General features: G+C 60.4%; 53 protein-coding genes and 2 tRNA genes (2 of these 55 only partly in view). 26 read left to right on the top strand and 29 right to left on the bottom strand.

What is annotated here, in order from left to right:
- From iscU to trmJ, 5 genes are all read right to left on the bottom strand, one after another.
- Positions 1-225, bottom strand: the 5' portion of a protein-coding gene (iscU, locus tag H9642_RS04570; protein ID WP_251835205.1) for a Fe-S cluster assembly scaffold IscU. Its footprint begins 162 nt before the window's first position; the window shows 225 of its 387 coding nt (coding positions 1-225); it begins with the start codon at positions 223-225; its stop codon lies off the left edge, out of view.
- A 45-nt stretch (positions 226-270) separates the two neighbouring features.
- The gene (locus H9642_RS04565; RefSeq protein WP_251835204.1) at positions 271-1,485 is read right to left on the bottom strand and encodes an IscS subfamily cysteine desulfurase; all 1,215 of its coding nucleotides are present in this window, start codon (positions 1,483-1,485) and stop codon (positions 271-273) included.
- A 30-nt stretch (positions 1,486-1,515) separates the two neighbouring features.
- Entirely contained in the window at positions 1,516-2,007 is a 492-nt protein-coding gene (gene iscR / locus H9642_RS04560; protein ID WP_251835203.1) for a Fe-S cluster assembly transcriptional regulator IscR, read from the bottom strand.
- Positions 2,008-2,152: 145 nt separating this feature from the next.
- Complete coding sequence (cysE, locus tag H9642_RS04555) at positions 2,153-2,932, bottom strand: serine O-acetyltransferase (protein ID WP_251835202.1); 780 nt, start codon at positions 2,930-2,932, stop codon at positions 2,153-2,155.
- On the bottom strand, positions 2,932-3,705 hold the full coding sequence (trmJ, locus tag H9642_RS04550) for a tRNA (cytosine(32)/uridine(32)-2'-O)-methyltransferase TrmJ (RefSeq protein WP_251835368.1): 774 nt from the start codon (positions 3,703-3,705) through the stop codon (positions 2,932-2,934). The genes cysE and trmJ overlap by 1 nt, the downstream gene beginning before the upstream one ends.
- 146 nt (positions 3,706-3,851) lie before the next feature.
- Between trmJ and suhB the strand changes: the two genes are divergently transcribed.
- Positions 3,852-4,667, top strand: coding sequence for a type III secretion system regulator SuhB (suhB, locus tag H9642_RS04545; protein ID WP_251835201.1), 816 nt, complete (start codon positions 3,852-3,854; stop codon positions 4,665-4,667).
- Between the two features lie 90 nt (positions 4,668-4,757).
- Here the strand turns inward: suhB and H9642_RS04540 are convergent, their stop codons facing one another.
- The 6 genes from H9642_RS04540 to queA all read right to left on the bottom strand — a co-directional run bounded on the left by H9642_RS04540 (position 4,758) and on the right by queA (position 11,080).
- On the bottom strand, positions 4,758-5,297 hold the full coding sequence (locus tag H9642_RS04540; protein WP_251835200.1) for a glycine zipper 2TM domain-containing protein: 540 nt from the start codon (positions 5,295-5,297) through the stop codon (positions 4,758-4,760).
- A 228-nt stretch (positions 5,298-5,525) separates the two neighbouring features.
- On the bottom strand, positions 5,526-6,440 hold the full coding sequence (gene secF / locus H9642_RS04535) for a protein translocase subunit SecF (RefSeq protein WP_251835199.1): 915 nt from the start codon (positions 6,438-6,440) through the stop codon (positions 5,526-5,528).
- Between the two features lie 9 nt (positions 6,441-6,449).
- Positions 6,450-8,312: a protein translocase subunit SecD gene (gene secD / locus H9642_RS04530; RefSeq protein WP_251835198.1), complete on the bottom strand. Its 1,863-nt coding sequence runs from the start codon at positions 8,310-8,312 to the stop codon at positions 6,450-6,452.
- Between the two features lie 205 nt (positions 8,313-8,517).
- A complete protein-coding gene (gene yajC / locus H9642_RS04525; RefSeq protein ID WP_251835197.1) occupies positions 8,518-8,847 on the bottom strand; it encodes a preprotein translocase subunit YajC in 330 nt (109 codons plus the stop codon).
- A 53-nt stretch (positions 8,848-8,900) separates the two neighbouring features.
- Positions 8,901-10,016, bottom strand: a complete 1,116-nt coding sequence (tgt, locus tag H9642_RS04520; protein ID WP_251835367.1) for a tRNA guanosine(34) transglycosylase Tgt — start codon at positions 10,014-10,016, stop codon at positions 8,901-8,903.
- Positions 10,017-10,030: 14 nt separating this feature from the next.
- The gene (queA, locus tag H9642_RS04515) at positions 10,031-11,080 is read right to left on the bottom strand and encodes a tRNA preQ1(34) S-adenosylmethionine ribosyltransferase-isomerase QueA (protein ID WP_251835196.1); all 1,050 of its coding nucleotides are present in this window, start codon (positions 11,078-11,080) and stop codon (positions 10,031-10,033) included.
- Between the two features lie 106 nt (positions 11,081-11,186).
- Between queA and H9642_RS04510 the strand changes: the two genes are divergently transcribed.
- The 3 genes from H9642_RS04510 (at position 11,187) to H9642_RS04500 (ending at position 12,418) form a co-directional block, all read left to right on the top strand.
- A tRNA-Leu gene (locus tag H9642_RS04510) sits at positions 11,187-11,273 on the top strand.
- Positions 11,274-11,611: 338 nt separating this feature from the next.
- The gene (locus H9642_RS04505) at positions 11,612-11,824 is read left to right on the top strand and encodes a cold-shock protein (protein ID WP_187807541.1); all 213 of its coding nucleotides are present in this window, start codon (positions 11,612-11,614) and stop codon (positions 11,822-11,824) included.
- Positions 11,825-11,920: 96 nt separating this feature from the next.
- On the top strand, positions 11,921-12,418 hold the full coding sequence (locus H9642_RS04500; RefSeq protein ID WP_251835195.1) for an RDD family protein: 498 nt from the start codon (positions 11,921-11,923) through the stop codon (positions 12,416-12,418).
- Positions 12,419-12,493: 75 nt separating this feature from the next.
- Here H9642_RS04500 and H9642_RS04495 read toward each other — a convergent pair whose 3' ends face one another.
- From H9642_RS04495 to H9642_RS04485, 3 genes are all read right to left on the bottom strand, one after another.
- Positions 12,494-13,435, bottom strand: coding sequence for an AEC family transporter (locus H9642_RS04495; RefSeq protein ID WP_251835194.1), 942 nt, complete (start codon positions 13,433-13,435; stop codon positions 12,494-12,496).
- A 112-nt stretch (positions 13,436-13,547) separates the two neighbouring features.
- Complete coding sequence (locus H9642_RS04490) at positions 13,548-14,108, bottom strand: response regulator transcription factor (protein WP_251835193.1); 561 nt, start codon at positions 14,106-14,108, stop codon at positions 13,548-13,550.
- 29 nt (positions 14,109-14,137) lie between these two features.
- Positions 14,138-15,394, bottom strand: a complete 1,257-nt coding sequence (locus H9642_RS04485; protein WP_251835192.1) for an ATP-binding protein — start codon at positions 15,392-15,394, stop codon at positions 14,138-14,140.
- Between the two features lie 228 nt (positions 15,395-15,622).
- On the opposite strand from H9642_RS04485, the gene H9642_RS04480 reads away from it, so the two are divergent.
- The 6 genes from H9642_RS04480 (at position 15,623) to H9642_RS04455 (ending at position 22,286) form a co-directional block, all read left to right on the top strand.
- Positions 15,623-16,330, top strand: a complete 708-nt coding sequence (locus tag H9642_RS04480; protein WP_251835191.1) for an SIMPL domain-containing protein — start codon at positions 15,623-15,625, stop codon at positions 16,328-16,330.
- Positions 16,331-16,492: 162 nt separating this feature from the next.
- Positions 16,493-18,094 (top strand): ABC transporter substrate-binding protein, encoded by a 1,602-nt coding sequence (locus H9642_RS04475; protein WP_251835190.1) that lies wholly within the window; start codon positions 16,493-16,495, stop codon positions 18,092-18,094.
- Between the two features lie 190 nt (positions 18,095-18,284).
- The gene (locus H9642_RS04470) at positions 18,285-19,295 is read left to right on the top strand and encodes an ABC transporter permease subunit (RefSeq protein WP_251835189.1); all 1,011 of its coding nucleotides are present in this window, start codon (positions 18,285-18,287) and stop codon (positions 19,293-19,295) included.
- Positions 19,296-19,442: 147 nt separating this feature from the next.
- Positions 19,443-20,345 (top strand): ABC transporter permease subunit, encoded by a 903-nt coding sequence (locus H9642_RS04465; RefSeq protein ID WP_251835188.1) that lies wholly within the window; start codon positions 19,443-19,445, stop codon positions 20,343-20,345.
- A 1-nt stretch (position 20,346) separates the two neighbouring features.
- Entirely contained in the window at positions 20,347-21,321 is a 975-nt protein-coding gene (locus H9642_RS04460; RefSeq protein WP_251835187.1) for an ABC transporter ATP-binding protein, read from the top strand.
- Positions 21,318-22,286, top strand: a complete 969-nt coding sequence (locus H9642_RS04455; RefSeq protein WP_251835186.1) for a peptide ABC transporter ATP-binding protein — start codon at positions 21,318-21,320, stop codon at positions 22,284-22,286. The genes H9642_RS04460 and H9642_RS04455 overlap by 4 nt, the downstream gene beginning before the upstream one ends.
- A gap of 132 nt (positions 22,287-22,418) precedes the next feature.
- Here H9642_RS04455 and H9642_RS04450 read toward each other — a convergent pair whose 3' ends face one another.
- From H9642_RS04450 to H9642_RS04440, 3 genes are read right to left on the bottom strand one after another with little or no spacing between them, the layout of a single operon-like run.
- Positions 22,419-23,327: a 5-oxoprolinase subunit C family protein gene (locus H9642_RS04450; protein ID WP_251835185.1), complete on the bottom strand. Its 909-nt coding sequence runs from the start codon at positions 23,325-23,327 to the stop codon at positions 22,419-22,421.
- A complete protein-coding gene (pxpB, locus tag H9642_RS04445; protein WP_251835184.1) occupies positions 23,324-23,998 on the bottom strand; it encodes a 5-oxoprolinase subunit PxpB in 675 nt (224 codons plus the stop codon). The genes H9642_RS04450 and pxpB overlap by 4 nt, the downstream gene beginning before the upstream one ends.
- Entirely contained in the window at positions 23,995-24,741 is a 747-nt protein-coding gene (locus H9642_RS04440) for a 5-oxoprolinase subunit PxpA (protein WP_251835183.1), read from the bottom strand. Before H9642_RS04440 ends, pxpB begins: the two co-directional genes overlap by 4 nt.
- A gap of 167 nt (positions 24,742-24,908) precedes the next feature.
- On the opposite strand from H9642_RS04440, the gene H9642_RS04435 reads away from it, so the two are divergent.
- The 5 genes from H9642_RS04435 to H9642_RS04415 all read left to right on the top strand — a co-directional run bounded on the left by H9642_RS04435 (position 24,909) and on the right by H9642_RS04415 (position 31,122).
- Positions 24,909-27,134, top strand: coding sequence for a TonB-dependent receptor domain-containing protein (locus H9642_RS04435; protein ID WP_251835182.1), 2,226 nt, complete (start codon positions 24,909-24,911; stop codon positions 27,132-27,134).
- Positions 27,135-27,297: 163 nt separating this feature from the next.
- Entirely contained in the window at positions 27,298-27,891 is a 594-nt protein-coding gene (locus tag H9642_RS04430; protein ID WP_251835181.1) for a PepSY-associated TM helix domain-containing protein, read from the top strand.
- 19 nt (positions 27,892-27,910) lie between these two features.
- Positions 27,911-28,423, top strand: a complete 513-nt coding sequence (locus H9642_RS04425) for a DUF2271 domain-containing protein (RefSeq protein ID WP_251835180.1) — start codon at positions 27,911-27,913, stop codon at positions 28,421-28,423.
- Between the two features lie 16 nt (positions 28,424-28,439).
- A complete protein-coding gene (locus H9642_RS04420) occupies positions 28,440-29,354 on the top strand; it encodes a DUF4198 domain-containing protein (RefSeq protein ID WP_251835179.1) in 915 nt (304 codons plus the stop codon).
- Positions 29,355-29,538: 184 nt separating this feature from the next.
- On the top strand, positions 29,539-31,122 hold the full coding sequence (locus H9642_RS04415; protein ID WP_251835178.1) for a sulfite reductase subunit alpha: 1,584 nt from the start codon (positions 29,539-29,541) through the stop codon (positions 31,120-31,122).
- A 125-nt stretch (positions 31,123-31,247) separates the two neighbouring features.
- Here the strand turns inward: H9642_RS04415 and H9642_RS04410 are convergent, their stop codons facing one another.
- Positions 31,248-32,411 carry a type III PLP-dependent enzyme gene (locus tag H9642_RS04410; RefSeq protein WP_251835177.1) on the bottom strand — a complete coding sequence of 388 codons (1,164 nt, stop codon included), beginning with the start codon at positions 32,409-32,411 and terminating at the stop codon, positions 31,248-31,250.
- Between the two features lie 426 nt (positions 32,412-32,837).
- Between H9642_RS04410 and H9642_RS04405 the strand changes: the two genes are divergently transcribed.
- Positions 32,838-34,421: a peptide chain release factor 3 gene (locus H9642_RS04405; protein WP_251835176.1), complete on the top strand. Its 1,584-nt coding sequence runs from the start codon at positions 32,838-32,840 to the stop codon at positions 34,419-34,421.
- A 285-nt stretch (positions 34,422-34,706) separates the two neighbouring features.
- On the opposite strand, the gene H9642_RS04400 is transcribed toward H9642_RS04405, so the two are convergent.
- The gene (locus H9642_RS04400) at positions 34,707-35,030 is read right to left on the bottom strand and encodes a TraR/DksA C4-type zinc finger protein (protein WP_251835175.1); all 324 of its coding nucleotides are present in this window, start codon (positions 35,028-35,030) and stop codon (positions 34,707-34,709) included.
- Positions 35,031-35,202: 172 nt separating this feature from the next.
- Between H9642_RS04400 and H9642_RS04395 the strand changes: the two genes are divergently transcribed.
- The 6 genes from H9642_RS04395 to H9642_RS04370 all read left to right on the top strand — a co-directional run bounded on the left by H9642_RS04395 (position 35,203) and on the right by H9642_RS04370 (position 42,233).
- Entirely contained in the window at positions 35,203-35,709 is a 507-nt protein-coding gene (locus H9642_RS04395) for a TRAP transporter small permease subunit (protein ID WP_251835174.1), read from the top strand.
- A complete protein-coding gene (locus H9642_RS04390; RefSeq protein ID WP_251835173.1) occupies positions 35,710-37,044 on the top strand; it encodes a TRAP transporter large permease in 1,335 nt (444 codons plus the stop codon).
- A 94-nt stretch (positions 37,045-37,138) separates the two neighbouring features.
- Positions 37,139-38,179, top strand: coding sequence for a TRAP transporter substrate-binding protein (locus H9642_RS04385; protein WP_251835172.1), 1,041 nt, complete (start codon positions 37,139-37,141; stop codon positions 38,177-38,179).
- Positions 38,180-38,249: 70 nt separating this feature from the next.
- A complete protein-coding gene (locus H9642_RS04380; RefSeq protein WP_251835171.1) occupies positions 38,250-39,623 on the top strand; it encodes a glutamine synthetase family protein in 1,374 nt (457 codons plus the stop codon).
- A gap of 43 nt (positions 39,624-39,666) precedes the next feature.
- Positions 39,667-41,055, top strand: coding sequence for an aldehyde dehydrogenase family protein (locus tag H9642_RS04375; protein ID WP_251835170.1), 1,389 nt, complete (start codon positions 39,667-39,669; stop codon positions 41,053-41,055).
- A gap of 8 nt (positions 41,056-41,063) precedes the next feature.
- Positions 41,064-42,233: an iron-containing alcohol dehydrogenase gene (locus tag H9642_RS04370; RefSeq protein WP_251835169.1), complete on the top strand. Its 1,170-nt coding sequence runs from the start codon at positions 41,064-41,066 to the stop codon at positions 42,231-42,233.
- 234 nt (positions 42,234-42,467) lie between these two features.
- Here the strand turns inward: H9642_RS04370 and H9642_RS04365 are convergent, their stop codons facing one another.
- The 6 genes from H9642_RS04365 to H9642_RS04340 form a co-directional block, all read right to left on the bottom strand.
- A complete protein-coding gene (locus H9642_RS04365; RefSeq protein ID WP_251835168.1) occupies positions 42,468-42,788 on the bottom strand; it encodes a ComEA family DNA-binding protein in 321 nt (106 codons plus the stop codon).
- Between the two features lie 125 nt (positions 42,789-42,913).
- Positions 42,914-44,140 carry a hypothetical protein gene (locus H9642_RS04360; RefSeq protein WP_251835167.1) on the bottom strand — a complete coding sequence of 409 codons (1,227 nt, stop codon included), beginning with the start codon at positions 44,138-44,140 and terminating at the stop codon, positions 42,914-42,916.
- Positions 44,141-44,204: 64 nt separating this feature from the next.
- The gene (locus H9642_RS04355; RefSeq protein WP_251835166.1) at positions 44,205-44,654 is read right to left on the bottom strand and encodes a YcgN family cysteine cluster protein; all 450 of its coding nucleotides are present in this window, start codon (positions 44,652-44,654) and stop codon (positions 44,205-44,207) included.
- A gap of 217 nt (positions 44,655-44,871) precedes the next feature.
- Complete coding sequence (locus H9642_RS04350) at positions 44,872-45,171, bottom strand: YcgL domain-containing protein (protein ID WP_251835165.1); 300 nt, start codon at positions 45,169-45,171, stop codon at positions 44,872-44,874.
- Positions 45,168-46,301, bottom strand: coding sequence for a ribonuclease D (gene rnd, locus H9642_RS04345; protein ID WP_251835164.1), 1,134 nt, complete (start codon positions 46,299-46,301; stop codon positions 45,168-45,170). Before rnd ends, H9642_RS04350 begins: the two co-directional genes overlap by 4 nt.
- A gap of 139 nt (positions 46,302-46,440) precedes the next feature.
- The gene (locus tag H9642_RS04340; protein ID WP_251835163.1) at positions 46,441-47,238 is read right to left on the bottom strand and encodes a lysophospholipid acyltransferase family protein; all 798 of its coding nucleotides are present in this window, start codon (positions 47,236-47,238) and stop codon (positions 46,441-46,443) included.
- Between the two features lie 108 nt (positions 47,239-47,346).
- On the opposite strand from H9642_RS04340, the gene H9642_RS04335 reads away from it, so the two are divergent.
- The gene (locus H9642_RS04335) at positions 47,347-48,201 is read left to right on the top strand and encodes a sulfurtransferase (RefSeq protein WP_251835162.1); all 855 of its coding nucleotides are present in this window, start codon (positions 47,347-47,349) and stop codon (positions 48,199-48,201) included.
- 206 nt (positions 48,202-48,407) lie between these two features.
- Positions 48,408-49,661: an OmpP1/FadL family transporter gene (locus H9642_RS04330; RefSeq protein WP_251835161.1), complete on the top strand. Its 1,254-nt coding sequence runs from the start codon at positions 48,408-48,410 to the stop codon at positions 49,659-49,661.
- A gap of 102 nt (positions 49,662-49,763) precedes the next feature.
- On the opposite strand, the gene H9642_RS18320 is transcribed toward H9642_RS04330, so the two are convergent.
- The 3 genes from H9642_RS18320 to H9642_RS04320 all read right to left on the bottom strand — a co-directional run bounded on the left by H9642_RS18320 (position 49,764) and on the right by H9642_RS04320 (position 53,537).
- Positions 49,764-49,886, bottom strand: a complete 123-nt coding sequence (locus H9642_RS18320; RefSeq protein ID WP_273537120.1) for a hypothetical protein — start codon at positions 49,884-49,886, stop codon at positions 49,764-49,766.
- Positions 49,883-51,094 carry an MFS transporter gene (locus tag H9642_RS04325; RefSeq protein WP_251835160.1) on the bottom strand — a complete coding sequence of 404 codons (1,212 nt, stop codon included), beginning with the start codon at positions 51,092-51,094 and terminating at the stop codon, positions 49,883-49,885. Before H9642_RS04325 ends, H9642_RS18320 begins: the two co-directional genes overlap by 4 nt.
- A 205-nt stretch (positions 51,095-51,299) precedes the next feature.
- On the bottom strand, positions 51,300-53,537 hold the full coding sequence (locus H9642_RS04320) for a DUF1631 domain-containing protein (RefSeq protein WP_251835159.1): 2,238 nt from the start codon (positions 53,535-53,537) through the stop codon (positions 51,300-51,302).
- Positions 53,538-53,826: 289 nt separating this feature from the next.
- Here H9642_RS04320 and nadC point away from each other — a divergent pair, with 289 nt between their 5' ends.
- Positions 53,827-54,675, top strand: coding sequence for a carboxylating nicotinate-nucleotide diphosphorylase (gene nadC / locus H9642_RS04315; RefSeq protein WP_251835158.1), 849 nt, complete (start codon positions 53,827-53,829; stop codon positions 54,673-54,675).
- 86 nt (positions 54,676-54,761) lie between these two features.
- Here the strand turns inward: nadC and dinB are convergent, their stop codons facing one another.
- The gene (gene dinB / locus H9642_RS04310) at positions 54,762-55,811 is read right to left on the bottom strand and encodes a DNA polymerase IV (protein WP_251835366.1); all 1,050 of its coding nucleotides are present in this window, start codon (positions 55,809-55,811) and stop codon (positions 54,762-54,764) included.
- Positions 55,812-55,947: 136 nt separating this feature from the next.
- Between dinB and H9642_RS04305 the strand changes: the two genes are divergently transcribed.
- A tRNA-Met gene (locus H9642_RS04305) sits at positions 55,948-55,990 on the top strand (it continues 134 nt past the right edge of the window).

The following is a 55,990-nucleotide window of genomic DNA, read 5'->3' as shown; positions in this document are numbered from 1 at the left end:
CTCGGTGGCCAGCGAGCTCGAGGCAATCGCCGAGCCGCAACCGTAGGTCTTGAACTTGGCGTCTTCGATGACGCCTGCGTCGTTGACCTTGATCTGCAGGCGCATCACGTCACCACAGGCCGGAGCGCCGACCATGCCGGTGCCGATATTCGGATCTTCGGCATCAAACTTGCCAACGTTGCGCGGGTTTTCGTAGTGGTCGATGACCTTTTCACTGTAAGCCATGGTGCAATTCCTCTCTGTTCACGGGCGGGCGTCTGGGATAGCGTCTTAGTGCGCTTGCCATTCAACCTTACTGAGGTCGACGCCCTCTTTGTACATATCCCACAGCGGCGACAATTCACGCAGCTTGACCACCGCTTCGCGAACCTTCTGTGCGGCGTAATCGATATCTTCTTCGGTGGTGAAGCGGCCAAAGGTAAAGCGAATAGAGCTATGCGCCAGCTCATCGTTACGGCCCAGGGCACGCAGCACGTAGGACGGCTCCAGGGAAGCCGAGGTACAGGCCGAACCGGACGACACCGCCAGGTCCTTGAGGGCCATGATCAGCGACTCGCCTTCGACGTAGTTGAAGCTCAGGTTCAGGTTGTGCGGCACACGCTGGGTCATACTGCCGTTGACATAAAGCTCTTCCATGTCTTCGACCTGCCGCATGAAACGCTCGCGCAGCGCCAGTACGTGAGCGCGGTCTTGCTGCATGTCTTCCTTGGCGATACGGAAGGCCTCCCCCATGCCGACGATCTGGTGAGTCGCCAGCGTACCGGAACGCATGCCACGTTCGTGACCGCCGCCATGCATCTGCGCTTCCAGGCGTACGCGCGGTTTACGGCGTACGTACAGCGCACCAATGCCTTTGGGGCCGTAGGTCTTGTGGGCGGAGAAGCTCATCAGATCGACCTTCATCTTTTCCAGGTCGATCTCCACCTTGCCGGTGGATTGCGCGGCATCGACGTGGAACAGCACGCCACGCGAACGGGTCAGCTCGCCAATGGCGGCGATGTCGTTGACGGTACCGATTTCGTTATTGACGTGCATGATCGAGACCAGAATGGTGTCTTCACGCAGGGCGGCCTCAACCATGGCCGGGGTTACGATGCCATCTTCACCTGGCTCAAGGTACGTGACCTCAAAACCTTCGCGCTCCAATTGGCGCGTGCTGTCCAGCACTGCCTTGTGCTCGATCTTCGAGGTAATGATGTGCTTACCCTTGCTGGCGTAGAAGTGCGCCACACCCTTGATGGCCAGGTTGTCCGACTCGGTGGCCCCGGAGGTCCAGACGATTTCGCGCGGATCGGCATTGACCAGGTCGGCGACCTGACGGCGAGCGTTTTCCACGGCTTCTTCGGATTTCCAGCCAAAGACGTGGGAGCGCGAAGCCGGGTTACCGAAGTTGCCTTCCATGGTCAGGCAGTCGCACATCAATTTCGCCACACGGGGATCCACCGGGGTCGTGGCAGAATAATCGAGGTAAATCGGCAATCTCATCGAGTATCTCCTATCAGGCAGCGCGCATCGTCATTGAATGGCGGACGCTTTAATCTTTTCGAATTCCGGCGTTCCGCCGTGACTGCGGAGCCTATCCTGGCGCCGGGCGACTTCCTGCACCTCGCGCCGGCTCACCAAGTCAGCCAGGCTTATGCCACTGAGGAAGGTATGGATCTGATCGCTCAGGTCGCACCACAAGTGGTGCGTCAGGCAGGTACCGCCATCATGGCAATCCCCCACCCCCTGGCAACGGGTGGCATCTACAGATTCGTTGACCGCATCGATCACCTGCGCAACCTGAATGGCGCGCATTTCACGAGCCAGGTGGTAGCCGCCGCCGGGGCCACGCACGCTGGTTACCAGTTCGTTGCGGCGCAGCTTGGCGAACAGCTGTTCCAGGTAAGACAGGGAGATGCCTTGTCGCTCGGAAATATCCGCAAGCGAAACCGGCCCTTGCTGGGCATGCAAAGCCAAGTCAAGCATGGCTGTGACGGCATAACGGCCTTTGGTTGTGAGTCGCATGACGAAGCACCGCAGGATCACTGGTTTGGCGCAAGTATCCAATATCCGAGTAATTGAGTCAACTATAAGACCAATCAAAACACTCGGGTTTACCTACGGCAACGGTCGCCATGTTAACAGGCTGCCACCCCCTCAGGCATCCAACCTAAGACCTAACCTCACCGTCGTCCGCCTCCTTGACCGCGGCAAAATCCTCGTCGCGCAGTGTTGGCATGTCTTTCGCGCAGTAATCGCTACCCAGGTCCTGCAATGCCTTGCACATCCCTTCCAGCCGCGCATCAACCACTTGTAAATGATCAAGCAGCTGGCCAATCGAGCGCGCCACAGGATCGGGCATGTCCTGACCGAGACCGTACGCATCGAAGCCGAACTTCTCGGCCATTGCCTTGCGCTTGGCCTCTTGCTCACCATTCGGCTTGACGATCACCCGACCCGGAATACCCACCGCCGTAGCACCAGCCGGAACCGGCTTGGTCACCACCGCATTGGAGCCGATCTTGGCCCCGGCACCAACCGTAAACGGCCCCAGGACCTTTGCACCCGCACCGACCACCACACCATCTTCCAATGTTGGGTGGCGCTTACCCTTGTTCCAACTTGTGCCTCCCAGGGTCACGCCCTGGTAAAGCGTTACGTCATCACCAATCTCGGCCGTCTCGCCGATAACAATACCCATGCCATGGTCAATAAAAAAACGCCGGCCGACCTTGGCCCCGGGATGTATCTCGATCCCGGTCAACCAGCGATTGAAGTTGGAGACCATGCGCGCGCACCACTTCCAGTCATACCCCCACAACCAATGGGCCACCCGATGCAGCCAGATGGCATGCAGCCCCGGATAGCAGGTGACGATCTCGAAGGCATTACGGGCTGCCGGGTCGCGACTAAATACGCTTTGAATATCTTCTCGCATGCGTGCGAACATCACTGATCTCTCCGCTTGTGTGGCTCGCCTCGCGCGGTCTTTTGAGTTTCGGTCAAAATGCCGCGCAAAATATTCATTTCCAGCTTGCTGACCGCGATGCGGCCGTACAGACGCCGCAAGCGAGCCATCAGGTGGCGCGGCTTGGCGGGGTCAAGAAAACCGATCTGCACCAAAGTCTCTTCCAAGTGCCGGTAGTACAGCTCCATCTCATCCGCGGTCACCGGTTGAGTGTCATGCATGGCAGTAACTTCCAGCTTTTCCACCTTGCTCGGACGCCCCTGAGCCGCCAGCCAGGCCATACGGACCTCATAGGTCAGCACCTGCACCGCAGCTGCCAGGTTCAATGAGCTGAACTCCGGATCGGAAGGAATATGTACATGAAACTGACAGCGCTGCAGCTCATCATTGGTCAGCCCGGCGTACTCACGTCCAAATACCAGCGCGACCTCGCCACCCAGCTGTATTTGCTCCACACAAACCGTACCGCTTTCGCGCGGATCAAGCAGCGGCCAGGGAATCCGCCGGTCTCGCGCACTAGTGCCGAGCACCAGGCTACAACCGACCAGTGCTTCTTCCAGCGTGGCTACGACCTGAGCGCCGTCGAGAATATCCGTCGCCCCCGAGGCCCGCGCCACGGCCTTACCGCTGGGAAATTCTTCAGGATCGACGAGCACCAGACGGGACAGCCCCATATTCTTCATGGCGCGAGCAGCCCCACCGATATTGCCTGGATGACTGGTATTGACCAGCACCACGCGAATGTTTTCTAGCACTGCCTGCTCCCGCTGAATACAAAGGGGACGAATCTTAAACGATGCAGCTTGCTGAACGCACGCAAGATGAACGCAGGTTTTCAACACCCAAACTGCTTTTCTGCTAGAATAATCGGCTTTCTTTACCAGCCCAGGTGACCCTCTCCATGCAGCCCATGCTGAATATCGCGCTGCGCGCTGCGCGCAGCGCCGGTGAACTGATTTTCCGCTCTATCGAACGCCTGGATGCCATCTCGGTAAACGAGAAAGATGCCAAGGATTATGTTAGCGAAGTCGATCTTGCCGCAGAACAATGCATCATCAATGCCCTGCGCAAGGCTTATCCAAATCACGGCTTCATGGGCGAGGAAAGCGGCCTGACTCCCGGCAGCGGCGAGGGTAGCGACTATCTCTGGGTTATCGATCCTCTGGATGGGACCACCAACTTTCTGCGCGGCGTACCCCACTTTGCGGTCAGCATTGCCTGCAAATACAAGGGCCGTCTGGAACACGCCGTGGTCCTCGATCCGGTTCGCCAAGAAGAGTTTACCGCCAGCCGTGGCCGCGGCGCTGCGCTCAACGGTCGTCGCCTGCGGGTCAGCCCGCGCCGCAGCCTGGAAGGCGCCCTGCTGGGCACCGGCTTCCCATTCCGCGACAGTCAGCTGGACCATTTAGACAGCTACCTGGGCATGTTCCGCAGCCTGGTGGGCCAAACCGCCGGTATCCGCCGCGCAGGCTCGGCCAGTCTCGACCTGGCCTATGTGGCAGCTGGCCGTTACGACGCCTTCTGGGAATTCGGCTTGTCCGAGTGGGACATGGCCGCGGGCGCCCTTCTGATCCAAGAAGCGGGTGGCCTGGTCAGCGACTTCAATGGCGGCCACGCCTTCCTCGAGAAAGGCCATATCGTTGCTGGGAACACCAAGTGCTTCAAGGCGGTATTGACCGCCATCCAACCGCATCTGTCGACCGCTCTGAAGCGATAAGCGGGCCACCGCAAAAGACATGAAAAAAGCGCCCCAGGGCGCTTTTTTCATGCGTGGAGCCTGTCGCACTTGCGGCATGCTCAGCCAGGCTTACTGCTGTTCCGCCAGCACCAACTGGCCATCGCGCACCGGAATCTGCTGACCCGGATCACGATCCATACGCACTTGGCCAACCCGCCCTTCCAACTCGTACTTGACCGTATACCCGACGACCTTCTCACGGGTATCCGTCACGGTATTGCAGCGGGTTTCCGTGGTGGTATAGGTATCATTGGCCTGCATACGTTCTTGCACCTTGTTGCCGGCATAGCCACCGCCAACCGCACCCGCCACGGTGGCGATCTTCTTGCCACTGCCGCCCCCCACCTGATTGCCTATCAGACCGCCAACCACTGCCCCCAGCGCCGTACCGGCGACCTGATGCTGATCCTGCACCGGCTTCTGATGCGTAATCGCCACATCCTTACAGACCTGACGCGGCGTGCGAATGGTTTCCTTGATTGGCGTAACATCCGTAACCCGTGCAAATTGTGGCCCCTTGTCGCCCATCATGTTGTACGTTGCCACGGCACCACCGGCGGTGACCACCACCGCACCCAGCACTACGCCCACTACCATTGACTTGTTCATTTGCTCTCCAAAATACCTTGGGCAGGGACTACTCCCTAAATACCTGGCCTGAGACAGACGATTTGATGTTGTGTTCGCTATCACGGGTTTCTGAAGAGCAAAACCGATGAACGCCGCTCTTTATCTTTAATAGCGCTCTCGAGAAGCATGAGACAGACCTAACGTCGCGTGCCAGATTTTTTGGCTCAAAAAAAACGCCGCTAGCGCGGCGTTTCTGGACAGTAAAGCCTAGGGTAATTCGTCGACCACTTCTTCGCTCACCGGCGGAATCAAATCTTCGGTTGTCAGCTTCAGCCAGACCAGCACCGTAGCGCCGATGTAGACCGAGGAGTAGGTCCCCACGACCACACCGATCAGCAGTGCCAACGCAAACCCGGCCAGCACATCACCACCGAACATCAAGAGCGCAATTAGCGCCAGAGCTGTAGAGAACGAGGTTGCCATGGTACGCAGCAGTGTCTGGGTTACCGAGGTATCAATGTTCTCAACCAGGCTGGCCTTTCGCAGCACCCGGAAGTTTTCGCGGATACGGTCATAAATGATAATGGTGTCGTTCAGCGAGTAACCGATCATTGCCAGCACCGCAGCCAGAACGGTGAGGTCGAAGGGGATCTCGAAAAACGCCAGGATACCCAGAGTCAGGATGGTGTCGTGAGCCAGGGAAGCGATCGCACCTACACCGAACTTCCACTGGAAGCGAAAAGCCAGATACAGGAGGATGCCGCCCAGAGCCAGGAGCATCGCCAGGCCACCCTGATCGCGCAACTCCTCACCCACTTGCGGACCGACGAACTCGACGCGCTTGACCTGGAAGCGAGCATCCGGATCGATCTTGCGCAGCGCCTCAGCCACCTGCGCACCCAGTTGCGGATCATCTCCGGCCATGCGCACCAGCACATCGGTGACAGCACCGAAGCTTTGCACCACCGCATCGGTATAACCGGCCTGATTCAGCTCACGCTTGATCAGCTCCAGATCCGCTGCTTCTTCATACTGCAACTCGATCAGTGTGCCGCCCGTGAAATCCAGGCCGAAATTCAGGCCCTTGCCAACCAGCGCCACGAGACCGATGACGGTCAATACCAGGGTAATGGCGAACGCAATATTGCGGATCGCCATGAACGGTATGGTTTTCTTGATCATGGCCATTCCTCAGATCCACAGTTTCTTGACGTTGCGACCACCGAAGATCAGGTTGACCTGAGCACGGGTAAACAGGATCGCAGTGAACATCGAGGTGAGAATGCCCAGCGACAAGGTGACAGCGAAGCCCTTGATCGGCCCGGTACCCAAGGCGAAGAGAATGCCACCTACCAGCAGAGTCGTCAGGTTACTGTCGATGATCGCCGTGTAGGCACGGTCAAAACCTTCGTGTATGGCCCGCTGCACTGACAGGCCACTCTTCAGCTCTTCGCGAATACGCGAGTAGATCAGTACGTTGGCGTCCACCGCCATGCCCAGGGTCAGCACAATGCCGGCGATGCCTGGCAGGGTCAACGTGGCACCGATCACCGACATCAGACCCATCAACAGCACCAGGTTGAACGCCAAGGCGATGGTCGCCAGAACGCCGAAGAACTTGTAGATGGCGATGACGAATAACGAGACGAAGACCAGCGCCCACCAGGTGGACTCGATGCCCTTGGTGATGTTTTCCGCACCCAGGCTTGGGCCGATGGTGCGCTCTTCCGCAAAGTACATCGGTGCTGCCAGGCCACCGGCACGCAGCAGCAATGCCAGCTCGGACGATTCGCCCTGGCCATTCAGGCCGGTAATGCGGAACTGGCTGCCCAGGGTCGACTGGATAGTGGCCAGTGAAATGATTTGCTTCTCTTCCTTGAACGACTGAACAGCAACCTCCTGCTCAACACCGTCGACCGTTTGCTTGACGTAGCGCGTCACCGGCTTCTGCTCGATGAAGATCACCGCCATGCTGCGTCCAACGCTGTTGCGGGTAGCGCGATTCATCAGCTCGCCGCCATGTCCGTCGAGACGGATGTTGACTTGCGGACGACCATTTTCATCGTAGCTTGCCGAAGCGTCAGTTACCTGATCACCGGTAATGATCACGCTGCGCTCCAGCGCCACAGGCGCACGCCCCGCCTCGCGGAACTCGAAGTTCTCCGTGGCGGAACGCGGCGTTTCCAGGTCAGCCGCCAGACGGAATTCGAGGCTGGCCGTTTTCCCCAGGATACGCTTCGCTTCTGCGGTGTCCTGCACACCTGGCAGTTCAACCACAATACGGTTGGCACCCTGACGCTGCACCAGCGGCTCGGCAACACCCAACTCGTTGACGCGGTTACGCACCGTGGTCAGGTTCTGCTTGATCGAATACTCGCGAATTTCCGCCAGCTTGGCCGGCGACAACGCCAGGTTAAGCACCTGCAGCTGATTGCGCACGCTGGTGGTCATTTCGAAATCAGTGAAACTCTTGCGAATCAGGCTTTGTGCCTTGGCCAGGGCCTCCGCATCGGAGAAGCCGAGCTGGAAGGCATTCTCGCCCCCGGCCAGCGAACGGTAGCGCATGCGCTCCTTGCGCAGCAGACTTTTCACTTCGCCTTCGTACACTTTCAACCGGGCATCCACAGCCTTGTCCATGTCCACTTCCAGTAGAAAGTGCACACCTCCAGACAGGTCCAGTCCCAGCTTCATTGGGCTAGCGCCCAGACTGCGCAGCCACGGCGGAGTGGTCGGCGCCAAATTCAGGGCGACCACATATTCATCACCAAGGGCTTTGCGCACCACATCCTTGGCCGGCAGCTGATCGCCCAGCCCAGTCAGTCGCAACAGGCCGCCACGCTCACTGACTTCTGCCGCCTTGACGGGAATGCCCGCCGCGGTCAGAGCCCGGCTGGTTTTATCGAGAACCGCCTCATCAATCCTCAGTGCCGTACTGGCACCGGTAATCTGAATCGACGGATCATCGGGATACAGGTTAGGAGCGGAATACACCAGCCCCAGGGCCAGTACCGCAAGAATCAGCAAGTATTTCCACAGGGGATATTTGTTCAGCATGACGCCGCCCGCTTAGAAAAGCGGGGCGCTGAAAAGCGCCCCGTAAGAAAAGAAGAACTCGTCGAGATAATCAGCTCACGACTCGCCATCGCCAGGATGGGCCAGGCGGAATCAGCCGAGAAGTGGAGTTTACAAGCTGTAAGCAGCATTTCGCAGCCAACTCGAGTCCAGCATCACCGCAGCGCGGCAAATCGTGGACGGGATCTCAGAGGGCCTTCAGCGTACCCTTGGGAAGGGTCGCAACCACAGCAGCTTTCTGGAATTTCAGCTCGACATTGTCAGCCACTTCCAGCACCACGTAGTCGTCGGTTACCTTGACCACTTTACCGGTGATACCACCGCCAGTGACAACCTCGTCGCCCTTTTGCAGGCTACCGAGCAAGTTCTTGTGCTCTTTGGCGCGCTTGGCCTGGGGACGCCAGATCATCAGGTAGAAGATGACCAGAAAACCGACCAGGAAAATCCACTCAAAGCCGGAACCGGCAGCAGCCGGAGCGGCAGCGTCAGCGTAGGCGGCGGGAATCAAAAAGCTCATGTAACACTCCTGTTGCAATGGTTTGGATTCGTTATGAGTTAAAACGACTTTTATCAGGCCAGCGGCGGTGTTGGCAGCCCGCGCTTGGTATAGAAGGCATCGACAAAGGCGGCCAATGTACCTTGTTGAATGGCCTCGCGTAAACCAGCCATCAGGCGTTGGTAATGGCGCAAGTTATGGATGGTATTCAACATGCTACCCAGCATTTCACCGCATTTATCCAGATGATGCAGGTACGCACGGGAAAAGTGCGTGCAGGTATAGCAATCGCAAGTAGGATCAAGCGGCGAAGTGTCATGGCGGTGGAAGGCGTTACGAATCTTTACTACCCCACCCTCGACAAACAAGTGGCCGTTGCGTGCATTGCGGGTCGGCATCACGCAATCGAACATATCGACGCCTCGGCGCACGCCCTCAACCAGGTCTTCCGGCTTGCCCACCCCCATCAGATAGCGTGGCTTGTCAGCCGGCATCCGCTCAGGCAGATAATCCAGCACGCGGATCATTTCTTCTTTAGGCTCGCCAACCGACAGCCCGCCAATGGCCAGGCCGTCGAAGCCGATCTCGCACAGCCCTTCCAACGAACGCATGCGCAGATTTTCATGCATGCCACCCTGAACAATACCGAACAGTGCGGCTGAGCTATCGCCATGAGCAGCCTTCGAACGCTTGGCCCAGCGCAGCGAAAGCTCCATGGAGCGGCGGGCGGTGTCTTCATCTGCCGGATACGGCGTGCACTCATCAAAGATCATCACGATGTCCGAGCCCAGGTCGCGCTGCACCTGCATGGATTCCTCAGGCCCCATGAACACTTTGGCACCATCTACCGGCGAGGCGAAGTACACGCCCTCTTCCTTGATCTTGCGCATCGCCCCCAGGCTGAACACCTGGAAACCACCAGAATCGGTAAGAATCGGCCCTTTCCACTGCATGAAATCATGCAGGTCGCCATGTTCTTTAATCACCTCGGTACCCGGGCGCAACCACAGGTGAAACGTATTGCCGAGAATGATTTCCGCTCCGATTGCTTCGACGTCGCGCGGCAACATGCCTTTGACCGTGCCGTAGGTGCCGACTGGCATGAACGCCGGTGTTTCCACCGTGCCACGCGGAAATGTCAGGCGCCCACGTCGGGCCCGGCCGTCCGTGGCAAAAACATCGAAGGACATGTGACAAGTGCGAGTCATGGGTGATCCTTGGGGCCGCACGCAGCGGGATTGCGGGTAATGAACATGGCATCACCGTAACTGAAGAAGCGGTAGCGCTGCTCCACTGCTGCCTTGTAGGCGGTCATAGTTTCGGCATAGCCGGCAAAGGCCGAAACCAGCATGAGCAGAGTGGATTCGGGCAAGTGAAAGTTGGTTACCAGAGCATCCACGACATGGAAGGGTTTGCCCGGATAAAGAAAGATATCTGTATCGCCGCTGAAGGTACGCAACTGTCCATCACGCGCCGCACTTTCCAGCGAGCGCACGCTGGTGGTGCCAACGGCCACTACCCGACCACCACGTGCTTTACAGGCAGCCACCGCATCCACGACGTCTTGACCGACTTCCAGCCATTCGCGGTGCATGTGATGATCTTCGATGCGCTCGACCCGGACCGGCTGAAACGTACCGGCGCCGACATGCAACGTGACGAAAGCGGTTTCTACACCTTTGTCACCTATTGCCGCCAACAGCGCCTCATCAAAGTGCAGCCCAGCTGTAGGCGCCGCCACTGCTCCGGCCCGCTCGGCATAAACGGTCTGATAGCGCTCACGATCAGCCTCTTCGTCGGGGCGATCTATATAAGGGGGCAACGGCATGTGCCCGACACGCTCCAGCAGCGGCAATACGTCTTCGGTGAAGCGCAATTCGAACAGCGCATCATGGCGGGCAAGCATTTCCGCTTCGCCACCACCTTCGATCAAAATGCGACTGCCCGGCTTGGGTGATTTGCTGGAACGCACGTGGGCAAGCACGCGCCGCGTGTCCAACACGCGCTCGACAAGAATCTCCAGCTTGCCGCCAGTGGCCTTCTGGCCAAACAGCCGCGCCGGGATCACGCGGGTGTTGTTGAATACCAGCAAGTCGCCGGCTCTGAGGTAATCAAGCAGATCGACAAAGCTGCGATGGGCGATAGCCCCACTCGCCCCATCCACCACCAGCAAACGGCTGGCGCGGCGTTCGGCCAGGGGGTGTCGGGCAATGAGAGTGTCGGGAAGATCGAAATGAAAGTCAGAAACGCGCATGGTGTGGCCGTTTAGCAGGGGCATAAAGCTTAACGGAAATACTGCAATCTGACCACGCAAACGGGATTGACCGGATGCTGGCACATCCCTATACTTCGCCGCCATTGCCTCGGTGGCGGAATCGGTAGACGCGGCGGATTCAAAATCCGTTTCTGGCGACAGAGTGAGAGTTCGAGTCTCTCCCGAGGCACCATAAAAATATTGTCCCCCTGGCCGCAGGATTTCTGTGGCCTGCCTTACGCTTCAAGTCTTCCTCACCCTATCCTTTGTGCCTCGATGACATCGATGCAGCTTGTTTCCCGGAGCTTTTTGCCCTTTTTTCAAGGCACGCTCTGGGGGTTGGCTTTTGCCTGAGATTTACGTAGAGTGTGCCTCACTGTGTTTGCATGGGTCGCTGTTGAATCGTGACCTGGTGCGGTAGATCCTCCAGATCCGCTACATCCCGCTCGACTTCTCTTACTCTCTGCAACCAGTTCCAGTCCTCTGTTGTCATAGAGGCTGCCATCAACTCTAGTTTCAAGGAAATAAGACATGTCGAATCGTCAAACCGGCACCGTTAAATGGTTCAACGACGAGAAGGGCTTTGGCTTCATCACCCCCGAAAGCGGTCCGGATCTGTTCGTGCATTTCCGCGCTATCGAAGGTAACGGCTTCAAGAGCCTGAAAGAAGGCCAAAAAGTCACCTTCGAAGCCGTACAAGGCCAAAAAGGCATGCAGGCTGACAAGGTCCAGATCCTGGGCTAAGCCGCTGCTTTGAAGAGCCCCTGATGGCAACATCAGGGGCTTTTTTGTGCCCGCCCTTTTAGAATGACGGATCGCACCGGCCATTAGAGATTTTCCATGCCCAAGCACACCCTCAAGCCCCAGGGCGACTTCCCCCCCGCCGGCTTTCCACGTCGCCTGGCAGCCATTTTTTATGATTTCCTGTTATGCGTTGCGCTGGTTATGGTCGTCACGCTGGTTTATCAGCATGGCCTGCTGCGCCTGATTTACGGCGGCGAGCAATTAAAGATCATGGCGGAAAGCGGCGCACTGGATATCGACCCGTTGCTCTCGACCATTCTGCTGTTCAGCTTGTTTGGCTTTTTTGCCAAATTCTGGACCCACACAGGTCAAACCCTGGGCATGCAGGTATGGGGCATTCGCATCCAGAACGCCAACGGCACAGCCATCGACCTCTGGCAAGCACTGTTGCGCTTCATTGTTGCCATTGGCTCCTGGTTGTTCTTCGGCCTGGGTTTTTTGTGGGTGCTGTGGGATAAGCAAAAGCGCAGCTGGCATGACATCTATTCCGACAGCCACGTGGTACAGCTACCGAAGAATGCGCACAAGAAGTAGGCCGAGGCCCGGAGCTGCAAGCCTCAAGCAAGCCTGCTCCAGCTTGTGGCTTTTGGCTGGCTCCGGCAGGCGCCGCTAGATCCACCCAGCCCATTGCAAGATGAACAAGCCGATATTGATGCTCAGCACTCCCAGCAGCGTAGTGATGGCAACGATCGCCGCCGCCAATTGATGATTGGCCCCCACCGCCTTGGCCATGACGAAACTGGCCGCCGCGGTCGGGGAGGCGAAATACAGGAACAGAATGCCTAGCTGGGCATCACGAAAGCCGCACCACCAGGCGCCCACCGTCAGCAACAACGGCAACCAGAGCATTTTCATCAGGCTGGAACTCATGGCCAATGCCCCGCTCTCGCGCAGCGAAGACCAGGAAAGCGTCGCGCCAATACAGATCAACGCCAACGGCAGACTCATCTGGGCGAAATAGTTGCCCGACGTCAGCAGCCAAGCGGGCAAGGGAATGTGCCAATAGGCAAAGGGCAGCGCCGCGACTACGCCGATGATCAGTGGATTACCCAAAATGCTCTTGAGAATGCTCCACGGATCGGACTTGGCGCTCGGGCTGTAGAGCGCGAGGATGACGGCCGAAAGCACGTTGTAGCAAATGATCACCACCCCGGCGAGTACGCCACCCAGCGACAGCCCGTAATCGCCATACAGGCTGGTGGCCAGTGCCAGCCCGACGATGCCGTTATTGCCCCGAAACGCGCCCTGCACGTACACACCGCGATCTTCACGCGGACAACGCACCATGGCCCACGCCCAGGCAATGAAGAAGCTGACCAGCGTGGCCACCACGAAATAGCCGATCAGTTTCGGCTGCACTGCGGTGCCAAGGTCGGTACGCAACAAGGCGAGAAACAGCAGGGCCGGCAAGGTGCCCTTGAAGACCAGATTGGACGCTGTGTTGATGAAGGCAACGTCAATCCAGCCAACGCGCTTGAGCTGCGCGCCCAGAAACAACATGACAAAGACCGGAGCAGTGACGCCCAAGGTCTGGGAAATCAAGGAAAGCATGCAAAGGTACTTTGGCTGTTCGGAAGCCCTGCATGGTAACGCAATGCCAGCACCTGGCGCTGGCTTCGCTTCGACCTTAGGAGCAGCGCCTCAGCCTTGATTCACCACACGGTTAGCGCCTAACGGGACGCTTTTGCAGTTTGCGCTGCAGCGTACGTCGGTGCATGCCCAGCGCACGCGCGGTGGCTGAAATATTGCCTTCATGCTCAGCCAGGACGCGCTGAATATGCTCCCACTGCAGGCGATCCACCGACATGGGGTTATCGGGCACCAGGCTGTCCAGATCCGCATGGGTGGATAACAGTGCCGCCAGTACATCATCGGCATCCGCCGGCTTGCACAGGTAATTGCAGGCACCGCGTTTGATCGCCTCTACGGCGGTGGCGATGCTGGAATAACCGGTAAGGATCAATACGCGCATCTCCGCGTCCAGCTCCAACAGCTTGGGTAGCAGCACCAAGCCGGAATCCCCTTCCATTTTCAGATCCAGCACGGCGTACTCAGGCAGGTCTCGGCGCGCTGCAGCCAACCCCTCCTCTGCGGAGCCGGCCACGCTTACTCTCAGCCCACGACGCTCCATGGCCCGCGCCATCACGCGGGTGAACGTAGGATCGTCATCCACCAGCAATATATGAGGGTGCTCTTCGCCTTCAAACAGGGTTTCTTCAGTCATGCTTTCTCCTCAGCTTGCGGCCAGGCACATCAGTGCAAGCCATAAACGCGCGGCAAGCGCAGCTCGGTGAGCGTGCCGCCATCCTCGTGGTTATACAGTTTTACCGTCCCACCAGCACGCGTCACGCTGGCCTGACTGAGGAACAGGCCTAAGCCGAACCCCTTGCCCTTGGTCGTGAAGAAGGGCTTGCCGAGTTGTTCGGCGATGGCCAACGGTACGCCGGCACCATGGTCACGAATACTCAGCCTGATCCACTGATGATCCCAGTCCAGGCGGACTTCGAGGTTATCCGGTGCGGCATCGGCAGCGTTATTCAACAGATTCAACAAGGCTTGGGTCAGCGGTGGCGGCGGCATCAGGCTCGGTGGCGTGCCGCGCCCCAGACATTCATAACGATAAGTGGCCTCAGGGCGCATCAGGTGCCAGCGCTGCAGGGCGCCTTCCAGCCATTCGCGAACGGTTTGTTCCACCACTTCCTGGCGCCGCTCAGCCTCAGCGGCACGCACCAGGTTTTGCAGTGTGCCCTTGCACAGTTTCACCTGCTGCTGGAGCAATTCCAGGTCATCTTGCAGCATGGGTTGCCCCTGGTACTCCTGGCTCAATTCCTTGAGCAACACACTCATGGTGGATAACGGCGTACTCAGTTCATGGGCCGCACCAGCAGCCTGGGCGGCCACCGCCAGCAATTGCTGGTCGCGCAGAAGTGCCTCCTGCCGCTGCGCCTGCAGTTGCTGTTGATAGCGCAAGGCTTCGGCCATACGGGCCACGAAGAATGTAATCAACACCGCCGCCAGCGCGAAACTCAACCACATGCCGTAATCGAGCATTTCGCCCTGGAGGGTGATCAACAGCTGCAGAGGATGATGGAAGAACAGCAGCACACTGTAGCTGGCCAAGCCTAACGCGGCGAGCAGCAAGGTATACAGCCAGGGCAAGGTGGCCGCCGCGATGGTCAGCGGCACCAGGTAATAAGACACGAAGGGATTGCCGGCCCCCCCGGAAAAGTACAGCAACACACTGTGTATGAGCAGATCGCAGGCCAGGTGCAGCGCATATTCCTGATCGGTGACCGGCCAGGACTGACGCATGCGCAACGCCGTGGCCGCACAGATCAAGGAGGAAACGGCCAGGGTCGTGCCCAGCGCGACCCACGGCAGGACAACCAGCTCCGATAACCAGGCCAGCCCCACCGACATCGCCTGTGCCGTCAGTACCAAAATACGAATCAGGACCAGCCGGCCGAGATTTTGCCGGCTGGCGGACAGCATGAATAGAGGTGCGCGCATTGTAGATTCCATTAATTCCACGCGAGTATAACGAGCGTCCTGGGCTGATCGGTGCGGCAAAGCGCCGCAATTCTGGCGGCTTGCTCATCTCTCGCCGCTCACCTTGCGCAACAGGTGCGTTGCAGCCAGAGTCGAACCACTCAACAAGTTTTCAAAGAACGGCCCATCACACTCCGCAACTGCGTTTATGCTGTTCGCCTCCTTTACGATTGGACAAGGAATCCAGCCATGCTTGCCTTCTCGCGCCTCCCCTCTGTTTTAGCCCTGTGCCTGGCGTGCACCGCCGTGCCGGCCATCGCCGAAGAACCTCGCTACAACCAAGTCTCCCTGCGCAGCGAAGTCAGCCAGGAAGTGACCCATGACCGCATGCACGTCACCCTCTACACCGAAGCGCAAAACACCAATCCAACCCGGCTGGCCAGTGAGATCACCCAGACACTCAACGCCGCCGTGACCCAAGCGCGCCAGGCCAAGGGCGTCACCACCAGCATGGGCAATCGGCGCAGTTATCCGGTGTATGACGACAAAGGCCAGAAGATCCGCGCCTGGCGCGAGCGCGCCGAACTGCGCCTGGAAAGCGATGATTTCGCTGCGCTGTCGCAACTCACTGGCGAACTGCTGAACACCTTGAGCATGGGCAACATGACCTTCAGCATCTCCCCCGAACTGCGCAAGCAGCACGAGGATAACCTGCTCAAAGAGGCGGTTATGTCCTTTGGCGAGCGGGCCAAGCTGACCAGCGAAGCGCTGGGCGGCAAGGGTTACAAATTGGTCAATCTCAATCTCAACAGCTCCGGCTTCCAGCAACCGATGCTGTACCGCAGCGCGGCCAAGGTCACCATGATGGAAGCCGCCGACGCCGCCCCGCAGGTCGAAGCCGGAACCAGTCGTATCACGGTGAATGCCGACGGCATGATCGAAGTGCTGATGCCCTGACGGCTAAGCTTATCGAAGAATCGAAAAGATCGTGACGCGATGGGTCCACCCGGCCCATCGCAACAAGCCCCGCTCCTTGCACTCCGCCAATAGCCTGCAAAGCTTCACGCATCGCGTCGCCTGACGCGCCTCTGATCACAACGATAACAATCCGAGGTCAACATGCGCAGAATTGCCCTTCTCCCTCCCCTTCTCGCCGTCGGACTGCTGGCCGCCACGCCACTGGCCCAAGCCGCCGATACCCTGGTGTTCTGCTCCGAAGGCAGCCCCGCTGGCTTCGATCCAGGCCTGTACACCACTGGTACCGATTTCGACGCCTCGGCAGAAACCGTTTTCAACCGACTTACCCAGTTCGAACGCGGCGGCACCACGGTGGAACCCGGCCTGGCGGAACGCTGGGAGGTTTCCGAGGACGGCCTGACCTACACCTTCACCCTGCGCCAGGGCGTGAAATTCCACAGCACCGAGTATTTCAAACCGACCCGCACCTTCAACGCCGACGATGTGCTGTTCACCTTCGAGCGCATGCTCGACAAGAATCATCCATTTCGTACCGCCTACGCCACGGAATTTCCCTACTTCACCGACATGGGCATGGACGGCAACATCGCCTCGCTGGAAAAGCTCGGCGAATATCAGGTTCGCTTCACCCTGGCCAGTGTTGATGCCGCCTTCGTACAAAACCTGGCAATGAGCTTCGCCTCGATCCATTCCGCCGAATACGCCGATCAGTTGCTCAAGGCCGGTCGAGCTGCGGACATTAACCAGAAGCCCATCGGTACCGGTCCGTTCGTGTTCAGCCGCTACCAGAAAGACGCGCAGATCCGCTTCAAAGGCAATCCTGATTACTGGAAACCGGACGACGTCAAACTCGACAACCTGATCTTCGCGATCAACACCGATTCTTCGGTGCGCTATCAGAAACTAAGGGCCGGCGAATGCCACATCACACTCAACCCCCGCCCCGCCGATCTTGATGCAATGAAGCGTGATCCCAAGCTGCGCATCCTCGAACAGCCCGGTTATAACCTGGGCTACATTGCCTATAACGTCACCCATTCGCCGCTCGATCGCTTGGAGGTACGCCAGGCGCTGGACATGGCGGTGAACAAACCGGCGATCATCAAGGCGGTTTACCAGAGTGCCGGGCAGCGCGCCGTCAATGCCATGCCGCCGAGTCAATGGTCCTATGACGAGAACATTCAGGACGCGCCCTTCGATCCGGAAAAAGCCAAGGACCTGCTCAAGGCGGCCGGCATTGCCGAAGGCACCACCTTCACGCTGTGGGCCATGCCGGTACAGCGCCCCTACAACCCCAATGCTCGCCTGATGGCGGAAATGCTCCAGGCCGACTGGGCGAAGATCGGCATCAAGACCAATATCGTCAGCTATGAGTGGGGCGAATACCTCAAGCGCGCCAAGGCCGGCGAACACGACATCATGCTGATCGGCTGGACCGGTGATAACGGCGACCCGGACAATTGGCTGGGCACCCTCTATGGTTGCGACGCCGTGAACGGCAACAACTTCTCCAAATGGTGCGACCCGGCCTACGACACGCTGATCAAGGACGGCAAACGCATCACCGACCAGGCCCAGCGCGGCGAGCTGTACCGCCAGGCCCAGCAGGTGCTCAAGCGCCAAGTACCCATTACCCCCATCGCGCATTCCACGGTCAATCAGCCGATGCGTTTCGAGGTGAAGGACTTCAAGGTCAGCCCGTTCGGCCTCAATTCGTTCTATGGCGTGAGCCTGGAGAAATAAAGGGTTGTAGCCCGTGGCGCCGACACCTCGACCCGGTATCGGCGCCCGCCCTACCTGAGGGGTTTCGAGCATTCATGACTCAACCCTTCTGCTCAAGCGCTGCGCCTCCTGCTCTATCTCGGCCTGCACAGAAGCGTCAAAGACGGGATAATCCCCGTTCCACCTCTTGTTCGGAGTCAGTCCCAAGACCATGTTCGCCTTTCTCGCCCGTCGACTGGGCCTGCTGATTCCAACGTTTTTCGGCGTCACCCTGCTGACCTTCGCGCTGATCCGCCTGATCCCCGGCGACCCGGTGGAGGTGATGATGGGCGAGCGGCGCATCGACCCGGAATTGCACGCCCAGGCCATGGAGCGCCTGGGCCTGAACAAGCCGCTGTACCAGCAGTATGTCGACTATATCGGCCGCCTGGCCCAAGGCGATCTCGGCGAATCGCTGCGCACCCGCGAAAGCGTGTGGACTGAATTTACCGCCCTGTTTCCGGCCACCCTGGAACTGGCCCTGGCCGCCATGCTGTTCGCCAGCACCCTTGGCCTGCTGGCCGGGGTGATTGCCGCCCTGAAACGCGGTTCGCTGTTTGATCATGGCGTAATGGGCCTGTCGTTGACCGGCTATTCCATGCCGATTTTCTGGTGGGGCCTGATCCTGATTCTGATCTTTTCCGTCAACCTGGGCTGGACGCCGGTGTCGGGGCGTATCGACCTGCTCTACGACATTCCACCGATTACCGGTTTTATGCTCATCGATACGCTGCTCAGCGACGAGCCCGGCTCGTTTCTAGATGCCCTGCGTCACCTGATTCTGCCCGCCATCGTGCTGGGCACCATCCCGCTGGCGGTGATCGCGCGCATGACACGCTCGGCCATGCTCGAAGTGCTCGGTGAAGACTACGTGCGCACCGCCCGCGCCAAGGGCCTGTCGCCCGCACGGGTGGTGTTCGTGCATGCCCTGCGCAACGCACTGATTCCGGTGCTGACCGTTTTTGGCCTGCAAACCGGCGCCCTGCTGGCCGGTGCGGTACTCACCGAAACCATCTTTTCCTGGCCAGGCATTGGTAAATGGCTGATTGAGTCCATCGGCGCACGCGACTACCCAGTGGTGCAGAACGGCATCCTGCTGGTTGCCTGCCTGGTGATCCTCGTCAACTTCACCGTGGATTTGCTGTATGGCCTGGCCAATCCACGCATTCGCCATCAGCGCTAAGGAACCCACAATGTCTCCTGACCTGTTTCGCGGGTTCCCTGTAGTAGGGTGGATGACGCCTTTTTCATCCACCGGTCGTGCCGCGCAAGGGTGGATGGGTGAAGCGTCATCCACCCTACGGGCAAGCTACGAGCTAAAGGCACGGCCATGACGACGACCACACCGCTCGACCCGGCCCTGCTCTACCCCTCGCCGCTCAAGGAGTTCTGGCGCGCCTTTACGCGTAACAAGGGTGCGCTGGGTGGGCTGATCTTTCTGCTGCTCCTGGTGTTCTGCGCGCTGTTCGCGCCCTGGGTCGCGCCGTTCGATCCCAGCGAGCAGTTTCGCGAACACCTGCTCACCCCGCCGGTCTGGCTGGAAGGCGGTCAAGCTCGTTTCTTGCTGGGCACCGACGAATTGGGCCGCGACCTGCTTTCCCGACTGATTCACGGTGCACGTCTATCGCTGCTGATCGGCCTGGCCTCGGTGGTCTTCTCACTGCTACCCGGGGTACTGCTGGGCTTGCTCGCCGGCTTTTCGCCCACCCTGCTCGGCCCGTTCATCATGCGCTTGATGGACATCATGCTGGCCCTGCCGTCGCTGCTGCTGGCGGTGGCCATCGTGGCGATCCTCGGTCCGGGACTGATCAACACCATTCTGGCGATTGCCATCGTTTCGCTGCCGGCTTACGTGCGCCTGACCCGCGCCGCCGTGCTCAACGAACTGAACCGCGACTACGTCACCGCCGCGCGACTGACCGGCGCCGGCCCGCTGCGTCTGATGTTCGTCAGCGTGCTGCCCAACTGCATGGCGCCGTTGATCGTGCAGGCCAGCCTGAGCTTTTCCTCGGCGATCCTGGACGCCGCCGCGCTGGGCTTCCTCGGCCTCGGCGTGCAACCACCGACGCCCGAATGGGGCACCATGCTCGCCTCGGCGCGCGACTATATCGAGCGCGCCTGGTGGGTGGTCAGCCTGCCCGGCCTCGCCATTTTGCTCACGGTATTGGCGATCAACCTGATGGGCGATGGCCTGCGCGACGCCCTCGACCCGAAACTCAAGAGTGCCGCCTGACATGAGCCTGCTGGAAATCCGCAACCTGTCCGTGCGCTTCGGTGACGCCGATGCGCCGCCCGTGGTCGATGCTTTGGACTTATCCGTCGAACAGGGCGAAGTGCTGGCCATCGTCGGCGAATCCGGCTCGGGCAAATCAGTGACCATGCTCGCTCTCATGGGCCTGATCGACCCGCCGGGCCGGATCACCGCCGAGTGCCTGCAGTTCGCCGGCCAGGACCTGCTGCGCCTGCACGGTCGCCAGCGTCGCCGGCTGATCGGCAAAGAGCTGGCAATGATCTTTCAGGACCCTATGACCGCGCTCAACCCCAGTTATACGGTCGGCTACCAGATCGAGGAAGTCCTGCATCAGCATATGAATCTAAAGGGCCAGGCTGCTCGTCGGCGTGCCCTGGATCTGCTCGAGCGGGTGGAAATTCCCGCCGCCGCCAGCCGGCTGAATGCCTACCCTCATCAACTGTCCGGCGGCATGAACCAGCGCGTGGCGATCGCCATGGCGATTGCCGCCGAGCCGCGCCTGCTTATCGCCGATGAGCCAACCACGGCCCTGGACGTGACCATCCAGGCGCAGATCATGGACTTGCTGCTCGATCTGCAGCGCGACCAGGGCATGGCACTGATCCTGATTACCCATGACCTGGCGGTGGTTGCCGAAACCGCCCAACGGGTCTGCGTCATGTATGCCGGCCAAGTGGTGGAAACGGGCCGGGTGCCGGACCTGTTCGATGCGCCGACGCACCCCTATACCGAAGCGCTGCTGGCCTCGATTCCCGAACATAACCCCAACGCCCGGCGCCTGGCGACCTTGCCCGGCATCGTTCCCGGCCGTTACGACAGCCCCCAAGGCTGCTTGCTGTCGCCGCGCTGCCCTTACGCACAACCTGCCTGTCAGGTGCGACCGGAGTTGATACCCCACGCGCGGGGTGCGGTGCGCTGCTTCTTTCCGCGCAACCTGACCCCGGAGGAGCGCCGATGAGCGTCGTCATTGCCCGCGAACTGACCCGCCTGTACAGCGTCTCGCGCGGCCTGTTCAAACCCGCTGCCACGGTGCGCGCGCTCAATGGCATTTCCTTCGAACTGGAGGCCGGGCAAACCCTCGCGGTGGTCGGCGAGTCCGGTTGCGGCAAAACCACCCTGGCCCGTGCCCTGACGCTGATCGAACAGCCCACCTCCGGATCGCTGCAAATCGCCGGTCAGGAAGCCGCCGGCGCTAGCCGTGCCCAGCACAAACAGCTGCGCCGCGACGTGCAGATGGTGTTTCAGAATCCCTATGCCTCGCTCAACCCGCGACGCACCATTGGCGACCAACTGGCCGAGCCGCTGCTGATCAACACGCCGCTATCCCGCGCCGAGCGCCGCGAACGGGTGCAGGCGATGATGCAGCAGGTCGGGCTGCGCCCCGAGCACTATGGGCGTTTCCCGCACATGTTCTCCGGTGGACAGCGCCAACGCATCGCGCTGGCCCGGGCGATGATGCTCAACCCCAAGGTGTTGGTGGCCGACGAGCCCACCTCGGCGCTGGACGTGTCGATCCAGGCCCAGGTGCTCAACCTGTTCAAGGATTTGCAGGATGAATTCGGCACCGCCTACGTGTTCATTTCCCACAACCTGGCGGTCGTGCGCCACATCGCTGATCAGTTGCTGGTCATGTATCTGGGTCGCACCATGGAAAGCGGCCCCAGCGCACGCATCTACAGCCGACCGCTGCACCCTTACACCCAGGCTTTGTTGGCCGCCACTCCACGCCTGCATCCGGACCCGAGCAAACCGCGCATCAAGCTGCACGGCGAATTGCCCAACCCCCTCAACCCACCCAGCGGCTGTGTCTTCAATCAGCGCTGCCCCTACGCCACCGAGCATTGCCGCCAGGTGGTACCTGAACTGCGTCCGCTGGAGGGTCGATTGGTTGCCTGCCATTACGCCGAGCAGATCAGCCTGTAGGCTGGATCGCGCATTATCGATCCACCAGGTGGCGATGCACCGCGTGGCGGTCCACCGAGCGGAAGCCTGGTGGATGAGAAAAACGTCATCCACCCTACGCCAGCATGGCAACCGCCCCGGTGCGGCGAAGACTCAGCGAAAAAAACGATAGAACGTGCGCAGTTCGGCCTGCGCCTGTGCCACCTCGACGAGCGCAAAGCGCACCCCGCTGTGCGGGGGACACTGCGCCAGCCGCCATTGATCCAGTGGGTGCAGCCAGCCGAGTAGCGGATAGCCGCCCATGGTCTGCCGGTCGGTCATGAGAATGATCGGCTGACCGTCCGGTGGTACCTGGATCGTTCCGCTTACTACCCCCTGGGACCACTGCAGGCGTGGTGCCTGGAGCGCTTCGCCATTCAACCGCACGCCCATGCGGTCGGAATGCGGACTGATGAGCCAGCGCTGGTCCAGCAAATGCTGCAATGCGTCGGCATCAACCCCATCAGCGGCGATCAGCCGCAATTCAGGCTCCCGACGATAATCTGGAATATAAGGCCACGGCACACTGACCCTGCCGGGCAACCGCGCCGGCCGGCACGGCAAGAGATCGCCCAGCTGCAGAGCACGGCCATCTCCGTGTACACCGCCCAGCCCTTCACGGACCTGGGTCGCTACGCTGCCGAGCTTTGGCACTATGCAGAAACCACCCGTCACCGCCAGGTAAGACCGCTGCCCGCTGCGCGCGAACCCCAAGCGCAGGCGCTGCCCGGCGCGCAGGGGAAAGCGCGCCCAGTTCGCCTGCGGTTGGTCGTCAATATGGATGTCCAACTCAGCGCCACACAGCGCCAGCCAGGTGTTTCCCGCGCTTTGCAGCTCCACACCGCCGAAGGCGATTTCCACCAGGGGGGTGCCCCAGGGATTGCCCAGTAGACGATTGGCCCAGGCCGCTGCGTGGCCATCCAGCGGACCGCTGGGTGAAACGCCCAGATGCTGCCATCCGAAGCGCCCAGCATCCTGTACCAAACTCAAAGGCCCAGGCTTCAACACCCGCAGCCCCATCATCGGTTGGCCTCGGCTCGGTAGTCCGCTTCCGTCACCGCAACGAACCGCACCCGATCACCGACCCGCAATGCACACGGCGGTTCGCGCTGCGCGTCGAACAGGTTCCATGGACAGAGGCCCAGCAAGTGCCAGCCGCCAGGCGATGCCTGCGGATAAATCGCCGTCTGGCGTTCGGCAATGGCCAGGGAACCGGCGGGCACCCGCGTCCGAGGCGAAGCCCGGCGCGGTAATGCCAGCCGTGCGTCCAGCCCGCCCAGATAGGCGAAGCCCGGCGCGAAACCGATAGCCCCAACGCGGTATTCAACCGCGCTGTGCAGAGTAATCACCTCGGCCTCGGACAAACCGCAGGCCTGGGCCACCGACGGTAAATCCTCCCCGCCATACCAGATGGGGATTTCATGCATACGCCCGCCCTGCTTCGGGAGCGGCGCCTCCTGCCAGGCATGCAGCAGCGGTTGCAGGCGTCTAGTCAGTTCCAGTTGATCGGTGCGCAGCAGGTCGTAATGCACCAGCAAAGTCGTCCAGCCCGGCACCAGATCCAACAGCAGTGGCCCCAGTTCGCGCCGCAAGGTTGCCACCAGTGCAGCGATACGCAACGGCAACGTCGCATCGGGCTGCTCGGCCAACACCAGCAGCAAGGCTTCAGCGCCGGCCGGCTGGCAACGGATCATGTTGCGTCTAAGTGCGCCCGCAACCGGCGCAGCACCGACAAGGCGTCGGGGTTATCGCCATGCACGCACAGGCTGTCGGCGCGCAGGCGCAAGGGTTTGCCATCGATATCGGCGAACGGCTCGCCCCGGGCAATCGCCAGCGCCTGGTCAAGGATTCGCTGAGGCTCATGATGCACCGCGCCAGGCAAACGCCGCGGCGCCAGTTGGCCGTCCGACTGATAGGCGCGGTCGGCGAACGCCTCGAACAGCAGCGGGACGCCGGCCGCCTCGGCCAATCTGACCTCCCGACGATTGTCAGCCAACGCCAGCACCATCAGCGGCAGGCCGGCGCGATAACTCGCACAGGCATCGAGCACTGCCGCAAATAACGCATCGTCGCGCACCAGGTCGTTATAGAGCGCGCCATGGGGTTTGACGTAAGCCACTTGAGTGCCTGCGGCGCGGCAGAACGCCTCCAGAGCGCCGACCTGATAAAGCACCAGCGCACGCACTTCGTCCGACGTACAGCTCATGTGCCGCCGTCCGAAACCTTGCAAATCGGGATAGGCCGGATGGGCACCAATGCTCACGCCGTGCTGCACCGCCAGCGCCACGCTGCGCTGCATGGTCAGCGGATCGCCCGCGTGATAACCGCAAGCCAGGTTGGCCTGGTCGATCAGCGGCATGGCCAGCGCGTCGTTGCCCATCGTCCAGGCTCCGAAGCTCTCGCCCATGTCGCAGTTGAGTAGAAGGGAAGTAGTCATGTCGGCAAGCTTCCAGCTTTGCCAAAGGCGGCGCAAGTCCACCGTTGAGTCAACAGAACTTCAGGCATGAATGTAAATTTATCTGATTAGCAATTGAAAACACTTCTCAACCTTATCGCGAATCATTATCATGCGCGCCAACATAAAACCGACCACTGGAGCTCCGCATGTCCCTGCCCTTCGCCCGCACCGCACTGGCTACCGCCCTACTTGGCTGCAGTTTGGCCTCTTTTGCTCAAGACGCCCTAATACTCGGCGACACCGTGGTCAGCGCCTCGGGGTTTGAACAGAAAGTCACTGAGGCGCCAGCCAGTATTTCTGTGGTCAGCGGCGAAGAATTGCAGCAGAAGCGTTACAGCAACTTGGCTCAAGCGCTGGAGGATGTGGAAGGCATTGACGTACGCCAGGGCACGGGAAAGACCGGCGGCCTGAACATCAGCATTCGCGGCCTGCCTAGCGAGTACACCCTGATTCTAATTGATGGTCGCCGCCAGAATACCGCCGGCAACGTCACCCCCAACGGCTTCAACGAAACCTCCACCAGCTTTATGCCGCCGATGTCGGCCATCGAGCGCATCGAAGTGATCCGCGGCCCAATGTCCACCCTATATGGCTCGGATGCCATGGGCGGCGTGGTGAATATCATCACCAAGAAAGTTGCCTCGGAATGGGGCGGTTCGCTGAGCCTGGATCACACCTTCCAGGAAAATCGCGATTATGGCGAAGCCAGCAAGACCAGCCTGTATGCCAGCGGCCCTCTGGTCGACGGCCTGCTGGGCCTGGCCGTGCGCGGCAGCCTGCAAGACCGGGGGGAATCCGACCTCACGTTCGACAATGACACTACCGTCAGCAAGCGTGGCGCTGCGCCTGTGGAGGGCCGCAATAACACCCTAGGCGCCCGTCTGACTCTGACGCCTCATGAAAACCACGATTTCGCGCTGGATGTTGAACGTGGTCGCCAAGTTTATAACAACGACAACTGCCAGCTCGGTACTCTGGACGGTAAAACCGGTGGCAACGCCATCGGTGGCTGCACCACTGACGCGCCTACCGTAATAAACGGTTACGACGATGAACTGCGCTTCGAGCGCGACCAGGTTGCCCTGAGCCATACGGCGCGCCTCGGCTTCGGCACTCTGGACAGTAGCCTGACTCACAACACAACCGAAACCATCGGCCGGACCATTCCCGGAACCCTCGGGGTGGCTTATTCCGGGTACCCATCCATTGTCGCAGGCGATGATCGTGAGCTGAAATCTACCGACCTGGTATTTGACACCAAGCTGGTCAGCCCCATCGGCGACTCCCATATTGCTACCGTTGGCGCCCAATGGTGGGATGCCGAGGTGGAAGACGGCATCGCATCTGAAAAATTCGAGCAATCCACCTGGTCTCTGTTCCTCGAGGATGAGTGGCGACTGCGCGACGATTTGGCGCTGACCCTCGGCGCTCGCTACGAAAACCATGATGCCTTCGGTGGCCATGTAAGCCCACGCGCCTACCTGGTGTGGAACACCAGCGACAGCTGGACTATGAAAGGTGGCGTCAGCCGAGGCTACAAGACACCCACCCTTAACCAGTTGCATGACGGTATCAACGGTGTAAGTGGCCAAGGCCGCACCATTACTATCGGCAGCCCGGATCTTGATCCAGAAGTTACCACCAACACCGAATTCGGCGTGTACTACGACAACTATGCTGGCTTCAATGCCAACGCCACCTTGTTCCACAACAAGTTCAAAGACAAGATCGACGACGGCACGCCACTGCCCAACTGCTTTTTTACAGCCAACCCGAACCAGCCCGGTTGCGTCAGCTTTGGCAGCAGCTTCACTCAGGAAAACTTCGCGCAAAGCATCAATATCGATGAAGCTGTCACTCAAGGTCTGGAACTGGCCAGCCGCTGGCAGTTCGCACCGCGTTGGAGCCTGAGCGGCAACTACACCTACACAGACAGCGAACAGAAGAGCGGTATCAACAAGGGCGCTCCCTTGACCAACACGCCCGAGCATATGCTCAACGCCAGCCTCAACTGGAATGCCAGCGAGCGTCTGACCCTGTGGTTCAAAGGCGAATACCGTGGCGAGCGCACACGCTTTACCGATAAGTATGAAAACCTGACAGCTGCCAACCGAGCCCTGCAGGATGAAGTCGGTGATTTGAAAGCTTATGAGGTATTCCATCTCGGCGGCTCGTACAAAGCCTCCGAAAATGTGACCCTCAACGCCAGCATTTACAACCTGTTCGACAAGGACTTCCTCGACGGCGAAACCTACACCACCAACACCGGTGCCGTTGGCTGGGCCTCTTACTACACCCAGACCGCCCAATCCACCAGCGGCACTCTGGAAGAAGGCCGCCGCCTCTGGCTTTCCGCCAACATCACGTTCTAAGAACCACCATGGCCCGCCACTCGGCGGGTCATTCCTTTCGCGAATGTATGTTGTTGGTAAATCCCCGACATCTTTCCAGGCAACCCCCTAGAATCTCGCCAGTTCCGGCTAATGGCCTTTCGCCTCGACCTGACAGATTCCTCTTTGCGGATTCCCTCTCACCATGCATTTCTGGCTCGGCACCCTGCGGCAATGGCACTGGATCAGTTCGGCACTCTGCCTGATGGGGATGCTGCTGTTCGCCTTCACCGGTATCACGCTTAACCATGCCGCGCAAATCGAAGCCAAGGCGCAGGTCACCACGCGCCTTGAGCAGTTACCGGCGATGTTGCAACAGCAGTTGCTAGATGCAGCGCCCACGGCAGGAATGCCCACAGCGCTGGCCAACTGGCTGGAATCTACCCTCGACATCCGTCTGGGCGGTCGCGAAGCCGAGTGGTCCGATGGCGAGTTGTATATCGGCCTCCCTCGCCCCGGTGGCGATGCCTGGCTGAGCCTGGATATCGCATCCGGCGAGCTGGAATACGAGTCCACCGACCGCGGCTGGATCGCGTATCTCAACGACCTGCACAAGGGCCGCCACAGTGGTGAGGCCTGGAGCTGGTTCATCGATATCTTTTCCGTGGTCTGTGTGATCTTCAGTCTTACTGGCCTGCTGCTGTTACAGCGCCATGCCGGCGGGCGCCCCGCCACTTGGCCGCTGACCGGGCTCGGACTGGTGATTCCCGTGTTGCTGGCTTTGCTGTTCATTCATTAAAAAGAATAAGGACATAGTGATGCGCAAACGCGTACTGCTCCCCCTGTTTACCCTGCTCAGCCCAGCGGTGTTGGCCGCTGACCTGGACATCAGCGTGGAAATCCCGCGCCTGGACGTCGCTGAATACCATCGTCCCTACGTGGCCCTGTGGCTGGAAAAGCCTGACCAGAGCCACGTCGCCAACCTGGCGGTCTGGTACGACCTGAAGCTCAAGGACGACGAAGGCGAGAAGTGGCTGAAAGACATGCGCCAGTGGTGGCGGCGCAGCGGCCGCAGCTTGGAGATGCCGGTGGACGGCGTCAGCGCCGCGACCCGCGCGGTCGGCACCCATCAGTTGAGCTACAAAGGCAGCGAAGCGCCGCTCAAGGATCTGGTCGCCGGCGACTACAACCTGGTGGTGGAAGCCGCCCGCGAAGTCGGCGGTCGCGAACTGCTGCGCGTGCCCTTCAGCTGGCCACCTACGCAACCAAGCACCGCCAGCACCCAAGGCAGCAGCGAGCTGGGCACCCTTACCGTTACCGTCAAACCTTGAGCAAGGAACGATCGACATGAATCCGATGATCAAATGGACCGCCCTGACCCTGGCCGTTTGCCTGCCACTGTCCGCCCAAGCCCACCGCGCCTGGATGCTGCCCTCGGCCACCGTGCTGTCTGGCGAAGCGCCGTGGATCACCGTGGACGCCGCCGTCTCCAATGACCTGTTCTACTTCGAGCATTTCCCGCTGCAACTAGAAGGCATCGGCAAACCGCTGGCCCTGCCGGCACGCGGAGCAGCCCCGGCCGCCGCAGATGCAACGCAGAAAGCACCCGCACCGGCGCCCATGCGCCGTCCGGCCAACAAGTTGCTGATCCTTGCCCCAGATGGCAGCGAAGTGCAGGCCGAAAACGGCGCCATCGGCCGTTATCGCAGCACCTTTGATGTGCAGCTGACCCAGAAGGGAACTTACAAGTTGGCGGTGGCCAGCAGCGGCCTGATGGCCAGCTGGAAGGAAAACGGCCTGGCCCACCGCTGGATGGGGAAAGCCGAAGACCTGGCCAAACAGGTGCCGGCCAAGGCGGACGAGTTGCGCGTGGTGCAGAGCAACAACCGCATCGAGGTGTTCGTGACGGCCGGTGATACCACCGACACCGTTTTCAAGCCGACCAAGACCGGCCTGGAAATGCTGCCGGTCACCCACCCCAATGACCTGTTTGCTGGGGAAACCGCCGAATTCACCTTTCTGCTCGACGGCAAACCCGCCAAGAACCTAGACGTGGTGGTGATTCCCGGCGGCAACCGCTACCGCGATGCCACCGATGAGCTGAACCTGACCACCGATGCCAAGGGCGTGCTCAGCGTGACCTGGCCCACCCCCGGCATGTACTGGCTGGAAGCCGAACTGAAAACCAGCGACGGCGTGAAGAAGCCTGTCACCGAACGCCGCGCGGTGTACAGCGCCACCCTGGAAGTGCTCGCGCCCTGATAGCGTTGCTCGCTGCTCAACGTGCGCCGCTTGCCTCGGCAACGGCGCTGCCCATCCGGCAACGCTCAAACACCTCAGCCCATCCCGCGCGGATCATACCGCTTCGTAGGATGGCGTTGAGCGCAGCGATACCCATCGCAGAGCGCACTCGATCACTCCTCATTCGCTCACCCGCGTTCAGGTCATGAGCCAGACACATTCAACCTTCCATCCCATACTGTCCTCGCGCCTTATCCGCTACTGGCCCGCGTTTGCCTACGCGCTGCTGGCCGTCCTGCTGTTGTGGCTGCAACCGGCGCGGGAAATCTCCGCCGCGCTGGTGGCTCTCGCCTGGCTAGGAGGCAGCGCTTTCGCCTGGCGCCGCTCCTCCAAAATTCCAGCAGCGGCGAGCGACCAACTGCTAGTCGCCTACGCCAGCCAAGGCGGCCAGGCCCAGGCCGTGGCCGAGCGCAGCACCGAGCAGTTGACGCACAGCGGCATGCCCGCCGTGGCCATGCCGCTCAATGCCCTGACGCCCGCGCAACTGACCGGACAATCGCGTCTGCTGCTGGTGCTGGGCACTTACGGCGAAGGCGAGGCACCCGACAATGCCGCGCGCTTCGAGCGCCGGCTCTGGGCTGAATCCCCCGCGCTGCGCGGGCTGGAGTACGCCCTTCTCGCCCTCGGGGATAGCGAATATCAGCACTTCTGCGGCTTCGCCCGGCGCCTGGAACAGCGCCTGCGCCAGCTGGGCGCCACGCCGCTCTTTGATCGCCTGGAAGCCGACCGAGCCGATCCGGCAGTGCTGCGTCGCTGGCAGCAGCAACTTGGCCAACTGAGCGGCAATCACCAATTCAGCGACTGGCAGCCGGCCCACTATCAACACTGGACGCTAGAAGCACGCGAATGCCTCAACCCCGGCAGCCAGGGCGCGCCGGCCTTTTATCTGCGCCTGGCACCTCCGGATGACGCGCAACGCTGGCAAGCCGGCGATATCGCCGAAATCGGCCCCTGTCAGCCGCCCCTGGTTGTAGCTCAATGGCTCAGCACCCAGAATCTGGAGGGGGATACCCCGCTCGGCAACGGCCAGACGCTGGCCAGCTACCTGGCCCGCCGAAAACTTACAGACCCAGTAAAAAACCATACGGGCCACTCCCCCGATGCACTGCTCGAGCACTTACCGCTGCTGCCGCACCGAGACTATTCCATTGCTTCATGCCCGGCCGATGGGCACGTGGAGCTGCTGGTTCGGTTGATGCAAAACTCGGACGGTACCCTGGGCCTGGGCTCCGGCTGGCTCTGCCGGCATGCCCCAGTCGGTACGCAGATCGACCTGCGCATTCGCGCCAATCCAGGTTTCCGACTGGACGCAAACACCGGGCCGCTGATCCTGATCGGCAACGGCACGGGACTTGCCGGCCTGCGTGCCCATTTGCGCGAGCGCGAACAAGGCGGCCACAGTGGCCATTGGCTGCTGTTTGGGGAACGCAACGCGGCGCACGATGGTTTCTTCGAGGAGGAACTGAACGGCTGGCTAAACAGCGGCCACTTGGCCCGCCTGGATCGCGCCTTTTCACGGGACCAGGCGGAACGGGTATATGTCCAGCACCTCTTACGCGACGCCGCCGATGAGGTACGAGACTGGATCGATCGCGGAGCCAGCGTCCTGGTTTGCGGCAGCCTGGAAGGCATGGGCCGCGAAGTGGATTCGGTACTGCGTGGGCTGCTGGGCGAACAATGCGTGGAAGAACTGAGCGAAGCAGGACGCTATCGACGCGACCTGTATTGAAGGCAACTGAGCCGCTCGAACGGACTGTTCGTCCACAGGACGACGTTTGCATAACCCCAGCCAGATTGGCCGCCGCCAAAACGACGAATCCCGCCGTAGCGGGATTCGTCAGAGCCAGATAACGCTTAGATGTAGAATGCCTTCAGCGGCGGGAAGCCGTTGAATTCCACTGCGCTGTAGCTGGTGGTGTAGGCACCGGTGGATAGCCAGTACAGGCGGTCGCCGCTGGCCAGGTTCAGCGGCAGACCGTACTTGTAGTTCTCATACATGATGTCGGCGCTGTCGCAGGTCGGGCCGGCGATGATGACTTCTTCCATTTCGCCTTTTTTCTCGGTCCAGATGGGAAACTTGATCGATTCGTCCATAGTTTCGATCAGACCGGAGAACTTGCCTACGTCGGTATAGACCCAACGCTCCACCGCGGTGCGCGACTTGCGCGCCACCAGCACCACTTCGCTGACCAGGATCCCGGCGTTGGCGATCAGTGAACGGCCCGGCTCCAGGATGATTTCCGGCAGCTCATCGCCAAAGTCTTCCTTGAGGAAGCGGATAATTTCGTCGGCATAGGTTTCCAGGCTGTTGGTCTTGGCAATGTAATTGGCCGGGAAGCCGCCGCCCATGTTGATCATCTGCAGCACGATGCCGTCTTCTTCCTTGAGACGCTGGAAGATCACCTTGACCTTGCCAATGGCCGCATCCCAGACGTCGATGTCGCGCTGCTGGCTGCCCACGTGGAAGGAGATGCCGTAGGGCACCAGACCCAGTTGCTTGGCGAGGATCAGCAGGTCCAGGGCCATATCGGTCTGGCAGCCAAACTTGCGCGACAGCGGCCAGTCGGCCGTGGTGGAACCTTCGCTGAGAATGCGCACATAGATCTTCGAACCCGGCGCGGCCTTGGCGATGTTGCGCAAGTCGGCTTCCGAGTCGGTGGCGAACAGGCGCACCCCCTTTTCATAGAAGTAACGAATGTCGCGCGCTTTCTTAATGGTGTTGCCATAGCTGATGCGGTCGGGGCTAACGCCGGTCTTCAGCACCTTGTCCAGCTCATAGATCGAAGCAATGTCGAAGTTGGAGCCCTTGTCACGCAGCAGCTCGGTGATCTCGGTGGCCGGGTTGGCCTTGACTGCGTAATAGATCTTGGCAAACGGAAAGCAGCGCGTCAGATCATCGTAGGCCCGCGAGATGGTCTCGGTATCGATGACCACAAACGGGGTTTCATGCTGGTCGGCAAATGCCTTCATTTTTTGAAACGTTGCGCGCGCGAAATAGTCTTCGACTTTGATCGACATGCTTGGGACTCCAAATGGCAAAACAAACAAAACAGTGTGTGGAATAGCCGTAGGGACGGCCGCGAACGCCTGACAGTTTCCCCACTTTGGTTCGCCTACTTCCCAAGGCATGTCGCCGAAAGCAAAAAGGTCAACCTGGATACGGTTGACCTTGCTGTCTCGTCGGCAGTACTTGAGCCGGATGGATCGTTTCCAGCATCAGCGTTCGGGCGCGAACTTTAGGACCAAGGGGGAGCGAGATCAACCAAAAAGTGTCCCTCAGCAGCATTGATTTCCAACCTGTCAAGGATTCACAACAAAATGTCCGAAAAAAGCTGCAAACCGCTTCTGCGGATTGCCGCGCGGCGAACGCAGCCTCTTCAATTGCCGCTATAATCGCCGCCTTTTCTGACAGACCGACACTTTCGTCGACGGGTTCCCTTTCCGATGACCACTCAGGCCGCCGAAGTCGCGAAGCGCCGTACCTTCGCCATCATTTCTCACCCGGATGCGGGTAAGACCACCATCACCGAACGCTTGCTGCTGATGGGCAAGGCGATCGAGGTCGCCGGTACGGTGAAGTCGCGCAAGTCCGACCGCCACGCCACCTCCGACTGGATGGCTATGGAGCAGCAACGCGGCATCTCCATCACCACCTCGGTGATGCAGTTTCCCTACCGCGAGCACATGATCAACCTGCTCGATACCCCCGGCCACGAGGACTTTTCGGAAGATACCTACCGCACCCTTACCGCGGTGGACAGCGCGCTGATGATGATCGACGGCGGTAAAGGCGTTGAGCCACGCACCATCGCCCTGATGAACGTCTGCCGCCTGCGCGACACCCCCATCATCAGCTTCGTCAACAAGATGGACCGCGACATCCGCGACCCCATCGAACTGCTCGACGAAATCGAGGAAGTGCTGAGCATCAAGGCCGCTCCCATCACTTGGCCGATCGGCTGCTACCGCGATTTCAAGGGCGTCTACCACCTGGCCAATGACTGCATCCACGTCTACACCCCCGGCCACGGCCACGAGCGTACCGAGGATAAAATCATCCAGGGCCTGGACAGTGACGAGGCCCGTGCGCTGCTCGGCGACATGTACGAGCGCTTCGTCGAAGAGCTGGAGCTGGTCCAGGGCGCCTGTCACGAGTTCGATCTGCAAGCCTATCTGCAGGGCAAGATGACTCCGGTCTTCTTTGGTACGGCGCTGGGCAACTTCGGCGTCAGCCATGTGCTGGACGCCTTCGTCGACTGGGCCCCCGCTCCGCTGCCACGCATGACCCAGGAGCGTGAGGTGCGGCCCAACGAGGAAGCCTTCAGCGGCTTCGTGTTCAAGATCCAGGCGAATATGGACCCGCGCCACCGCGACCGCATCGCCTTCATGCGCGTGTGCTCCGGCAAATACGAGCAGGGCATGAAGATGCGCCATGTGCGCATCGGCAAGGACATCAAGATCGGCGATGCCCTGACGTTCTTCTCCAGCGACCGCGAGCGCCTGGAAGAGGCCTTTGGCGGCGACATCATCGGTCTGCACAACCACGGCACCATCCAGATCGGCGACACCTTCACTGCCGGTGAGAACATCAGCTTCACCGGTATCCCGCACTTCGCCCCGGAACTGTTCCGCCGCGTGCGCCTGAAGGATCCGCTGAAATCCAAGCAGCTGCGCCAGGGCCTGCAGGAACTGGCCGAAGAAGGCGCGACCCAGGTGTTCTTCCCCGAGCGCAACAACGACATCATCCTCGGCGCGGTGGGCGTGCTGCAGTTCGACGTCGTCGCCAGCCGTTTGAAGGAGGAATACAAGGTCGAGTGCGCCTACGAGGCGATCAACGTCTGGTCGGCCCGCTGGATCGAGTGCAGCGATGAGAAGAAGCTCAAGGAATTCAGCGACAAGGCCTATGAAAACCTGGCCATTGATGGCGGCGGCCACCTGACCTACCTGGCGCCGACCCGGGTCAACCTATCGCTGATGGAAGAACGCTGGCCCGACGTGAAATTCCGCGCCACCCGCGAGCATCATTAACAACCAGTAGCGTTGCCTGGGCTTTTGCAGGATAGGTGGAGGCACAGCGAGGATGGCCAGTTGCCCACACGGTAACGGGCCGATAGCCATCGGGCGATGGCTAAAGCTGAACTTGATGGGATCGCAGCGCTCAACGCCATCCTAAGCGGCGGCGCGCGCAGGAACCGTAGGGTGGATGTCGTTTTTTACATCCACCACGGCTCCGCTCGGTGGAGCGCCACCCGGTGGATCGCCACCCGGTGGATCAATGAAGCGCGATCCACCCTACACCTGACATGCCCTACATCATTTCGTCAGCGCAGCACAGCGCAAGCACAAAGCCGCCGCCGGCAGTGCCCGCAACCTGGCCTCCTCGACGTCCTCACCGCAGCGCTGGCATTCGCCGTAATGCCCCTCGGCAAGACGCTGGCGCGCCAGCCCCACCTCGCGCAGGCCAGCTTCGGCTTCGGCCAACAGCGCCTCCAGCACCTCCTCGTTCTGCCGTTCCTGGGCCTGCTCGGCAAAATCGGCATCGCGCTTGCTGGTCAGGTCGCGGCGGATAGCCTCGGCACGCTTGCGATATTCCTCGGTTAACTGCGCCAGCCGCTGAGCGGGGTCGAATGGGGTCATGTCAGCCTCCTGGTCTTTGCCTCAGTGTGGCTGCGTCTACACCGGATGCACGGCTTTTATCGCGACAAATGCGACGTGCACCACTCGCCACAGACCCACCCATGCGTGCCGCCATTCACGCTGGCCAATCTTCGTCTAGGCTGATCTCGTCAGGGTTGTCAGGGGTTTCAAGATGCGCCAGACGATAAGGATCTTCGTCCGCACGGTCGATACCATGAACCGGGTCATCGGCCGCTTCGCCATGTACCTCATCTTTGCCATTCTCGGCGTGCTGTTCTATTCCATCTTCAGCAAGACCTTCGCCGACCCCGCAATCTGGACCCTGGAGGTCGCCCAATTCCTGATGGTTGCGTACTTTCTGCTGGGCGGCGCCTACTCCCTGCAGCTCGACGACCACGTGCGCATGGACCTGTTCTACAGCCGTTGGACACCAAAAACCCGCGCCATTGTCGATCTGTGCACGGTGGGTTTCCTGCTGTTCTACCTGGTGTTCCTGCTCTATGGCGGGATTTCGTCGGTTCACTACGCACTGGAATACAACGAGACCAGCTACTCGGCTTGGTCACCGCGCATGGCGCCGATCAAAATCATCATGTGCATCGGCATCGCCATGATGCTGCTGCAAGTCCTGGCGATCTTCTTCAAGGACCTCGCTGCCGCACGCGGAGAGACCTTGTAAATGGGCTACGAATACATCGCCCTGCTGATGTTCTCTTCGATGATGCTGCTGCTGTTAACCGGCAAGCGGGTATTCGGCGCCATCGGCTTCGTGGCCGTCTGCGCGGCGTTTCTGCTGTGGGGCCAGGGCGGCTCGGAAATGGCCTTCAGCGCGGCGATGAAACTGATGAAGTGGTACCCGCTGCTGACCCTGCCGCTGTTCGTGTTCATGGGCTACATGCTCTCCGAATCCGGTCTGGCCGAAGACCTGTACCGCATGTTCCACGTCTGGATGGGCCCTCTTCCCGGTGGCTTGGCCCTCGGTACCATTGGCCTGATGGTGGCCATTTCCGCCATGAACGGTCTGAGCGTGGCCGGAATGGCCATCGGCGCCAGCATTGCCCTGCCGGAACTGCTTCGCCGCGGCTACAACAAGATCATGGTCACCGGAGTCATCCAGGCCGGCAGTTCGCTGGGCATCCTGATTCCCCCCAGCGTCGTGCTGGTGCTCTACGGCATGATCGCTCGCCAGCCCGTCAGCCAACTATGGCTGGCGGGGGTGTTCCCTGGCTTGCTGATGGCGACGCTGTTCGCCCTGTATGTGGTAATTCGCTGCTGGCGCAACCCAAGCCTCGGCCCGGCCATGCCAATGGTCGAACGTCAAACGATCAGTCGCCGCGAAAAATTATTGCTGCTCAAAGCGGGCATCGCCCCGCTGTTCATCTTCTTTTGCATGACCGGTCTGTTCCTGCTTGGTTACACCAGCCTGGTGGAGAGCTCGGCAGTGGGCGCCCTCGCGGCCACCTTCACCGCGCTGGTCAAGGGCCGACTGACTCGCGAGGTCATGGAAAACACCCTGCGCAAGAGCCTCGGCATCACCTGCATGTTTATGTGGATCATCCTCGCCGCGCTGTGCTTCGGTGCGGTATTTGACGGACTCGGCGCGGTGCAGGCTATCGAGATGCTGTTCCTCGACCGCCTGAGCCTGAGCCCGTGGGAGGTCCTCATCCTTATGCAGCTGTCCTTCATCGTCATGGGCATGTTCCTTGACGACACCGCCATGCTGGTCATTGTCGCACCGCTGTACATCCCCTTGGTGGGCAGCCTGGGTTTCGATCTGATCTGGTACGGCATCCTATACACCATCACCTGCCAGATCGCCTACATCACCCCGCCGTTCGGCTACAACTTGTTCTTGATGCGCGCCATGGCGCCGCCCGAGGTGAGCTTGCGGGACATCTATATTTCAGTCTTCCCCTTCGTACTGGTCATGATCCTCGCCCTGGCACTGGTGATGATCTTTCCGCAAATCGCCCTGTGGCTGCCGCAATCCTATTACGGGGCCGCAACGGGATGAATCGCGTCAACCGAGCGGTAACGCCGTCACGCCCCGAACGAATCGGGACACATGCGCTGTATGAATCTGAATCGACTTTCCTGGAGAGAACGGTATGAGTACAAGACGCAGTTTCCTGACCGGCGCCGCCGTGGCTACCGGCACCGCCGCCCTGGGTTCAGCCCATATCTATGCCCAAGAGCCGAAGAAAATCACCTGGCGCTTGCAAACCTACGCAGGCCCAGCGTTGGGTGAACACGTGATCAAGCCGTCCATCGACGCCTTCAACCAGGCGGCCAACGGCGCCATGGAAATCAAGCTGTACTACGCCGATCAGTTGGTGCCGACCGGCGAGCTGTTTCGCGCCATGCAGCGGGGCACCATCGATGCAGTGCAAAGCGATGACGACTCGATTGCCGCACCGGTGGACATCTCGGTGTTCGGTGGCTACTTCCCGTTTGCTACCCGCCACAGCCTGGACGTACCGGCGCTGTTTCACCAGTACGGCCTCAACGAGATCTGGGCCGAGGCCTACGGCGAAGTAAAGGGCGTCACCTGGCTTGGCAGCGGCGCCTGGGACCCGTGCAACTTCGCCACCGTCGAGCCGATACGCAGCCTTGACGACCTCAAGGGCAAGCGCATTTTCACCTTCCCCACTGCTGGCAAGTTCCTGACCCGCTTCGGGGTGATCCCGGTGACCCTGCCGTGGGAAGACGTCGAGGTGGCACTGCAGACCCGTGAGCTGGACGGCATCGCCTGGTCGGGGATTACCGAGGACTACACGGTCGGCTGGGCCAACGTCACCAAGTATTTCCTGACCAACAACATTTCTGGCGCCTGGATCGGTTCCTACTTCGCCAATTCGGACAAGTGGAACGAGGTACCCGAGCACCTCAAAACCCTTTTCAAGTTGTGCATGGACAGCTCCCACTACTACCGCCAGCACTGGTACTGGGGCGGCGAGGCCAAGCTGCGCGTGGAAGGCAGCAAACTGGAGCTGACCTCGATTCCCGCCGAGCAATGGCAAACCGTGGAGAACGAGGCGCAAAAGTTTTGGGACGAAATCGCCAAGACCAGCCCGCGTTGCGCCAGGGTCGTGGAGATTTTCAAACAATACAACGCGCTGATGGCCAAGGCAGGCGCACCCTACCGCTGACAACCGCCATACCCTGCCACCGGAACAGACAACGACACGCCAGCCATAACGAGAGATTGACGGGGGGTTCATGCTCAATCCAAGGGACGTAAAGACCATTGAGGACGCCAGGCGCATCGTCGAGGAGCGCGGCCTCACCCATGTGAAGGTCGGCGTGTTCGATATTGACGGGGTGATGCGCGGCAAATACATCAACCGCAGCAAATTTTTCTCTGCGCTGGAACATGGCAGCGGCTTTTGCGATGTGGTGCTCGGCTGGGATGTGAAAGACCAGCTGTACGACAACGTGCAGTACACCGGCTGGCACACCGCCTACCCGGATGCGCCGGTGCGTATCGTGCCGCACAGCTGCCGGGAAATCCCCTTCGAGAACGGCATGCTGTTGTTCATCGCCGAGTTCGACCAGCAGGCCGAGGCGATCTGTCCGCGCGGCACGCTGCTGCGCGTTGTTCAGCGCTGCAAGGCGATGGGCTTCGATCCACTCGCCGCGCTGGAGTACGAGTTCTTCCTATTCGACGAAACCCCGCATTCGGTTCGCGCCAAGGGATTTCGCAACCTCAAGAACCTGAGCCCCGACTGGTTCGGGTATTCGACCCTGCGCAACTCGGTGCATGCCGAGCTGTACCACGAGATCCTCAAGCTGTGCGAAGACATGGATTTCCCGCTGGAAACCCTGCATTCGGAAACCGGCCCGGGCGTGATCGAGGCGGCAATTACCGTGGATCGCATCACCGAAGCCGCCGACAAGGCCGCGCTGTTCAAGACGTTCATGAAGGTATTGGCACAGCGCAAAGGATTGATGGCCACGTTCATGGCCAAATGGTCTGCCGACATGCCGGGCCAGAGTGGGCATATTCATATGTCGCTGCGCGAGCGTGCCTCCGGTAAATCAGCCTTCCATGATCCCACCGATGCCTATGGCATGAGTGAGCTGCAACGCCAGTTTGTCGCCGGGCAGCAACGCCTGATGCCCGAACTGCTGTGCCTGCTGGCCCCCACCGTGAACAGCTATCGGCGCCTGGTGCCCGGTTACTGGGCGCCCACCGATGCCACCTGGGGGGTAGAAAATCGCACCACCGCGCTGCGAGTGATTCCCGGCAGCGACAAGGCGCAACGGGTCGAATACCGCCTCGGCGCGGCCGATGCCAATCCCTATCTGGCCCTGGCTGCCGTACTGGGTTCTGGTTTGTACGGCATCCTCAACCAGTGGCAACTGGACCCCCCGATCAACGGCAACGCCTATGCCATGCAACATCCGCCTGAATTGGCTCTGCCAACTACGCTGTGGGAGGCGGCACAACGCCTGAAAGCCTCCAGCGCGGCGCGCGACCTGCTTGGCGACGCGTTCGTCGATCATTTCGCCGCCACCCGCGAATGGGAGGAACGCGAGTTCCGCCGGCATGTCAGCGATTGGGAACTGGATCGCTACTTCGAAATCATCTGAGCAGATGCAGACCACCTCACGACGCGCCTTGTGGAGGCCAAGCATGAACTCATTGCAGTGCATTTCACCTATTGATGGCTCCGTCTACGTAGAGCGCCCCCTGGCCACCAGCACACAGGTTGCCGACGCTGTGGCCCGCTCCCAGCGGGCACAACAGGACTGGAAAAGCACACCACTGGCCCAACGCATCGCCCTGACCCGTGAGGCGATCAGCTTGTTCAGCGCCAAGGAAACCCAACTGGCAGAAGAACTGTGCTGGATGATGGGGCGGCCGATCCGCTACGCCGCGGGCGAAATCAGCGGTTTCGTCGAGCGCGCCAGCCACATGGCGGATATTGCCGAGCAGGCACTGGCTGATATTCATCTGCCCGTAAAGCCCGGTTTTATCCGTTTCATCCGTCGCGAGCCGCTGGGCGTGGTGCTGGTGATCGCCCCCTGGAACTATCCCTATCTGACGGCGGTGAACAGCGTGGTGCCGGCGTTGTTGGCCGGCAATAGCGTGCTGCTCAAGCACTCGGCGCAAACCCCGCTGTGCGCCGAACGCATGGTGGAAGCCTTTGCCGAAGCAGGTCTGCCGGCGGGCGTCTTTCAATACCTGCACCTGAGCCATGCCGACACCGAACAGTTGATCCGCGCCCCGGCGGTGCGGCATGTGGCGTTTACTGGCTCGGAGGCTGGCGGCGCGATGGTGGAGCACGCAGCGGCCGGACGCTTCATTAATAGCGGGCTGGAACTGGGCGGCAAGGACCCGGCCTACGTGCGTGCCGATGCGGACCTGCGGCATGCGGTGGAGACCACCATAGACGGCGCCTTTTTCAATTCTGGGCAGTCGTGCTGTGCCATTGAGCGCATTTACGTGCATGAATCCGTCTATGACGCATTTATTGAGCAAGCGGTGGCGCTGGTTCGACATTATCGGCTCGGCCGTCCCGACAGTGCCAAAACCACCCTGGGTCCGCTGGTGCGCCCTGCCGCGGCGGACTTCGTGCGTGAGCAGGTCGCCGAGGCCGTGGCCAAAGGCGCAAAAACGCACATCGATCCGGCCGATTTTCCCCTCGACCAGCCCGGTTCGGCCTATCTTGCTCCGCAGGTGCTGACCGGCGTGAACCATGCCATGCGGGTGATGACCGAAGAATCCTTTGGCCCCGTGGTCGGCATCCAGAAAGTGCGCGACGACGATGAAGCCGTCGCGTTGATGAACGACAGCGAATATGGCCTGACCGCAGCAATCTTCAGCCGCGATGAGACCACTGCACTGGCCCTGGCGGATCGTCTGGACACCGGCACGGTCTTTCTCAACCGTTGCGACTACCTCGACCCGGCGCTGGCCTGGACCGGCGTGAAGAATTCCGGGCGCGGCTGCACGCTGTCGACGCTGGGCTACGACCACCTGACTCGCCCCAAATCTTTTCACTTCAAGACGCAGTTATGAGGCGCTCAATGGACCTGAAGCGTTACCAGATGAACTGGAATTACCCCACCGCCATCCGTGTTGGCGCGGGACGGATCGGCGAACTGCCGCAGGCATGCAAGCAGTTGGGCATGAATGCCCCGCTGCTGGTTACCGATCCGGGGCTGGCAGCACTGCCGATGATTGAACAAGCCGTGATTTCTTGCCGCTCGGTGGGGCTGCAGATCGACGTCTTTTCTGCCATCAAGGGCAACCCGACGGGGCAGAACATCAGCGATGGAGTGGCCGCGTTCAAGGCGGGCCAGCATGACGGCGTGATCGCCTTTGGCGGCGGCTCAGCTCTGGATGCCGGCAAGGCCATCGCACTGATGGTCGGCCAGGACCGTTCGCTGTGGGACTTCGAGGACATCGGTGACAACAGCGAGCGGGTCAACGTGGCCGGCATGGCCCCGGTGGTGGCGGTGCCGACCACCGCTGGCACCGGCTCGGAAGTGGGCCGCGCCTCGGTAATCACCGATGAAGAAGCACAGGTCAAGCGCATCATTTTTCACCCGCGCATGCTGCCGGACCTGGTCATACTGGACCCTCAGCTGACCCTGGGCCTGCCGGCAAAAATCACCGCGGCAACCGGTATGGACGCCCTGTCGCACAGTCTGGAAGCGTTTTGCTCGCCGCTGTTTCACCCGATGGCCGAAGGCATCGCCTTGGAAGGCATGCGCCTGGTGCACGACTATCTGCCGCGTGCCGTGGCACGGGGCGACGATATCGAGGCACGCCTGCAAATGATGGTCGCCTCGACCATGGGCGCCACCGCGTTCCAGCGAGGGCTGGGTGCCATGCATGCACTGGCCCATCCGCTGGGCGCGTTGTACGACGCTCATCACGGGCTGCTCAACGCGGTCTTGATGCCTTATGTGCTGCAGGCCAACCAAGGCGCGATCAAAGGGCACATGGAGCGCCTGGCCCGACACCTGAAACTGCCTTGGCCAGGTTTTGCCGGTGTGCTGGAATGGATTCTGGCATTGCGGGCCGAGATCGGCATTCCGCACAGCTTGCGAGAACTCGGTATCGATGACCGCCACAGCGAGCTACTCGGCCAGATGGCCGCCGCCGACCCTTCGGCTGGCACCAACCCGATCGCCTTCAGCGCCGATGAATACCGCCTACTGTTCGAACGCGCCCTGCGCGGCACGCTGTAACGGAACGCTACTGCAGCCCAATCAATACCCTGATTGATGTACGAGCGGATTCGTCCGCGAGGCAGGCTACACCGCTGCGGCAGTTTAATTGCAGCGTGCATGCCTGCCGCAACGGCCCTGATAAACGGCTCAAACCAGCGGACTCTGTCACGGCAGGCGGCCGAAATCTTTCTTCGAAGTATAAAAAACGCCATGTCCCGCAGGGAGACATGGCGTTATTTCCATCGAGCCGGATTACTGGAGGGACAACTTTTCCAGGTTCTTTTCCAGGGTTGCGGCACCAATCCCCTTCACTTCGAGCAACTCATCCACCGAGGCGAACGGGCCGTGAGCCTCACGATAGGCCACGATGGCTTGCGCCTTGCCCGCACCGATACCTTTAAGTTCACGTTCCAGGGTGGCCGCATCGGCGGTATTGAGATTGATCTTGCCAATGGCGACCTGTTGGGTGGCAACGGGTTTGGCAGTCACCGGCTTCGCCGATTCAGCCGCCGATACTGCGACGGAAGTGGATGCCAGAACGGCGAAGAAGAAGTTCGGGAGCAGCTTGCGCATTGGTATTAAATCCTTGTAATTATCAAGTCCTAGAGATGACGGCTGACGCCGCTCGCTACGAAAGTAGTCCCCTCCACCTGCAATTCCAGCCGGAATGCCCAGAACGCGAGGCGGGTCACGCTTGATCAGCGCAGCAAGCGCGTATCCAATACTTTCGAAGGGCCACCCATGACGTTTTCGCTGATCGCAATGAAATCTTCGGTGCTGGCGGTATCCAGGCGCATCAGGCCCCGGGTGACATCATCCAGCGTACGCCGTCCTTCGGTACGCTTGCGAATTTCCTGATCCAGATCCTGCAGCAGCAGCACAGCGCGCGCGGTCACCGGCCCGCTTGAGCTCTCGCCCCGCAGGGTCTTAATGTCACGACTCCAATTGCTCAGATGCTTGCGCACCTGCTGGTAGCGCTCCTCGGTCATCCCTCCGGAACGACGCAGCAATTCGATGGCGTAATACTCGGCCACTCCTTCACTGATCCAGTCACTGCGGTCATGGTCACCAATGCGGCCGAGCACATGCACCAGCTCATGCAATAAAGAGCTGGTACCGTTTTCGCTGACCACAGGGCGGTCCGCGTGCATGAACAGCGAATGCGGCCCGGACAGCCCCCCGCGCCACATAGGCTCACCGGCCCCGACGATGAGCACCTTGGCCGGATCGCGCTGAAAAATCGTCTGTGCTTGCGGCCAGATAAAGGTCAGCACGGTGAGCATGTCCATGCGTCGCATGCCCTCACCCAACGGCGCCGCCACGGTGACATCGGTCATGCCCAGACGTGCGCGGCGGGTGCCAATCTTGCCTGCGAGGATCCAGCCGGTTGGACGATCGAAGTGCCGCGACGGATTGTCGATGCGAAAACGGTGCGTGCCGACCCTTGGCCAGCCGGTTTCCACACTTTTCCAGCCATCAGGCAAGTCGAATTGCAGGCGGGACACCAACTCCATGTTATCGCGCAACGCCAGCCGCGCCGGAGGGACCAAGTCATCTCCGCGCAGCAGCACCCAGTCTTCGGTCATACGCGCGTCATAGCTGCCGGAATCACGCTGATGACTGATGCGCACCCGGTAACTGAGCGTCGCTTTACCTTGGGCAGGAGACCACTTGCCCCGTTCCGCCTCGCCGTCTTTCTCTACCTGCCAATCACCGTCAGCCTTGAAATCGCTATAACGTCCGTCGGCACCCAGGTTGAAATCCAGTTCGCGTACCGCCTGGCCTCTTTCCAGGTGCAGGCTGACCTCAGCCTGGTCGCTGCCGGGCAGAAAGCGCACCCGGTAATCGAGGTCGGTTTTTTTCGCGGCCCACACGGGGGCAGCACAGATCAACAAAACACACAGCAGCGAGGTACGGGAAATCATCGTGACGGCTCCAGGGCGACAGATGAATAAAGACCGGTAGTAGAGCCGATCTATCCCCGGGAACTCAACCGGCGCGGAAAATCAGATAGTCTTCCCAGTCATCAGCCGCCACGCTGTTTTCACTGAGCATCTTGCCGGATTGGGAGATACCGGCCTGGTGGACCGCATCGGGATCCCCACAAACCAAGTGGTGCCAGGGCAGCAAGTCTTTGCCTTCGGCGACCAGACGGTACGCACAGGTGGGCGGCAGCCATTTGAATTGATCTGCTTGGGCAGGTGTGAGCTGAATGCAATCCGGGACATGCTGACGGCGCTGGGTGTAATTGCTGCACTGGCAGGTCTTCAGATCCAGCAGTTTGCAGGCGATACGCGTGTAATAGACGCTGCCGTCATCCTCATCTTCGAGTTTTTGAAGGCAGCACAGGCCGCAGCCATCACACAGCGACTCCCATTCTTCCTGATCGAGTTGATCGAGGGTCTTGCGTTTCCAAAAGGGTTGGACTTTGGCGGCCATGGCATCACGGGCAGGAATCAGGGCGCGCTAGTCTAGTCCCGCTGCTCGATCCCGCCAAGCACAGGTGACTGCCGGCCTGCTTGCCACACCCTGTCGGCACTGGGTAAGACGCGTTCCTACAGTTCAGCTTGCCGGGATTGGAATACGTTATTGCAACGGATCGCCCAGCAAGCTGGCCCCTACCTCCATTCAAAAAACCAAGCGGCCATTCGCCGCCTTACAGCGGATCGCTCATGCGCAGCAGCTCTTCCGGCAGGTGTTGGATGTAGTCGTCTTCATCGTCCACGGGCGGCATCTGCAGGTGGTAGCCCTGGGTTTGGAGGTTCTCCAAAACCTTATGGATATCTTCCCGAGCCAGTTGCCGCTGCGGCGTGAGCACCATTTCAAAAGCCAGCTGCGGTGTGCCGAACACGGCCATCAGCCCTTCCGGCACGCGACTCAGCGCTTCACTCTTTTGCACATAGAGATACATCTCGCGCTTGCGCGAGCTTCTGTAGATGGAGCAAATGCATTTCATGCGGACTCTCCACTGGCAGCCAAGGTATCAAGCAGGGCTTGGCCCATGCGTTCACGGCGCCAGCCACGCAGGTTATCGGGCAGTTGATAAGGCCCGTTGGGGAAGCCGGTTTTCAGTAGGGCTTCCAGTGATTTCTTGCGCAGCATCAGTTCTGGCGCCATGTGCAGGCGCTGCGCCTCAGCTTGGCCCACCGCGCGCAGTTTCTTCAGCAGTGCACTGGCTTCCAGCGGCAGCGGTTCCGGCACCGGTGCAGGCCACTGCTCCTGTGGCGTTGCAGCAGCATCGCGGATCAACGCAAGCAATGTTTCACCGTCCTGGCGCACGGTACGCGGATGCATTTCCTCAATACGCATCAATGCACCGAGATCGGTGGGCTGAAAGCGCGCCAAGGGCCACAGGGAATGCTCACGCACGATGCGGTTGCGCGGCACGTCGCGACGCTTGGCCTCGCGCTCGCGCCAGGCGTACAGCACGCGGTATACGGCTAATTCTTGGCGCGACAGTTTCCAGGCCAGCTTGCCCTCGCGGTACAGTTCGTCCGGGTCGATTTCGCGCCGCAGGTTGGCAACCAGTTCCGAGCCGTCCTCCAGCAGCCAGGCACGCTTTTCATCGCTGAGCCGGGCATCGAGACGTTTATAAACCTCGGCCAGATGCTGGGTATCCTCGGCGGCATAGGCCACCTGCAATTCGGTGAGCGGACGCTGCAGCCAGTCGGAGCGGGTTTCACCCTTGGGCAGTTCGATGTTCAGCACGTCCTGGACCAGTCGCGAATAGCCCATGGAAAACCCGATCCCCAAATAGCCCGCAGCCAGTTGGGTGTCATACAACGGGGCAGGCAGCGTACCGGTCAGGCGCTGGAAGACTTCAAGGTCTTCGCTGCACGCGTGCAATACCTTGATCACCGCAGGATCATCCAGTAGTAAGGCAAAGGCTGACCAGTCGCGGATCAGTAGAGGGTCGATCAGATAGGCGCCCTGCCCAGTACTGACCTGTATCAAGCCGGCCTTCGGGTAGAAGGTATCGACCCGCATGAATTCGGTATCAAGCGCCACGAAGGGCTGGGTGCGCCAGGCAGCGCAGTGTTGCGCCAGGCTGGCGTCGTCACGGATCCAGTGAATATCGATGGGCACACGGCTCTCCTCGGTTCAGGCGCGCAGTATATCCCCAGTCGCCGACATTGCACCGACCGATCAACCGGTCCCGCTCTTCGCCGCAGAGGGCCATCACAACCTTCGATGGCTTCCTGCCTCAAGGTGATATTTCAGAAGCTCATCCGGCCAGTCCCAGTTGCGGGTCTGCCATGTCCTGGGCCTGCTCGACAGGCTGGTCAAGCATGGCCTGCAGCCGGGCGCGAGTTTCGTTCATCAGTTCGGGTAGCTGCTCAACGCTGTAGCGGCTGGCATCCAGAGGCTCGCCGACTCGCAGCTCAACCGGCAATCCCAGATTCATCCGCCAGCTGCGCGCCGGCAAAACCGCGTGGATACCGCGAATGGCCAACGGCACAATCACGGCGTTGGTCTCCAGCGCTAGGTGGAAGCAGCCTTTCTTGAACGGCTGCAATTGCCCATCGGGCGACCGGGTGCCTTCGGGAGCGGCCCAGAGGACGATGCCGCTTTCCAGCATGCGCTGTGCCTGCTGCAGATCCTTGACCGCCTGCTGATGATTGCGCCGGTCGATGGAAGGGAATTCCCCGCTACGCAAGGCGGCGCCGAACAGCGGAATGGCAAACAGCTCCTTTTTCGCCAGCATGCGAATCGACCCCGGCAGGCTGGCAAAGGTGGCGGGTATGTCGTAATGGCTGGAATGGTTGCACAGGATGATATAGCGCCGCCCATCGTTGAAGTCCGGCAGCCCTCCCTGAACATCGAGGCGCATGCGCACCAGACGCAACAACAGGCGCGACCATTGCCGGGCATATTCATCAACCTGGCCCCGACGTAAACGCCCGCACGCCGCGCGGATCAGAATCAGACAACAGAACCAGGCGGTGACCAGCACCGTCCCGCTAATCACACCGAGGCGCCGGGCCAGGGTGGCACTTTCACTGATGGAATGCAGGCTGGACATGAGCTCTCCCAACATCTTCAGGCATGGGTAGTAGGCGACATACACTGGAGCAGAAATCTCTCGGCTTAAGATGTCCGTACTTATGTCCACGACACAGGTATCCCGCTCATGTCTCATGCACAGCTATTCACGTCCCAGGAACTGGCCAAGCGTCTCGATGAGCCGCGCCTGGTCATCCTCGACTGCCGCTTCGCCCTGGACGATCCCGCCTATGGCCGCAACGCCTATGCACAGGGCCACATACCCGGTGCCCGCTTCGCCGATCTGGAAACCGACCTGTCCGGGCCGGTCCAGCCAGGCGTGACCGGCCGCCATCCCCTACCCGCCCCCGGACAAATGATCGAGCGCCTGCGCGCCTGGGGCGTGCGCAACGACAGCACTCTGGTGCTCTACGATGACGGCCCCACCGCTTTCGCCACCCGCGCCTGGTGGCTGCTGGCCTGGCTGGGCAAACGCGATAACGTGTTTGTGCTGAATGGTGGCTTCAAGGCCTGGCAAGCTGCGGGCCTGCCAATCACCGAAAAAGTGCCAGTACCGTCCCCGGGTGATTTCACGGGTCAGCCGGATGAGCGTTTGGTGGTTAACGCCGCAGAGCTGCAACAACGCCTTGGCGCCGCCGACCTGACGCTGCTGGATGCTCGCGCCCTGCCGCGCTTTCGCGGAGAGGTAGAGCCGCTGGATCCAGTCGCCGGGCATATCCCCGGTGCGCAATGCGCCACGTTTAGCGACAACCTGACCAGTGACGGCCACTTCCGCCCTGCCGAACAGCTACGCCAGCGCTTCGAACAGTTGCTTGCCGGGCGAGATCCCCGGCACCTGGTCGCCTATTGCGGCTCCGGCGTGACGGCCTGCCATAACCTGTTCGCCCTCAGCTTGGCGGGCTTTCCCCTGGCCCCGTTGTATGCCGGCTCCTGGAGCGAATGGATCACCGATCCGGCTAGGCCAGTGGCCAAGGGGTCATAAAACAACCGTGGGTCCTTCGTTTCGCTTACAAAAAGCTACAGCCAGACGGCCTTCAAAAGGCTAGTTTTTACCGCTATTCCAAGCAGGCCATTAATCGCTAACCCACTCCAGATGCGTCGCAAAGCATTGATTTAGAGGGGTTGCAACTGGAGATGCGTAAAAAACCCTGCTAGTTTCGCCCCTCGTTTTACCTTACCGGAGTACCCATGAAACACGCCTGGATAAAAACAACATTGGCAATCACCATTGGCGCACTGTCGAGCCAAGCCATGGCCAACGGACTGGCAATCAACGAACACAGCGCCAGCGGCATGGGCACCGCCTTCGCCGGTCGCTCGTCCGCAGCCTTGGATGCCAGCACTGTTGCAGGCAACCCCGCCGGCATGTCCAAGCTTGAACGTCGCGAAGTGAGTGGCGGTCTGGCGTTTATTCATGCGGAAACGGATATCGAAGCCACCGGCGGTACCGGCTCTACAGACGGCGATATGGTGCCGTTTGCCACTGTACCCTTCGGTTACTACGTCACTCCGATCAACGACAAGATGCACTTCGGCCTGGGCCTGTACGTGCCTTTTGCGGTCATCAGCGATTACGAAAAAGGCCACATGGGCCGCTACCACGGCGTGACCAGCGAAGTGGAAGTGGTCAACCTGCAGCCGACCCTCAGCTACAAGATCAACGATCAGGTGTCGGTAGGTGGTGGCCTGGTGATCAGCCGGGTTTATGGGAAGCTGACCAGCAATGTGAATCCGGGTGCTCTGGGAGTTCCAGGCCCGGATGTAGATGTTGAGATCGAGGGTGACGATATCGCCTATGGCTACAACCTCGGCGTGCTGGTTGATCTGACCGAGCAATTGACCTGGGGCCTGACCTATCACTCCAAGGTCAAGTACGGCCTGGAAGGCGATACCAAAGTCAGTAATGTGCCTGCTGCCGTAGCTCCCCTGCTAGAGGGCAAATACGACGCCAGCGTTGACATTACCCTCCCGGAATCCGTCGACACCTCGGTGACCTACCGCCTGGATGACCAGTGGACCCTGTACGGCGGCGCTACTTGGACGCGCTGGAGCCGCCTGGATGCTCTGATCGTCGAAAACGAAACCAGTAACCCCGTAGCGGGCGCCATTCTTGGCAAGCGCGAAGAACCCCTGAAATGGGAAGACACCTGGAGCTTCGCTGTCGGCGCCGCCTACCAGTTGAACCCGCAGTGGGTTCTGCGCGCCGGCTTGGCCCTCGACGAGTCGCCGACCAACGACACTCACCGCACCACACGCATCCCGGTGTCGGATCGCACCATCCTGTCGTTCGGCGCAGGCTGGAATATCGACCAGGATACAACCCTGGACCTGGCCTACTCCTACCTGAAGGAAGACAAGGGCGAAGTGAACCAGACCGGCTACAACGCCGAGTATGAAAACTCTGCCCATGGCCTGGCCGCACAGCTGACCTACCGCTTCTAAGCGTTACGCCAGCCACAAAAACCGGACCCAGTGGTCCGGTTTTTTGTGGCTGGCATTCTCACACCGAAGGTTTGTGATCAGTGCCGTAATAAAGCAGTCGCCCTAACACACCATCCCAATCTGCAATAGCGCCAACCCACCGCGACTCCAGCCCCACCACGCCAGCGCCAACAGCAGGCCTAGCCCCACCAGTAGCGCTGCCATGCCCAGGCGCCAACTGTTCATGCCGAAGCCCCCGAGACACGCAGACGCTCCACCGGCTGCTCGCGCACCGGCCAATTAAGCAATGCGGCCATCAGGCTGAGCAGAATGGAAATTTCCCAAACCAGGTCATAGCTGCCCGTCCGGTCATACACATAGCCCCCCAACCAGCCACCCATGAACGAACCCAATTGGTGGAACAGGAAGACCAGTCCACCCAACATTGACAGGTTGCGCACGCCGAACAGAGTCGCCACCGTGCCATTAGTCAGCGGTACGGTGGACAACCACAGCAAGCCCATGGCCATGCCGAACGCGTAAGCCGTCCATTCGGTCAGCGGTGTATAGAAGAAGGCGACAATCACCACGCCGCGCAACAGATACAGCGTGACCAGCAGGCGTGGTTTGGACATACGTCCGCCCAGCCAACCGGCGCCGTAGGTACCGAAGATATTGAACAGCCCGACCAGCGCCAGCACGGTAGTGCCGACATAGGCAGGCAGGTGTTGATCCACCAGGTAGGCAGGCAGGTGCACGCCAATGAACACCACCTGAAAGCCGCACACGAAAAAACCCAGCGCCAGCAACCAGAAGCCGGAATGCCCGGCCGCCTCGCGTAGCGCCTCGCCCAGGGTTTGGGTGTATTGGGTTGCTGCTGGAGCCGGCGCTTCGCGCAGGCAGGCACCCAGCGGAACCAGCAAGGCAATCATCAGGCCCAGTGCCAACAGCGCAGACGACCAGCCTAACCAATCCATCAACCCCAGGGTGCCAGGCAACATGGCGAACTGGCCAAACGACCCGGCCGCCGCTGCGATACCCATGGCCATGCTGCGTTTTTCCGGCGTAGCCGCACGACCCACAGCGGCGAGCAACACGGAAAAGGACGTGCCCGACAACCCCAGGCCGATCAATACCCCGGCGCTCATGGACAGCCCCAACGGGGTATCGGACAACCCCATCAGCACCAGGCCAGACGCATACAGAATGCCCCCGATCACCACCGTTCGCCCGGCACCGTAACGGTCCGCCAGCGCGCCGGTAAAGGGTTGGGCCAGACCCCAGATGAGATTCTGCAGTGCGATGGCGAAGGCGAACACTTCGCGGCCCCAACCGAAATCAGCGCTCATCGGCGCCAGAAACAAGCCAAAACCATGGCGCACCCCAAGCGACAGGGTCAAAACCACCGAACTCAACACCAACACCCAAAAAGCCGCCCGGGAAAACGCGCTCATATCTACTCCAGTCCACAGCGCCAGCCCACCATTACTATGGTAGGCGCAGGGAGGTGTTTGTATAACGCGCCCGGGCAGGCGTCAATGTACCGCGGGGAAGACAATGGCCCGTACCCGCTTTCTGCGCAGCGTCGAAGCCAGCGCGGCCAAACGCACGTGGAAGTGATCTACGAAGCAAACCCGACTGATGCTTTATTTCAGATGCTCACTCAGCCTTGAGCCGCCGCAGGTTGCCAATTACCGATTCCAGCGCTCGGTCGAACAACAAGGCATCGTCAAGCAGACGAATTGCTCCGCGCTGGAATTGCGCTGCCAGGCTGTTGCGGGTCTTTTCCAGCACCTTCATACCGTTGCGGTTAACGAAGATGTATTTCCCGGTGGGCTTGATCCAGGCCGCCAGCTTACAACGCAGCTTCGTCCCGTCTTCCTTGTGGATTTCCAGCCAGCTGCCGACGCGCAGATTGTCCACCTGAAGCAGCGCCTGTGGGTCGTTACTTCCCTCGACTTCCGGCTCCACGGCCGCAGATTGCTCCTGAGGCGTCGGTAACTGAAGCTGCTCGACGACCGCCATCATGGCCGATTCGGCGGGCTCCTGCCCTGCAGGTTCGACCTCAACGCTCCCAGGCATGACATTGGCTTGCGCCTGGCGCGAAAGACGCTTGAATCCATGCCGGTAAAACGTCTCCAGCAAGCCCAACCATTCTTGGGCGGCGAAGGAATCGACACCCGCCTCATCCAGCCCGGCACGCAAGGCCCGGAGCAATCCAGGTACCAGGGTACGCAAGCGCTGGCGTGCCTCCTCACCTTCCGGCAGCGTGACACTCCAGATCAGCTCATCCAGCCGGCCCAGGTTCGCCTGCCAGGCCGCCGAGTCTGTTCCGTGCTTAAGACAGGTGAGCAATAACACCTTGCTCCAACCTTGGTGCACCAGACGCAGCACCATGTGCGGCAACGTCTTGCCCAGCATCCTCGCGTTCAAGGCCTGCTCGACCTGCAGGCGCGCCAGTTCGGTTTTGGCCCGAGCTTCTTCCGCGTCGCGCGTGCGCTGCTCCAGCAACTCACTGCGGCGGCGCTGGGCGCCGATAAAGGCAGTAAACTCGTCGAGCAGCTCGGCAAAAATGCGCGGGTCATCGACAAATTCACTCAGCAGGCGCTGCACGATGGCCTCAATGGTTTGATAAAGGCTGTCACGCTGCGCATCGTCCTGATCACTCCAGCCAAGCGCAGCAGCGGCAATCTCGTTCAACAAGCGTCGCGCAGGATGGCTGGTGCGGCTGAAAAACGCCTTATCCAGCACTGCAACCTTGAGCATAGGAATCTGCAGGCGGGCGATCAGCGCCTTGAGAGAGTCCGGCAACGTACGGTCGTCAAGAATGAACTCGAACAGCATCGCGACCAGGTTGATGACATCGTCATCCACCTCCCCCACCACTCGCGTCTTACCGCTTTTCGCGCTGGCGCGACTGAGCAGATTATCGACTAGCTGGCGAAGATCGATCGCCTGTTCAGCCAACGCCCCAGCCGGCACGCTTTGCTGCAGATGGGACAGCAGGCGCATCAGATCCTGTTGAGTGATCGGCAGAGCGTCGGCATTCTGAGCAGGAGCCGGCCGACCGACACCGCGGCTCTGGGACAGTAACTGCTGCAGCACGCCAAAGGCTTCGTCGCTCCCCATCTCACCTATCGGTGGCAGTTCCTGTGCTTGCTCCGCTATGGATGCCCCGCTGCGGCTAACGGGCCGCTTTGGCATAACCGATTGCAATTCGGGCAGCACACCTGCGTCTTTTAGTATCTGGTTCGCGTCGGCATAGAGCTGGTCCAGGCTGCCGAGGCAGAATTTGTCAAACAGCTTGAGAATGATCAGCTTGACCCTGATATCCATCTCCTGGCCACAGGACCGGAGAAACGCCTCGCAGAGCATCTCAGGGCCCAAAGGATGACTCTTTTCCTCGAGCTTCTTGCTGATCAGCATATTGAAACGGGCCGTGAGGTGACTCAAGGCTATCCCCAACCGGACCTTGGCTTTGGTCACCATGCTGTCGACGGCGACGCGCTCCTCCAACTCGTCATTCTGTACCAACGCCAGATGGTCGTAACCTGGCGTCTCCATCTCCGGATCCCGACCAATCTCGTATTGATTCAGACGAGTGAATCCGTCGAGAAATCGCTCCAGCATGTCGCGCACTATGCCGTGACGCTTGAGGCGCAATTCACGCATGGCCTCGAAGAACAGACTCTGCTCGGTATTACTGGCCGCCCGGTTTGCCATCTCGAACAGCGTATCGTCGGCACTCTCGAACAGGGATTGCAGAGCCAATTTGAGTTGCGGCAAGGTGGCATCGCACACCCGTGCCAACGGAGGGGCCAGACGAGGCGGCTGAACTGCGGATGCAAATGATGCAGCCGCCTTGCCGAGCGGCACTACCTTGGCTTCGGTTTTCATTGAGAGTCTCCGGCATCGGCACTGGCGAACTGCCTTCGAGTAGAGCGCTTGGAGACGCCATCCATGACGTCAAGCTTACGGCGCCAATAAGGCCAAATTGACAGACAATTATTGACTGCCGAACGTTAACTACAAGCGCGCTTCGGTACAGACATGACCCAGATCACACTCAATCATCAACAAACCCCAGTCTTTGGCTGGGGCCGCACGACTACTTCAGCCGACATGCCTAGCGCATCGTCTCGCACGCACCTTTATAATCCCCCGCCTGACCAACCAGGAGTTCCCCATGCCCAATCTGACCCTTGCCGATCTGAGCGCTGAAATCGACAGCAATGTGCGTCGCGCCCTGGCCGAAGACATCGGCAGTGGCGATCTCACTGCGCAACTTATCCCTGCCGAACGCCTCGCCCACGCCCGGGTTATTACCCGCGAAGCGGCAGTTATCTGCGGCACGGCCTGGGTCGATAGAGTGTTTCGCCAGCTCGACGACCGCGTTGCCGTGCATTGGCAGGTCGCCGACGGCGACTGGGTTGAGCCCAACCAGACTCTCTTTACCTTGGAAGGACCGGCCCGAGCCTTGCTCAGCGGTGAACGCAGCGCGTTGAACTTCTTGCAAACGCTGTCTGCCGTGGCCACTCGCTGTCGCCACTATGCCGACCTGGTTGCCGGCACTCAGGTCAAACTGCTCGACACGCGGAAAACCCTGCCCGGTCTGCGCCTGGCGCAGAAATACGCTGTCACCTGCGGTGGTTGCCATAATCACCGCATCGGCCTTTTCGATGCGTTTCTAATCAAGGAAAACCATATCGCTGCCTGCGGCGGGATTGCCGACGCCATCAATGCCGCACGCCAGATCGCGCCCGGCAAGTCCGTGGAAGTTGAAGTGGAAAACCTCGATGAACTTCAGCAGGCGCTGGATGCAGGCGCCGATATTGTCATGCTCGACGAGCTTAGCTTCGACGACATGCGAGAGGCCGTGCGCATTAATGCCGGACGCGCCAAACTCGAAGCGTCCGGCGGGATCACCGACAGCACGTTGCGCAGCGTGGCCGAAACCGGCGTCGACTATATCTCCCTCGGCACGCTGACCAAGGACATCAAGGCCGTCGACCTGTCGATGCGCCTGCAGCTGTGACGTTGAAATCGATTCATGCATAACGCGCACAGCCGCCTGCTCAGGCCAGGGGCGGCACCGCGTCTCATCCGTCTGTTGACCGAGACCTAAAACAGGCTGAGTTGCTCGAACCCGTTGCGCAAGTCCACCAGCCGCACACCAAGCCCGATCAGCCGCACGGGCTTGTCTCCACGTGCATGGGCCTGGGCCAGTAACTGTTGATAGCTGTCCAGATCAAGTCCTGCACCGGACTGCTCAAGAGTGGTCTGGGTGAAGTCATGGAACTTGAGCTTTACGAACGGCTTGCCAGGCCGATAGCTGGAATCCAGCCGTGCCAGGCGTCGATTCAACTCATCGAACAAATCGACCATTTCTTGCTGGCAGGCCGGCAAGTCGGGCAGATCCCGATCAAATGTGTTTTCCACACTGAGCGACTGCCGCCGGCCCTCCGACTCAACTTGCCGCTTGTCGATTCCACGGGCCAAACTCCATAAACGTTCGCCAAAACTGCCGAACTCGCGCACCAGCGTCAGGCGTTCCCACTCGCGCAGCTCCAGGCAGGTGCGAATGCCTAAACGCGCCAGTTTATCTGCCGTGACCTTGCCCACGCCGTGGAGCTTGCTCACCGGCAGCTGAGCCACAAAATCCTCTGCCTCATTTGGCGTGATGACAAACAACCCGTTGGGCTTGCGCCAGTCGCTGGCGATCTTGGCCAGAAACTTGTTCGGTGCCACCCCAGCTGACACCGTGATATTCAGCGTCGACGCCACACGCCGACGAATCTCGGCGGCCATTCGCGTGGCGCTGCCGGAACAGTAGGGGCTATCCGTCACGTCCAGGTAAGCCTCATCCAGTGACAAGGGCTCGATCAACTCTGTGTAATCACGCAGGATCTGGTGGATTTCTCGGGAGACAGCCTTGTAGACATCCATGCGCGGGCGCACGACGAGCAGGTCGGGACACAGCTTGAGCGCTGTTCGCATCGGCATCGCGGAATGAATACCGTACGCACGCGCCTCGTAATTGCAGGTGGCGACTACGCCGCGCTTGTCCGGCGAGCCGCCCACCGCCAAGGGTTTGCCCGTCAGGCGCGGATCGTCGCGCATTTCGATGGCGGCATAAAAGCAATCGCAATCCACGTGAATGATCTTGCGCACGGATGAATTCATAAAAGCCCGCATGACATGCGTCGGAGGCGGAAGTTTATCATCGCCGTGACGCTAAACAGTTGACGGTGCGGGGTTTTCCCCTACCGGCGGTTGACAGGAGTGCATGGGCGAGTAGAATGGCCGGCGCGGGATGGAGCAGTCTGGTAGCTCGTCGGGCTCATAACCCG

It is taken from the genome of Serpens gallinarum (assembly GCF_014836765.1).
In the GTDB taxonomy this organism is placed as follows: domain Bacteria; phylum Pseudomonadota; class Gammaproteobacteria; order Pseudomonadales; family Pseudomonadaceae; genus Serpens; species Serpens gallinarum.
This window is presented reverse-complemented; position numbering and strand designations above follow the sequence as displayed.

Excerpts from the sequence above, each read along its gene's own strand:
- H9642_RS04470 (WP_251835189.1), top strand. The coding sequence starts at position 18,285 with ATGTTCGCCTTTCTCGCCCGTCGACTGGGCCTGCTGATTCCAACGTTT.
- H9642_RS04395 (WP_251835174.1), top strand. The coding sequence starts at position 35,203 with ATGCGCCAGACGATAAGGATCTTCGTCCGCACGGTCGATACCATGAAC.
- H9642_RS04415 (WP_251835178.1), top strand. The coding sequence starts at position 29,539 with ATGAGCCAGACACATTCAACCTTCCATCCCATACTGTCCTCGCGCCTT.
- queA (WP_251835196.1), bottom strand. The coding sequence starts at position 11,080 with ATGCGCGTTTCTGACTTTCATTTCGATCTTCCCGACACTCTCATTGCC.
- yajC (WP_251835197.1), bottom strand. The coding sequence starts at position 8,847 with ATGAGCTTTTTGATTCCCGCCGCCTACGCTGACGCTGCCGCTCCGGCT.
- H9642_RS04365 (WP_251835168.1), bottom strand. The coding sequence starts at position 42,788 with ATGCGCAAGCTGCTCCCGAACTTCTTCTTCGCCGTTCTGGCATCCACT.
- H9642_RS04400 (WP_251835175.1), bottom strand. The coding sequence starts at position 35,030 with ATGACCCCATTCGACCCCGCTCAGCGGCTGGCGCAGTTAACCGAGGAA.
- H9642_RS04405 (WP_251835176.1), top strand. The coding sequence starts at position 32,838 with ATGACCACTCAGGCCGCCGAAGTCGCGAAGCGCCGTACCTTCGCCATC.
- secF (WP_251835199.1), bottom strand. The coding sequence starts at position 6,440 with ATGATCAAGAAAACCATACCGTTCATGGCGATCCGCAATATTGCGTTC.
- H9642_RS04325 (WP_251835160.1), bottom strand. The coding sequence starts at position 51,094 with ATGAGCGCGTTTTCCCGGGCGGCTTTTTGGGTGTTGGTGTTGAGTTCG.
- H9642_RS04320 (WP_251835159.1), bottom strand. The coding sequence starts at position 53,537 with ATGAAAACCGAAGCCAAGGTAGTGCCGCTCGGCAAGGCGGCTGCATCA.
- H9642_RS04505 (WP_187807541.1), top strand. The coding sequence starts at position 11,612 with ATGTCGAATCGTCAAACCGGCACCGTTAAATGGTTCAACGACGAGAAG.
- H9642_RS04460 (WP_251835187.1), top strand. The coding sequence starts at position 20,347 with ATGAGCCTGCTGGAAATCCGCAACCTGTCCGTGCGCTTCGGTGACGCC.
- H9642_RS04330 (WP_251835161.1), top strand. The coding sequence starts at position 48,408 with ATGAAACACGCCTGGATAAAAACAACATTGGCAATCACCATTGGCGCA.
- H9642_RS04480 (WP_251835191.1), top strand. The coding sequence starts at position 15,623 with ATGCTTGCCTTCTCGCGCCTCCCCTCTGTTTTAGCCCTGTGCCTGGCG.
- H9642_RS04455 (WP_251835186.1), top strand. The coding sequence starts at position 21,318 with ATGAGCGTCGTCATTGCCCGCGAACTGACCCGCCTGTACAGCGTCTCG.
- H9642_RS04450 (WP_251835185.1), bottom strand. The coding sequence starts at position 23,327 with ATGATGGGGCTGCGGGTGTTGAAGCCTGGGCCTTTGAGTTTGGTACAG.
- secD (WP_251835198.1), bottom strand. The coding sequence starts at position 8,312 with ATGCTGAACAAATATCCCCTGTGGAAATACTTGCTGATTCTTGCGGTA.
- H9642_RS04350 (WP_251835165.1), bottom strand. The coding sequence starts at position 45,171 with ATGAAATGCATTTGCTCCATCTACAGAAGCTCGCGCAAGCGCGAGATG.
- pxpB (WP_251835184.1), bottom strand. The coding sequence starts at position 23,998 with ATGATCCGTTGCCAGCCGGCCGGCGCTGAAGCCTTGCTGCTGGTGTTG.
- H9642_RS04360 (WP_251835167.1), bottom strand. The coding sequence starts at position 44,140 with ATGATTTCCCGTACCTCGCTGCTGTGTGTTTTGTTGATCTGTGCTGCC.
- H9642_RS04420 (WP_251835179.1), top strand. The coding sequence starts at position 28,440 with ATGAATCCGATGATCAAATGGACCGCCCTGACCCTGGCCGTTTGCCTG.
- iscR (WP_251835203.1), bottom strand. The coding sequence starts at position 2,007 with ATGCGACTCACAACCAAAGGCCGTTATGCCGTCACAGCCATGCTTGAC.
- H9642_RS04465 (WP_251835188.1), top strand. The coding sequence starts at position 19,443 with ATGACGACGACCACACCGCTCGACCCGGCCCTGCTCTACCCCTCGCCG.
- H9642_RS04410 (WP_251835177.1), bottom strand. The coding sequence starts at position 32,411 with ATGTCGATCAAAGTCGAAGACTATTTCGCGCGCGCAACGTTTCAAAAA.
- suhB (WP_251835201.1), top strand. The coding sequence starts at position 3,852 with ATGCAGCCCATGCTGAATATCGCGCTGCGCGCTGCGCGCAGCGCCGGT.
- H9642_RS04540 (WP_251835200.1), bottom strand. The coding sequence starts at position 5,297 with ATGAACAAGTCAATGGTAGTGGGCGTAGTGCTGGGTGCGGTGGTGGTC.
- H9642_RS04340 (WP_251835163.1), bottom strand. The coding sequence starts at position 47,238 with ATGTCCAGCCTGCATTCCATCAGTGAAAGTGCCACCCTGGCCCGGCGC.
- H9642_RS04485 (WP_251835192.1), bottom strand. The coding sequence starts at position 15,394 with ATGCGCGCACCTCTATTCATGCTGTCCGCCAGCCGGCAAAATCTCGGC.
- cysE (WP_251835202.1), bottom strand. The coding sequence starts at position 2,932 with ATGTTCGCACGCATGCGAGAAGATATTCAAAGCGTATTTAGTCGCGAC.
- H9642_RS04335 (WP_251835162.1), top strand. The coding sequence starts at position 47,347 with ATGTCTCATGCACAGCTATTCACGTCCCAGGAACTGGCCAAGCGTCTC.
- H9642_RS18320 (WP_273537120.1), bottom strand. The coding sequence starts at position 49,886 with ATGAACAGTTGGCGCCTGGGCATGGCAGCGCTACTGGTGGGGCTAGGC.
- H9642_RS04490 (WP_251835193.1), bottom strand. The coding sequence starts at position 14,108 with ATGACTGAAGAAACCCTGTTTGAAGGCGAAGAGCACCCTCATATATTG.
- H9642_RS04440 (WP_251835183.1), bottom strand. The coding sequence starts at position 24,741 with ATGACTACTTCCCTTCTACTCAACTGCGACATGGGCGAGAGCTTCGGA.
- H9642_RS04435 (WP_251835182.1), top strand. The coding sequence starts at position 24,909 with ATGTCCCTGCCCTTCGCCCGCACCGCACTGGCTACCGCCCTACTTGGC.
- H9642_RS04370 (WP_251835169.1), top strand. The coding sequence starts at position 41,064 with ATGGACCTGAAGCGTTACCAGATGAACTGGAATTACCCCACCGCCATC.
- H9642_RS04390 (WP_251835173.1), top strand. The coding sequence starts at position 35,710 with ATGGGCTACGAATACATCGCCCTGCTGATGTTCTCTTCGATGATGCTG.
- H9642_RS04375 (WP_251835170.1), top strand. The coding sequence starts at position 39,667 with ATGAACTCATTGCAGTGCATTTCACCTATTGATGGCTCCGTCTACGTA.
- H9642_RS04495 (WP_251835194.1), bottom strand. The coding sequence starts at position 13,435 with ATGCTTTCCTTGATTTCCCAGACCTTGGGCGTCACTGCTCCGGTCTTT.
- H9642_RS04385 (WP_251835172.1), top strand. The coding sequence starts at position 37,139 with ATGAGTACAAGACGCAGTTTCCTGACCGGCGCCGCCGTGGCTACCGGC.
- H9642_RS04355 (WP_251835166.1), bottom strand. The coding sequence starts at position 44,654 with ATGGCCGCCAAAGTCCAACCCTTTTGGAAACGCAAGACCCTCGATCAA.
- H9642_RS04475 (WP_251835190.1), top strand. The coding sequence starts at position 16,493 with ATGCGCAGAATTGCCCTTCTCCCTCCCCTTCTCGCCGTCGGACTGCTG.
- H9642_RS04425 (WP_251835180.1), top strand. The coding sequence starts at position 27,911 with ATGCGCAAACGCGTACTGCTCCCCCTGTTTACCCTGCTCAGCCCAGCG.
- H9642_RS04430 (WP_251835181.1), top strand. The coding sequence starts at position 27,298 with ATGCATTTCTGGCTCGGCACCCTGCGGCAATGGCACTGGATCAGTTCG.
- nadC (WP_251835158.1), top strand. The coding sequence starts at position 53,827 with ATGCCCAATCTGACCCTTGCCGATCTGAGCGCTGAAATCGACAGCAAT.
- H9642_RS04380 (WP_251835171.1), top strand. The coding sequence starts at position 38,250 with ATGCTCAATCCAAGGGACGTAAAGACCATTGAGGACGCCAGGCGCATC.
- tgt (WP_251835367.1), bottom strand. The coding sequence starts at position 10,016 with ATGTCCTTCGATGTTTTTGCCACGGACGGCCGGGCCCGACGTGGGCGC.
- H9642_RS04565 (WP_251835204.1), bottom strand. The coding sequence starts at position 1,485 with ATGAGATTGCCGATTTACCTCGATTATTCTGCCACGACCCCGGTGGAT.
- H9642_RS04500 (WP_251835195.1), top strand. The coding sequence starts at position 11,921 with ATGCCCAAGCACACCCTCAAGCCCCAGGGCGACTTCCCCCCCGCCGGC.